Source organism: Phocaeicola faecicola (assembly GCF_013618865.1).
GTDB classification, from domain to species: domain Bacteria; phylum Bacteroidota; class Bacteroidia; order Bacteroidales; family Bacteroidaceae; genus Phocaeicola; species Phocaeicola faecicola.
The window spans coordinates 1-57,671 of sequence record NZ_JABSOE010000015.1 but is presented as its reverse complement, the minus strand read 5'-3'; the positions used below and the strand labels follow the sequence as shown (position 1 = coordinate 57,671).

Genomic DNA, 57,671 nt, shown 5'->3' with positions numbered 1-57,671 from the left:
GTATGCAAACAACGAGTGACAGCATCGTAATTATTCCAACGTATAACGAAAAGGAAAATATTGAAAACATTATACGCGCGGTATTCGGACTAGAGAAAAGTTTTCACATTCTGATCATCGAAGACAATTCTCCGGACGGAACAGCAGCCATTGTCAAAAGGCTGCAGACTGAGTTTCCCGACCAGTTGTTCATGATTGAACGCAAGGGTAAACTCGGATTGGGCACGGCTTATATTACAGGTTTCAAATGGGCCATCGAGCATCGGTACGATTATATTTTTGAGATGGATGCCGATTTCAGTCATAACCCCAACGACTTGCCAAGGCTGTATCAGGCCTGCCATGAAGGCGGCGGAGATGTGGCCATCGGCTCACGCTATGTCAGTGGTGTCAATGTCGTCAACTGGCCCATGGGACGGGTACTGATGTCTTATTTCGCTTCCAAGTATGTACGCTTTGTCACAGGTATTCCCATCCACGATACCACAGCCGGATTCAAGTGTTACCGCCGTCAGGTGCTGGAAACCATACCTCTCGACAAGATCCGCTTCAAAGGCTATGCCTTCCAGATTGAAATGAAGTTCACAGCCTATAAATGCGGATTCAAGATCATTGAAGTGCCCGTGATTTTCATTAACCGGGAACTCGGTACTTCCAAGATGAATTCCAGTATTTTCGGGGAAGCTGTCTTTGGCGTTATCCGCCTGAAATGGGACAGCTGGTTCAAGAAATATCCCCATGCTAACCCTCAATCACGCTAAAAAAGTATGAAACGTATATGGATATCAAACGCCGTCATTGTCAATGAAGGCAAGAAATTTCAAGGTTCGGTAGTCATCGAAGGAGAAACGATCAGTGAAGTGCTGACCGGTTCCCAGAGACCGTCAAAAGAGTGTGAAGAAGAAATCGATGCACAAGGGGCTTACCTGATTCCGGGAGTCATCGATGATCATGTGCATTTCAGAGATCCGGGACTGACCCACAAGGCAGACATGAGCAGTGAGACCATGGCAGCGGCTGCCGGTGGGGTAACTTCCTTCATGGACATGCCTAACTGCAATCCGCAGACTACTACCCTGGAAGCCCTGGAAAACAAGTTCGAGGATGCAGCCAAGAAATGTATGGTCAATTATTCGTTCTATTTCGGAGCCACCAACAACAACGCTTCCCTGCTTGCCCAACTGGACCGGAAAAAGGTGTGCGGAGTCAAACTGTTCATGGGTGCCAGTACGGGAAACATGCTGGTTGACCGCATGGAAACCCTTCGCAAGATTTTCTCCGAAGCCGGCATGCTGATTGCCACGCATTGTGAAGACCAGCACATCATCCGACAGAATACCGAACTTTTCAAGGAAAAATATGGAGAAGACCCGGATATCACCTGTCACCCGCTGATACGCAGCCGGGAGGCCTGCCTCTCTTCATCCCGACTGGCCGTGCAACTGGCTAAGGAAACGGGAGCACGCCTGCACATCCTGCACATCAGTACTGCAGACGAACTGGATTTGCTGGAAGACAAGCCGCTGAATGAAAAACGGATTACGGCAGAAGCCTGTGTGTCTCACCTGATGTTCTGTGACGAGGACTATCTGAAACTGGGAGCACGCATCAAGTGCAATCCTTCCATCAAAACCCGGAGCGACCGGGATGCCTTGAGAAAAGCCCTCAGCAGCAACCGGGTGGATGTCATCGGTACTGACCATGCCCCTCACCTCCTCAGTGAAAAGCAGGGAGGAGCCTTGAAGGCCGTATCCGGCATGCCTACCCTGCAGTTCTCGCTGGTAAGCATGATGGAACTTGTACGCGAAGAAGTATTCAGCATGGAACAGCTGGTACAGAAGATGTGTCATGCTCCGGCCCTCCTTTACCAGATTTCCCGCAGAGGATTCATCCGTGAAGGCTATCAGGCCGACCTTGTCCTCGTACATCCGGACAAGGCATGGACCCTTACCCCTTCGTGCATTCTGAGCAAATGCGGATGGAGCCCGATGGAGGGTCAGGTGTTCCACAGCAAGGTAGAGAAAACCTTTGTCAACGGACACTTGGTATACGACGGCAGTCAGGTAGATACCTCCTACCGCGGACAGGCTTTGTCGTTCGATAGATAAATCAAATTACCTGATTCAGATTTTATGCAGACAGAGATTACAACCATCACTTACGAGATACATGACTTGACGGATTACGTCAACTGGATTTATTTCTTTTTTGCCTGGGGATTCCAGCCGCGCTTTGCAACCATTGCTGACATCCACGGATGTGATGCCTGCCGTGCCGGATGGCTGGCCAGTTTTCCGGAAGAGGAACGCGGAAAGGCAGCCGAGGCCATGCAGTTGCACAAGGAAGCCATGCGCATGCTCAATTACCTCGACGGGAAATACAAGGTATACGGAATTTACCGGCTCATGAATGCCAATTCCGACGGCGATAATCTCATTCTGGAGGGAACCCGGTTTCCGTTGCTCAGACAGCAGACCCGGGTCAGACCGGAAGATCCGTTCCTCTGTCTGAGCGATTTTGTCCGGCCCCTTTCTTCCGGCATCACCGATACCGTAGGAGGATTCGCCACCACGGTAGATGCGGCCATGGAAGAACTCTTCACCGACGACGACTACAAGCACATGCTGGTCAAGATTCTGTCGGAACGTCTGGCCGAAGCAGCTGCAGAAAAGATGCATCAGACCCTGCGCACAAAAATCTGGGGATATGCACCGGATGAGAAACTTTCCATGAAAGAACTCCTGCGCGAAGAATATCAGGGTATACGTCCGGCAGTAGGATATCCCTCACTGCCCGACATCTCTGTCAGCCACCTGCTGAACGAACTGATTGAGATGGACCGGATTGGTATCCGTCTCACTGAGAACGGGATGATGCAACCGCTGGCTTCCGTCTGCGGACTGATGTTTGCTCATCCGGCCTCACGGTACTTTTCGGTAGGAAAGATCAGCGAAGAACAAGTGAACGACTATGCCCTTCGCCGGGGAAAGACTCCGGAAGAAGTGAAGAAATACCTGATTTCCAACTTACAGCAATGAGTCTTCTATGATATTATTACGTGTGTCCCTGTTTTTTCTGGTCCTGCTGTTGCTTCCGGACTGGTATCTGTACCGCTATTATATCCGTCCTTACGGGAAGAACCACCCGTTACGACGGGTCTTCTGGCTGCCCTCCCTGCTGTTGCTTCTGGCACTGGTTGTCTTCATCATCGGGTGGGAACAGTTGAACTCCTACATGGGAACGTACCTGATTATCGCCCTGTGCATTGCCATCCCCAAGAGCCTTTTCGCCCTCTTTCACCTGCTGGGAAGAGGACTCAGTGCCCTGATTCCCCCTCTCAGAGGAAAGAAAATCACCCGGCTTTCGGTCACCGGCAATTTGCTCATTGCACTTGCCACCGTGGCTTATATGCTGTTCGGGGCCATCAAAGGAAAAGAATTCTTCCAGGTCAGAGAGGTTACATTTGCCTCCCGCGACCTCCCCGCCGAATTCGACGGATACCGGATCCTGCAATTGTCCGACATGCATACGGGCAGTTGGGGCAACAATCCCGCTGCACTGGAAAAGGCCGTACGACTGTGCAATGCGCAACAGCCTGATCTGGCCGTCTTCACTGGGGACCTGGTAAACCATAATGCCGATGAGGTACTCCCTTTCATGCAGACGCTTTCCAAGTTGCAGGCCAGAGACGGAGTCTATTCCATCCTAGGCAACCATGATTATGCAACCTATACCCGATGGGACAATCCGGCCCAGCAACAGGCCAATGTCGATTCTCTGATTGAAAGAGAGAAAAGAATGGGATGGCAGCTACTGCTGAACGAGCACCGGATTATCCGCCACGACAACGACTCCATCGCACTGGTGGGAGTAGAGAACAGCGGCAACCTGCCTTTCCCGGACAGAGCCGACCTGAAGGCTGCATTAAAAGATACCGGACCACTGTTCAAGGTACTCCTCAGTCACGATCCTACCCACTGGCGCAGGGAAGTGCTTCCCGATACCGATATCCAGCTCATGCTGGCCGGGCACACCCACGACATGCAGATCAGCGTATTCGGTTTCTCCATTTCGCGCTTCATCTATCCGGAACACAACGGACTGTATACCGAAGGAGGACGAGGCCTTTATGTAAACATCGGACTGGGGCACATCCTCTTTCCCATGCGACTGGGAGCCTGGCCGGAAATCACGCTTATCACATTACGAAAACAGCAATAATCAAAAACCATCAAGTATATGAAATTCTTATATCTTATCTATCAAATCTGCATCGGATTACCCATTTTCCTGGTAATCACGATTCTGACAGCCCTCATCACCATCCTCGGCTGCTGGTTGGGCGATGGGCACGTATGGGGATACTACCCCGGAAAGATCTGGTCGCAGCTTACCTGCCGCCTGTTTTTACTGCCCATCAAGGTCGTCGGAAGGGAACACCTGGACAAGAAGACCTCATACGTATTCGTAGCCAATCATCAGGGCTCGTTCGACATCTTCCTGATTTACGGTTTTTTGGGCCGCAACTTCAAATGGATGATGAAAAAGAGCCTGCGCAAACTGCCGTTTGTAGGAAAAGCCTGTGAATCGGCCGGATTCATCTTCGTCGACAAATCCAGTCCACGAAAGGTATACGAAACCATCAAGCACGCAGAAAAGGTACTGCAGGACGGTACTTCACTGATGGTATTCCCGGAAGGTGCACGTACCTTTACCGGGCATATGGCCGATTTCAAGAAGGGAGCCTTCCTGCTTGCCGACCAATTGCAGCTTCCGGTCGTACCGCTGACCATCGACGGTTCTTTCGACATCCTGCCGCGCACCGGAAAAACGCTTTCCTGGCATCCCATGAAACTGACCATCCATCCGGCCATCTATCCCATAGGTAAGGGAGAAGCCAACCTGCAGAAACTCATGACCGAGTCTTATCAGGCCATTGAAAAGGACCTTCCGCCACACTATCAGGGAAAACGCAAAAATCCGGACCAGTAAGTAAAGGCAAAAGAAGACGAGACCTCAGCAAAGATGGCAATCCCCCTCGACTTTTACAGGACCGAAAGCCATTGCCTGAGTCATTACATATTCTCCGGGAGTACCTCCGCAATCAGAAACGGGAATTTCAATTGCAGAGGTACTCCCGGAGATTTTTATCTGTCCCTCTCCACGTTCCCGTTTCCTGTCACAGCCCGGCATAAAAAAGAAAGGATACCTTCCTTCCGGAACGTACCCTTTCACACCATTAATAAAACCTTATAAAATAAAGACACAAATGCGATTTATTCTCCTTTTTTACAATTTCCCGGCATACAGATCTTCCAGGAAGGCATCCAGATAAGCTCCACGCACGTTCGATTTGTAGAAACGACCTTCCTTGTCCAGAATCAGGCACATAGGCACAGACATGATGTGATACTGCTGTGCCGCCTCACCGTAGATTCCTCCTTCCATACGCCCCTGCGTCCAGTCCATTTTTTCTTCCTTCAGTGCCTTCTGCCATTCCGACTCCTTCTCATCCACCGAAATGCTGACAATCGCAAAATCCTTGTACTTCTCGTGCACCTTTCTCAAGTGAGGAATTTCCGCCCGGCAGGGTCCGCACCAGCTTGCCCAGAACTCCAGCATCACATACTCGCCTTCTGGAATCAGCGAAGACAGACGCACGGTCTGTCCGTTGCGGTCCAGCACCTCCACATCCTTGTACTTCTCACCGATGGCCATCCATCTCACCGATGCAGCCGTTCTTTCCAGCCGTTCCCATTCCGATGTACCCTTCCAGTAAGGCTCAAACCAGCCCAGCAGTTCATCCATCTGTGCGAAAGTAAACGACATGTTCGGATCGGAGAACAACACAATCGCCTGATCCAAGGCCACAACTGAGCGGGCATTGCCCTTGATAAAATCCAGCTTGGCCTGAAGCAACCGGTCGTTCCACTTTCTTTCTTCCCGTACCAATGCCTTTCCGACGGATTCATCCACCTCCTTGCCCTCCAGTTCCGGTACATAATACTCGTTCAGGTAACGCTCATTCACAGCCGACAAGGTATCCGTCAGCGGTTTCAGACCGGCATTCATCTGCAGGAACAAATCGTGCGTAGGCAATCCGGTTACAGCCGGAGCCACCGTCTTGCGGGTAGTAGAATAGTAATACCCCGGTAAAGTAGCCACATCCCCTGAAAAAGAAATATCCGAATTATCCAAATAGAACATGGCCCTGAACTTCCGGTTTCTCAAGTCAGCCTTCTCTCCCGGACGGTTCGTATCAATCACCAGGTAATGCATCGACGGAGCAGATACCGCCCCCGACAAGACAAACTTACCTTCCTTCATTTCCGTACTGTCCACCGTGACCGGATTATTCAAGGAATCCAGACACTCCAGATAAACCTTTCCGTCTACGTGCTCACCCGTAAGCGTTCCGTGAATCGTGTATCCTTCCGATACAGGGTGACAGGCACCCAACAAACCTGCGGCAGCAATGGCCACCCAACCAATTTTTTTCATATGCAGTATATTTTATATTTCAGATTAAGGATTCTGTTCCAACAAATTATTTCCAGAGAGCGCCATACGGGGCAAAGGAAGAATGCCTCCTCCAGACCAGGCCGTCACATACTTCCGGGCCTGCCAGTCCACTCCATCGAGTGCATGATAGCGCACCATATCAAACCATTCCTCAAAGTTCTCTCCAAACAGTTCCAGATACTTCTGGTCGAAAATTTCCATCAGCAGGTCCGCATCCTTCACCTGTTTCAGGTACCCGTCATCAAAACCCGCACGCTTCATCAGCGGAGCCAGCAGTCCCCGCACCTGTTCCGGTGTCAGGATCCCCTTCCGGAGTCCGGCCTCCGCCTGAATGAAATACAGTTCCGACAGACGCAGCATATAGAGCGAATTGCCCGGCCGGTTCTCTATTTGGTCATTCATCTGATACTTGTTCATCTGATACACCGGATTCACCGGTTTGGTAAATGCCCACTGATACCGCCGGTCGCCTGGATGCGCCTCTGCAATCATCGTCAGAGTCTTTCCGGCACCTCCCTTCCAGTCGTACCAGTTGCTCGTCACTTTCTGCTGGTTATTCATCGTATACGGATAAAACAGCAGTTCCGAGTTGTCGAAACTGGCAAACACATCTCCGTAATTCTTTTCCAGTACGATGCCCTGAGCCTTTCCTTCTTCCAGTACTTCCGACACCAGTCGGTATGCCTCCTTATACTCTCCCTGCGACAGCCGTACCTTTGCCAGGAATCCCTTTGCCGACAGACCGTTGGCCATATACATCACCGGACGTCCTGAAGCCGTCTTCACCGGCAAGTCGGACGCCTCTTCCAGGTCGGACACAATCAAGGCATAGCAATCCGCCACCGAAGCACGGGCCTTCGGAATGTTCCCTCTCACAGGCTCCTCGTACAAGACCACCCCATAACGGGAATCCGGCTTCCAGAACTCCCCGTAAAGCCTCAGCAACATGAAATGCACCAGTGCCCGGTTGAACTTCGCTTCCTTGATGTAATTACGCCGCATCTCCTCCGACAAGCCCCGGATGGACCGGCCATCCTGCAAGGCAGCCAGTACCGAATTCGCCTGATTCACGACATAATACAACTGCGTATAGGTTTCCGAAACCACGAAATTATCATCCAGTATACTTCCGGAAGCAAAACTTGCCGCCCCGTTTACCGAAGAACTTTTCAGTACCCCGCTCCGCATGAACATCGCATTGTAGATGCCCGAATAATTTCTCCACGAAGCATAAATACCTCCTACCGCGATTTCCGCCGAGGCCGCATCCGTAATCAGCGTCCTGTCATCCAGCACATACTCCGGTTTCAACTCGTCGATGGGTCCCATCAGGCTGCATCCGTTCATGCAGCACAACCCTATCATTCCCAATATATAATGTTTCAGATTCATGATAAATACAAATTACGATCAAAACTGCAAATTGACTCCCACCGAGAACGTCCGGCTCAACGGATAAGGATCGCTGTTGGTTCCCATGCTTGTAATGCCGGAAGCAATGGTCTCCGGGTCCAGCCCCGGCCAACCGGTCAGGGTCAGCAGGTTGGTAGCCGAGACAAACAGACTTCCCCGTGCGACACCCGCCTTTGTCATCCACCTTTCAGGCAAGGCATACGACAAGGTAACATTCTTCATGCGCAGGTACGACGTCTCAAACACATACCGGTCATTGTCCAGGTAATTCATGTTATACGGAGAAGCCACCAGACGCGCATAACGTGCATCCCGACGCTCCGGTGTCCAGGTATTTCCGAACAGTTCACGCCCCACACTCTGCCCCAGAAAACCGTAAGCCTCCTGATTCAGGTTGGAATACAAGGCCTGTCCTCCCCACTGGAACTGCATCAGCACCGAAAGCGACCAGTTCCGGTACGTGAACGTATTGGTCCATCCACCGAACAACTTCGCCTCCGGATTAGCAATCACCACCCGGTCATCGGCCGAGATCGTACCGTCTCCGTTCATGTCCCGCATCAGGAAATCCCCTTCTCCACCGTTCTGGTAATTGGCGAACCCCTTCTGCTGCGCCTGCTCGTTCAATGCCGCAAGCTCCTCCACATCCTGTATGATATGATCCACCACATATCCCTTCACCGTTCCGGCAGGCATTCCCACCAGGAAGGCATCCTGCATGGTAACAGCAATCTGCGCATTGTTCAGCGACTCAATCCGGTTGCGGTTGACAGCCAGGTTCAGGTCACTCATCCAGGAAAAATCCTTTGTCCGCACCGGATAACCTCCCATCATCCACTCCAGTCCCCGGTTCGACACATCAATGATATTGTCGTAATAATTCTTCATGCCCGACTCCAGGATATGAGGTGCCGGAGCCAGCGATCCCGCCGTATAGCGGTAATACACGTCAAAGCCCCCATACAAACGGCCTGAGAACAACGTAAAGTCAAGTCCCAGATTCACCTCATGCGTCTTTTCCCAGTGGATTCCCTCATTCGGCAACAAGTCCTGCAGGCGTACGGAAGAACTGTTTCCATACTGTCCTGCCGTATAATACTGCCGGTAAGAGAAACTGGACACATTCGTCGATCCGGTCTGTCCCCAGCTCAACCTCAGTTTCAGTTCATCTATCCAGCCGGTCCGCTTCAGGAAATCCTCCTCACTGAGCATCCATCCCGCAGACACCGCCGGGAAAACACCCCACTGGTTGCCCGGCCCGAACTTCGAAGAAGCATCGGCACGCAAGCTCGCCTCCAGCAGATACCGTCCGGCATAATCATACGACACACGACCGTACAACGAATTCAGTCCGCTTTTCGTCACAAAATCAGCAGACGACAGCACGTGCTGTGCCGAACCCACATTGTTCAGGTAATCATCGTTCGGGAATCCTTGGAACGTAAAAGCCTCTCCCCGGCTCACACTCCGGTCGGCCCCATAGCCCAGCATCACTCCCAGCAAATGCCTGTTCCAGTACCGGCTGTAATCGGCACGGAAGTTGACAGACGTATTCGTATATTTCGAACGGTTGGTACTGAGTGTGGAATAAGGAATCATCCCCTGCCACAGCTCCTGCGTCTTTCCCGGATAGAAATACCGGTTGGAATAATTATAAGAAGCCATCGTAAAATCCGCATGCAGTTTCAGGTCCTTCAGAATATCAATGTCCAGATACACATTACCCATAAACTGGTCGCTCACATTTTCCGATTTCCGTTCCAGCAGGGCCACCGGACTGGCTACCGTCACCCCCTCGGGCAAATCATAGTGCGCCGCATAATCAATCCGGACAAAATCACCGTTCTCGTCATAGACAGGACGATCCGGCCGCACCAGCCAGGCATGCGTATCACTCTGCAGAATGGACTCCTGACTCGGACTTTTCCGGCTCGAATTGGAGTAGCTCATCAATACCCCCGCACGGACACGTTCGCTGACAGCCGTATTCAGTGACATACGCGCCCCGTACGTATCCATATGATCGTACTTATACAAGCCGTCCTGATTGATTCCGTTGAAAGAAAAAGAATAATCCGTCTTCTCCGAGCCTCCCCGCACCGACACATTATACTGATGCGTCAACGCATTGCGGTTGCGTATCTCCCGGTTCCAGTTCACATTCTCCGCCCCGAAAGCCGAGGGGTTCAAGCCCTGAAACCCGGTGAAAAGCATCGTCTGCGGATCCATCTCAAAACGACCGTATTTCATCAGCAAGTCGGGCATCACATTGGTAGACACCACCCTGCCGGTCATCGATTCATTATAGGCACGCATGGAGTTGACCAGAATCTCTTCGTGCAACATCCGGAACTCCCGGTTGTCCAGCGGAGCAAACTCCTTCACCGGATTCCCGATACTCAGGGTATATCCGGCCTCCACCTTCACCTTCTCACCCTTTCTTCCCGATTTCGTGGTGACAATAATCACACCATTCGCTCCTCTCGACCCGTAGATGGCCGTAGCCGAAGCATCCTTCAGCACATCAATGCTTTCGATATCTCCCGGCGAGACATTCAGCAGCGGGTTCAGCGCATTCCCTTCCACAAACATCGGGACCCCGTCTATCACATACAGCGGCGCATTGTTGGCCGTCAGCGAAGTCGTAATGGGATAAGGAGAAGTCACCCCGCGCACATTGATCGACAACGTAGCCCCCGGTTCTCCGCTGTTCTGCGTCACCAGTACCCCCTTGATGGTACCTCCCAGCATGTTCTGTACGGTAGTCGATGTATGCGAAAGCTTTTCCATGTCCTCCTTCTTCACCGAAACGATCGAACTGGTCAGACTCTTCCGGTTCTTGTTGCCGTAGCCGATGACCACCACATCCTCCAGCAGCTGGGCATCCGTCTTCAACGTCATGTGCTGCACCTTCACCGTATTATTCACCGTCACCTCCTGCGGTTCCAGACCTATAAAGGAATAACGCACCCGGCAAGGCGTGTGCGGAAGATTCAACGTATACTTTCCGTCATAATCGGTAATGGTACCCAGCGAAGTCCCCACCACCACTACAGACACTCCCGGAAGCGGATTTCCCGATTCATCACTCACCACACCCGACAGGACATGACTGCCGTCCTCATTCTCCTGGAGATACGTTGCATACGGGTTTCCCGCAAAAACGGCATTGACCCAAAAGGGGAACATTCCGATTCCCACCCAAAATCTTAATCTCTTATAAAAGTTCATACCTGGAATATTAAACGAAACTCACTTCGATTGTTAACAAGTGGCCCTGCCGGCAGTCATCTACAGACAAGCAACGCCTTATTATTATGTAAACAAGAAAGACTTCAAAAAAGTTCTGTAATTCGTATATAAATTCACTTTACAATCCCTTTCAGTCTTCCAGGCCGATACATGCATTTCCCAAAGACTTTCCGGCAGACAGAAAAAGCAATGCCGCATACCCCTCTTTCAAGAGATATGCGGCATTGCCTTATTAAAATTACTTCTTTAATCCATACGTATGCCGGATGCGGGTCAAGACCGGCAATCCTTCCGGTACCGGATACGGCTCAACTCATCGCGAAGCCCCGATTTTTTCCATGTTGCTGCGGGCCACCGCCATGTATTCCTTAATCATCGGATTGTTCTTGAACGACTCCGGAGCCTGGTCCACGATTTCCTCCAGCAGCGGTGTCAGCATCGGATAAGGGAAAGCGTTGCAAATCATGATGAACACCCCCGGTCCGAGCACATTCTCATAGTTGGCCTGAATAAACTCCTTGGCCAACGCATTCATTTCGTCATTCACTTCCTTACGCAGACGGGTAATCTCCCGGTGGATGGTCTCAGAATCCTTTCCGTCCATAATCATCCGGCTTTCCTGGCGTTCCACCTCGTAGGCACGGTCGTCCAGTGAATTCTTCTTCATGACAAAATCATTGAAGCAGTCATTCAGCGGAGTTCCTTTGATGGTAATACCCGAGTTGCTTATATCAATGTAGATGTCTCCATCCTCCAGCACAAAAGGCATAATCGACTCATCGTCCATAAACAGTGATACCAATTGCGCAGAATCCACCTTTCCCTCCATCTTGAACAGCCCATGTATTACCTCAGTCGAATCTATCTTCACCATCTGGTTACCAGAAGGCACTTTGATAAAAAGCATCTTTCCGTCCAGACTGGATACAGAAGAGACACCCTCTATCTTATATTTCTTTCCGCAAGAAGCGCATATTATCGCACAAAACAGAAAAAAGTAAAATTTATACATGCAACAAGCTTTTTTGTTTACGGCGCAAAGGTAAGATGTTTCTACCTTGCTAAAAAATAAATTATCAAAATTTAAACTTAAATAGAGGTTTATTACTGTATCAAAAGAATTTAACTCCCTCTCCCCCGCTTTTTCCCTGCCTTTTCCCTGGCGGATGCGGGTAACACAAAGTCACCGTCTCCTCCCCTCCCTTTTGTATTGCGCAAGGAATGAAAGTCATAAAAACTGTAAAAATAAGAACAAAATGCCATTATTTTCATAGAAGATGCAAAAATCTGAACACAGATGGGTTTTCATGTGCAAAAGTTAGATTATATTTGTAAAAAATTTAATTTTATATACAGAATGAAAAAACTTAAAGCATTAGCATTTGCACTGATTTGTGCAGCTTTCTCACCGGTAAAGGCCGATGAAGGAATGTGGCTTCTACAGTTGATGCAAGAGCAGAATCTTGCTGACAGAATGAAAGCGCAGGGTTTGAAAATGGATATCGCCGACATTTACAATCCGGAACGTATCACACTGAAAGATGCGGTAGGTATTTTCGGACGCGGATGTACAGGAGAAATCATTTCTGCCGAAGGATTGATCCTGACCAACCACCATTGCGGATACGACGCGATACAGCAGCATAGCTCGGTAGAGCACGATTATCTGACTGACGGTTTCTGGGCTAAGAACCGCTCGGAAGAACTGCCGACTCCGGGACTGACCTTCAAGTTTGTGGAACGCATCGTCGATGTGACTGCAGACGTCAACGAAGACATCCGTAAAGGAAAGGTATCGGAAATCAACTCATTCGGTGCCGAATACCTCGACAAACTGGCTGCTGAGGTACTGAAGAAGAGCGACCTGAAGGGCAAGCCGGGTATCTCTACCGAAGCGCTTCCTTTCTATGAAGGCAACCGTTTCTATGTGTTCTTCATCAAGACTTACAGCGACGTGCGTATGGTAGCTGCTCCTCCTTCTTCTATCGGTAAGTTCGGAGGTGAGACCGACAACTGGATGTGGCCGCGCCACACTTGCGACTTCTCTATGTTCCGTGTATATGCCGACAAGAACGGTAATCCGGCAGAGTACAGCAAGGACAATGTGCCTTTGAAGGTGAAGAAACACCTGACCATCTCACTGAAGGGTCTGCAGGAAGGCGACTATGCCATGATTATGGGATTCCCGGGAAGCACCAGCCGTTACCTGACAGAAAGCGAAGTGAAACTGCGCATGGTGGGTACCAACGTACCGCGCATCACTGTCCGTGAGGCTCGCCAGAACGTGCTGCGCCAGGAAATGGCTGCCAGCGACAAGGTGCGTATCCAGTATGCCAGCAAGTTTGCTTCTTCAAGCAACTACTGGAAGAACTCAATCGGTATGAACAAGGCCATCATCGACAACCGTGTACTGGAAACAAAGGCTGAACAGGAAGCTAACTTTGCCAAGTTTGCCAAGGAACAGAACAGCGAGGCATATGCCAAGGTGGTAGGACAGATTGACGAGTACGTGGCTAAGGTGGCTCCGATTACCCGTGAGCTGACTTACTTCAGCGAGACTTTCCGTTCGGGTATCGAATTCGGTGCGACTTACGTAATCTTCGAGAACCTGAAGACTGCCCTGCAGAAAAACAAGAAGAAAGACATTGAAAAGAATATCGAGGCACTGAAAGAGGCATATGCCAGCGTACACAACAAGGATTACGATCACGAAGTAGACCGCAAGGTGGCTAAGGTGCTGATTCCGCTTTATGCCGACAGCGTATCGGCTGAAGCTCTTCCGGCATTCTACCAGACCATCAAGACTCAGTTCAAGGGTGATTACAATGCCTACATCGATGCCTTGTATGACAACACTATCTTTGCCAACGAAAAGAACTTCAATGCCTTCATCGCCAACCCGACTGTAGAGGCTATCGATGCCGACCTGGCTATCCAGTACTCTAGCAGCAAGAACGAAATGGCGAAGAAACTCTTCGACAAGAGAAGCGAAGTAAGCGGTGAAATCGACCTGCTGCATAAGACTTACGTACGTGGTCTGTGCGAAATGTATGCACCGACTCCGAAGGCTCCGGATGCTAACTTCACTATCCGTCTGACTTACGGTAATGTGAAGGCTTACGATCCGAAGGACGGTATCCACTACAAGTATTACACTACCCTGAAGGGTGTAATGGAAAAAGAAGATCCGAACAATCCGGAATTTGTGGTACCTGCCAAACTGAAAGAGCTGTATGCTACCAAGAATTTCGGCCGCTATGCATTGCCTAACGGTGAAATGCCGGCTTGCTTCCTGACTACCAACGACATCACCGGCGGTAACTCGGGTTCACCGGTAATCAACGGCAACGGCGAACTGATCGGTTGTGCTTTCGACGGCAACTGGGAGTCTTTGTCGGGTGACATCAACTTCGACAACAACCTGCAGCGTTGTATCGCCGTAGACATCCGCTACGTACTCTTCATCGTAGAGAAACTGGGTGGATGCAAGAACCTGATCGATGAAATGACAATCGCTGAATAATACAGCCTGTCGAACAGATAGGGATGCCCGAAAGGCATCCGGCAAGAGAGGACAAGCAGACGAAGGCTGTGGCAAAACACCTTGTCGGCTTGTCCTTTTTTCTGCCTGACTGGATTTGTAAATTAACCCCAATTTTATAAGATATATGAAAAAAACACTTCTTCTCTCACTCTTTGGATTATGTACGGCTATGGGCAGCTATGCCGACGAAGGCATGTGGATGCTGACCGACCTGAAGAAGCAGAATGCGGCTGTAATGCAGGACCTGGGACTGGACTTGAGCATCGACCAGGTGTATTCTCCCGACCACATCAGCCTGAAGGATGCGGTGGTGCACTTCGGAGGCGGATGTACCGGCGAGGTGATTTCTTCGGAAGGACTGGTGCTGACCAATCATCATTGCGGATATGGCTATATCCAGCAGCACAGTTCGGTGGAACACGACTATCTGACCGATGGTTTCTGGGCCATGGACCGCAGCCAGGAGCTTCCTTGCGAGGGACTGACTGTCACGTTTATCGACCGTATTCTGGACGTTACGGAATATGTGGAAGAGCAGTTGAAAAAGGATGAAGATCCGGAAGGACTGAACTATCTTTCTCCGAAATACCTGGAAGGGGTAGCCGAGCGCTTTGCGAAAAAGGAAAAAATCGCTACCGACGAGTTTACGGTGCTCGAACTGAAGCCTTTCTACGGAGCCAACAAGTATTATCTGTTTGTAAAGACTGTCTATAAGGACATCCGCATGGTAGGAGCTCCTCCTTCTTCCATCGGCAAATTCGGTGCAGATACCGACAACTGGATGTGGCCCCGTCACTGCGGCGACTTCTCTATCTTCCGTATCTATGCCAACGCCGAGGGCAAACCGGCACGGTACGATGCGACGAATGTGCCTCTGAAGGTCAAGAAACACCTGGCCATCAACCTGAAGGGTATCCAGGAAGGCGACTTTACTTTCGTCATGGGATTCCCGGGACGCAACTGGCGCTACATGATCAGCGACGAGGTGGAAGAACGGATGCAAACCACCAACTTCATGCGTGATACGGTCCGCGGCGTACGTCTGCGCGTACTGGGCGAGGAAATGGCAAGCAGTCCCAAGATCCGTATCCAGTATGCCGCCAAGTATGCCTCATCGGCCAATTACTGGAAAAATGCCATCGGCATGAACGAAGGACTGGTACGCCTGAAGGTACTCGACCGCAAGAAGAGAGAGCAGGAAGCCCTGCTGAATTTCGGACGTGAAATCGGCGACGACAGTTACCGTCAGGCCTTTGAGAGCATCCGTCAGATTGTGGCCAAGCGCCGTGATGCCGTATACCATCAGCAGGCTATCTATGAGGCACTGATGCTGGGTACGGAGTTCTCGAAGGTACCGGAAACCGACTCGCTGCAGCAGGCTCTCGACAGCAAGAACCGGAAGGAAATTCAGGCTGCTACTGCCAGTCTGCTGAAACGTGCCGACAAGTTCTTCAACAAAGACTACAATGCGGCAGTCGACCGCAAGGTTTCGAAGCAGCTGCTGGCACTGTATGCCCAGCTGATTCCGGTAGACCGGCGCATCAGTATCTTCGAAACCATCAAGAAGGAGTTCAACGGCAGTACCGATGCCTTCATCGATGCCTGCTTCGACCGCTCCATTTTCCGGAGCCGGGAGGCACTGGAGGCATTCCTGAAGAAACCGGATGCCATGCAGCTCAAGAACGACCTGATGGTGCGTTACGCACAGTCGGTGAAGGACGGTTACGAGGCTACGAGCGAGGCCATGAAGAGCGAGACGGATGCCTACAACCGTGCCCACAAGACCTGGGTGGCGGGAGTGCTGGCTTACAAGCAGCGGAACGGACAGCCGATTTATCCGGATGCCAACTCTACCCTGCGTCTGACATATGGCAAGATCGGTTCGTATGAACCGGCCGACGGCAAGGAGTATCTGTATTACACCACACTGAAAGGCGTGATGGAAAAAGAAGATCCGAACAATCCGGAGTTTGTGGTACCTGCCAAACTGAAAGAACTGTATGAGAAAAAGGATTTCGGTCCGTATGCCATGCCCGACGGCCGGATGCCGATCTGCTTTGCTACGGCTACCGACAATACGGGAGGTAACTCCGGCTCACCGGTCTTCAATGCACGGGGAGAACTGATCGGTACGGGCTTCGACCGCAATTACGAAGGACTGACGGGCGACATCGCCTACAACCCGCAGTTGCAGCGTGCAGCCGTCGTGGATATCCGCTATACGCTGTTCATCATCGACAAGTTTGCCGGCGCTGGTCACCTGCTGGAGGAAATGACCCTCATCAAATAAACGGCTGATTTGAAATAAAAGAACCGACAAGGGAGGATTTTTTCATTCTCCTTTGTCGGTTTTCATTTTTTTTAAAGAAAAGACTCCGACCTCCGTGCGGAGGTTGTAGAACCCTCGGACGGAAGTCGAAAAACCCTCGTATGCAGGTTGCACGACCTGCATACGAGGGTTTGATTATTAATCGACAGGCAACAGATTACCTGCAACGGGAGAAAGGAAAACCTTTCCTCGCACTGCGGCAACGGCCCGTTATTTCCGGTTCTTTTCGCGTTCCTCTTCCTGCGGGATGCGGAAGGCCGTGTACAACTGCAGGACAGCTGCCACACTCAGGCAGGCAATCCATTCGTTGCGGTGCCAAAGCAGCATCATGACACCGGCCACGATGAGCAAAGCCGCCCCGATCAGCTGCTGCCGGCGCAGGCGGCGGATGACGATGTTACGGCCTTCGTAACGGGACTTCACCTGCACATAGGCAAACAGTACCGCTCCAATCAAATAGACATAGGGCGCCCATACCAGACGGGTAATCTGGAGCACAGCCCCCAGCAACAGCAGGACACCTCCTGCCATATATACATAAGAATCGAGTTTCTTCATATAAAATCCTTAGTGTTCCAAATCTTCTTCAAAAATAAAAATATCCTCATCCGCCTTTTTCATCTTGTACTTCTCGCGGGCAATCTTTTCCAGTGCCTCGGGATTCGATGTCAGTTCCTTCAGCGCCCGGCTGTCCTCTTCATACTGACTGCGGTAACGCTCAATTTCCGTATTCAGTTCCCGTATCTCACGCCAGTGGGAAACCCGCCGGATCAGGCTGTTATCGTCGAGCACACCAATGATCAGCACGAACACCAGGATGGTGATCATGTATTTGTGGCGGCACACATAATTCCATATATACTTCAATCTGCTCATAAAACAAGGTATAACAGTTCACGCGACAAAGATATAAATTTTGAACGGGAGGCAGGTGTTGAAACCGATATTTTATGTACTTTTGTAGGTACGAACATTAAAATTATCATAAATACAACCATATGGAGAACTATATTGTATCGGCACGCAAATACCGTCCCGCCACTTTCGATACGGTGGTCGGACAACGCGCACTGACTACTACCCTTAAAAATGCCATTGCCAGCCAGAAACTGGCACACGCTTACCTGTTTTGCGGTCCGCGCGGAGTAGGTAAAACCACCTGTGCCCGTATCTTCGCCAAGACCATCAACTGTCTGAATCCCACGGCAGAAGGTGAGGCATGCAATGCGTGTGAGTCCTGTCAGGCGTTCAACGAGCAGCGGTCGTACAATATTCATGAGCTCGATGCGGCTTCCAACAACTCGGTGGAGGATATCCGTTCCCTCATCGAGCAGGTGCGCATCCCTCCCCAGATCGGAAAGTACAAGGTGTACATCATCGACGAGGTGCACATGCTGTCGCAGGCTGCCTTCAATGCCTTCCTGAAAACACTGGAGGAGCCGCCTCATCATGCCATCTTCATCCTGGCCACTACCGAGAAGCACAAGATTCTGCCTACCATCCTGAGCCGCTGCCAGATTTATGACTTCAGCCGTATCAACATTGCCGATATGGTGGAACACCTGGCCAATGTTGCCCGGAAGGAAGGCATCGAAGCCGAACCGGAGGCACTGAACGTCATCGCACAGAAGGCCGACGGAGGTATGCGAGATGCACTGTCCATCTTCGACCAGGTAGTAAGCTTCACCAACGGACACATTACCTACCAGAGCGTCATCGAAAACCTGAACGTGCTGGATTACGAATATTATTTCAAGCTCACCGACTACCTGCTGGAAAACCGGGTGACCGACTGTCTGCTGGTGTTCAATGACGTGCTGAAGAAGGGATTCGACGGCAGCCATTTCATCACCGGACTGACCTCTCACTTCCGTGACCTGCTGGTCAGCCGTGACCCGGAGACCCTGCAGTTGCTGGAAGTGGGAGCCTCCATCCGCGAGCGCTACCAGCAGCAGGCACAGAAATGCAGTCCGCAGTTCCTGTTCAAGGCCATGAAACTCTGCAACGACTGCGACCTGAACTACCGGCTGAGCAAGAACAAGCGATTATTGATTGAACTGACACTGATACAGGTTTCCCAACTGACACTGGAGGAGGACGGCCACAGTGAGGGGCGTGGCCCTAAGCAGCAGATTAAACCCGTCTTCAACCAGCAGGCAGCCACTGCCGGCGGAACCCAATACGTAATAGTGCCTACGGGACAAACGGGAGGTACTTCCCCGCAGGCTACGGCTACGGCCACTGCCGTACCGGCCGGAAATCCGGCCCCACAAGCCGCTCCGGCAGGAGCACAGGCTCCTGTCACCCAACGGCCGGCACAGACGGCTCCAACAGCTACGGCCACGGCAGGCAGCACCACTGCGACAGCTACGGCACGTACAGCCCCGCAGGCTGCTCCGGCAGGCGACAAGAAGATTCCGGTCATGAAAGCCGGCAGCATGGGATTCTCCATCCACAAGCCGCATACTCCTGAAAAGCAGGTAAAGGCTGCCGCTGCCGTCACTCCGAATCCGGCTGCCAGTCAGGCCGACTACGAAGACTATATCTTCAACGAGAAAGACCTGGACTACTACTGGAGGGAATTTGCGGCTCAGTTGCCGAAGGAAGAGGCTGCCAATGCGGCCCGCATGATGAACCTGCATCCGCATCTGCTGAACAACCAGACTACCTTTGAGGTAGCGGTAGACAATGAAATGGTGCAGCGCTACATGCAGCAGCTTGCTCCACAGATTACGGCACACCTGCGCAAGCAGCTCCACAACCGGAAGATTGAGATGACGGTACGGGTAAGCGAACAGAACGAGAACGTCAGGGCCTACAGTCACCTGGAGCGCTTCCAGATGATGAGCCAGAAGAATCCGTACCTGAAAAAACTGAAGGAGGAGTTCGACCTGGAGTTGTCCTGATTCCCCTTCGGGCTACTTTTGCCCATATACATTCATCACACTTTAATAAAATATCCGCCTGCGATTCCCTACGGGAAAAGCAAGCGGATACATTTTTTAAGTCTGTCTTTATTCTCTCTTATAACTTATCGTGCTTACACATCTCGTGTGTGACGGCTGCCCCTACGCTTCTGCCACATGGACAGGCGATACACATCCGTTAGAGGTCATGATTCCGCATCCGGTACTCGGCCAGTTCCTCGTATTTCGTACCGGGACGACCGTAGTTGCAGTACGGATAAATGGATATTCCTCCACGCGGAGTAAAGATTCCCGTCACTTCGATGTATTTCGGATCCATCAACCGGATCAGGTCCTTCATGATGATGTTCACACAGTCCTCGTGAAAGTCACCGTGGTTGCGGAAACTGAACAGATACAGTTTCAGACTCTTGCTTTCCACCATCTTCACATCCGGCAAATAGCTGATACGGATTTCCGCAAAATCCGGCTGTCCGGTAATCGGACACAGACTGGTAAACTCCGGGCAGTTGAAACGTACCCAATAATCATTCTCCGGATGCTTGTTGACAAAAGCCTCGAGCACCTCGGGTGCATAATCCTGCTTGTAGGCGGTGGTCTTACCCAGCACCGTCAATTCATCTTCTCTTTTCATACTTCCTACACTTCACATTAATCAAAAGTCAGTCCGGCACGGTTAGCGGCGTTCGGACTGTGATTTTTCGTTCAAATACTTCTCCAGTCCCTCACGGCGCAACTTACAGGCCGGACAGTGTCCGCAGCCGTCTCCTACAATTCCGTTGTAGCAGGTAAGGGTCTCGTAACGGACGATATCGAGCACACCCAGTTCATCGGCCAGGGCCCAGGTCTGTGCCTTGTCAATCCACATCAGCGGAGTATGGATCACAAACTGCTCGTCCATGGCCAGGTTCAGTGTCACGTTCAGCGACTTGATGAAGGCGTCACGGCAGTCGGGATATCCGCTGAAGTCGGTCTGCGAGACTCCCGTCACCATGTGGCTGATGCCTCTTTCACGGGCATACACGGCAGCAATGCTCAAAAAGAACAGATTGCGTCCGGGCACAAAGGTGTTAGGGAAACTTCCTTCGGGCTTCTCTTCGTCCATCCGGATAGAGGTATCCGTCAGGGAGTTCTTTCCCAGATGACCGATAAAGGATACATCCATTACGTCGAACGACACTCCGGCCTTGCGGGCCAGTTCACGGGCCAGTTCCACTTCCTTCACGTGCTTCTGTCCGTAAATAAAACTCAATGCATATACTTCCTTGAAATGCTTCTTTGCCCAATAAAGGCAGGTGGTAGAATCCTGACCACCACTGAAGACAACCAGTACTTTTCCGTTATCCATGATCAGATATCTTTAATTTTCAATACATTGTAAGAGATGTGCTCGTCGTAGACGTCGCTGTCGTCCACTTTCTTGATGTAGTTCACCACCCGGATGGTTACCGGCAGGATAATCACTTCATAGGCGGTTTTCAATACCACCTGTACCAGCATCAGCTTGGCCAGTTCCGTCAGCGGCATCAGTCCCCCGAAAGCCAGCGGGAAGAAAATCAGTGAATCGGCGCTCTCGCCTGCCACAGTAGAAAGAATGGCACGCGCCGAGAAGTTACGCCCCTGAGAAGCCACTTTCATACGGCTCATGACATAGGCGTTGATGAAAGAGCCCACCAGGAAGGCGGTCAGACTGGCCACTGCAATACGGGGAGCCATACCGAAGACGAAATTAAATCCTTCTTCTCCCTCCCAGAACGAAGCAGCCGGCAAGGCTACGGCAATCTGTCCCAGGGCTACCACCATGAAATTCATGAGGAATCCCATCCAGATAATCAGACGTGCCTTACGGAAGCCCCAGACTTCGGCAATACAGTCATTGATAATGTAAGAAATCGGAAAAACAATAAGTCCGGCAGTTACGGTAATCAGACCCATCTGGACAACTTTGGTTTCTAAAAGATTGGCTGCAACCAGGCAGACACAAAACACAATACCCAAAACCATAAAGGGTACTGATACGAGATTTTCTTTTTTCATCGCTCCTGTTTTTTACGTGGTGTTCTAGAATACACGGCCGTTATTCACGGCATCGCATGTGAACGTTCTCTTTTTTGTTAATCGGCTGCAAAGGTAAGAAGGATTTGCGGAATCTGCAAGATTTTTATAATTTTGTAGAAACAGGAAGATACAACGACCGCTATGACAAAGAACAATCTGCTGAGTGAGAAGCTCACTTATACGGGACATAATTCCACCCCTACCCACCTGCATCTGTACAGTTACGAAAGTACGGGGGTGGTTACGGCTCACGGTGAAGACATGGAGAGTCTGATTCCGTCATTGAGGCAGGATGCCATCAACTGGATTCAGATACACGGACTGCAGAATGCAGAGGTGATCCAGAAAGTCTGTGAATATTTTCAGATTGACTTTCTGACGACACAGGACATCCTGAACTCCAATCACCTGACCAAGATTGAGGAGCATGAAGCGTATAACGTAGTGATTCTGAAGCGGCTTCTTCCGAAAAAAGAGGGAGAATATGTGCCTCAGCAGCTGTGTGTCATCCAGGGAGAGAATTTTGTGCTGACTTTCGTAGAGAAGGAGACTGATTTTTTCGATGATATCCATGCCGCACTGCAGAAAAACATTCTCAAAATCCGTAACAGGCAGTCCGACTATCTGCTCAGTGTGATTCTGAACAGTGCCATGGCCAGTTTCATGTCCATCATCTCGCAGATGGAGGATGAACTGGAGGACCTGGAAGAGCATTTTTTGTCACCCAACCCGGACAAGCAGCCCGGCATTGAGGACATCCAGCTCTTCCGCCGGAATTACCGGCTGATCAAGAAGAGTATTTTTCCGCTGAAAGAGCAGATCAACAAGCTGTTTCATGCCGAGAACAAACTGCTTCATAAGGCCAACCGTCCTTTCTTCAACGACGTGAACGACCACCTGCAGTTTGTGTTGCAGACACTGGAGGGGTGCCGGGACATGCTTTCGGCCCTGGTCGACCTCTACCTGTCGAACAACGACCAACGGATGAACGGCATCATGAAACAACTCACCATTGTTTCTACCATCTTCATCCCCTTGACCTTCCTGGCCGGTATCTGGGGAATGAACTTCCAGTGGATGCCGGAACTGAGCTGGAGATACGGTTATTTCTTTGCCTGGGGACTGATGATTGTCGCTGCCGTATCGGTATTTATTTATCTGAAATACAAGAAATGGAATTGATCCCGGAAATCTGAGACAATGGGAGTCCAGCAGACGGGTCTGAATAAAAGGCTGGAAAAGCAAAGTTGAACAGCCAATGATTGCATGATTTAACACAACAGATTATGAGAAAGAAAGAACTATACGAACAGGTCATCGCTTACTTTAAGGAAGCCATGCCTGTAGCTGAGACCGAACTGTATTACAGCAATCCTTTTGAACTGCTGGTAGCGGTCATATTAAGTGCCCAGTGCACGGACAAACGGGTCAACATGATTACCCCTCCGCTGTTCCGCGACTTCCCGACACCGGAAGCCATGGCAGCCAGTACTCCGGAAATTATCTTCGAATACATCAAGAGTGTAAGTTACCCGAACAACAAGTCCAAACACCTGGTGGGAATGGCACAGATGCTGGTCCGTGATTTCCACAGTGAAGTACCGTCAACTCTGGAAGAACTGGTTAAACTGCCGGGAGTGGGACGCAAAACGGCCAATGTGATTCAGAGTGTCGTCTTCAACAAGGCCACTATGGCTGTAGATACGCATGTGTTCCGTGTGAGCCACCGCATCGGACTGGTTCCCCAAAGCTGTACTACCCCGCTGGCTACGGAAAAGCATCTGATGAAGTATCTTCCCGAAGCCATTGTTCCGCAAGCGCACCACTGGCTCATCCTACACGGACGCTATGTCTGTACGGCCCGGAACCCCAAGTGTGAGACGTGCGGACTGAACGGCCTTTGCAAGGCATCCCTGAAAGCACGCCCTTAAGTATTAAATATCATATGAATAATACATTGAAAGTCGGTTAATACATTGAAAGTCGGTTGAATCATATAACGATATATAAACCTGCGAATTATATAACAATATATAAGCCTGGGAATCCTATAATCATAATAATATATAAGCCTGCATTTCATGGACTGCTTGCCACGAAATGCAGGCTTTTTGTTACAGTTTCAGGTAAGTCTTCAACGTTTCGATATATTCCTCAAAAGCCTGTTTCCCCTCTTCTGTCATCCTGCAGGAGGTACGGGTCTTCTTCCCTATAAACTCCTTGTTTACCTGAATGTATCCGGCACTGCTCAATTTCTCCAACTGTACACTTATATTACCCGAAGTAGCCTGAGTCTGTTCCTTCAGATAATTGAAGTCAACCTCATCAACCGACAAAAGAATGGTCATAATCGCCAGTCTGAGCTGTGAATGGATAATCGGATTAAGTTCTTTAAGCATTATCGTACAGATTTGTGTTGATTATTAAGTATATGTCCCGGAATTACCATCATAATCAGGAATGAGAATCCGAACCATAAATGCCATGTAACGGCAATTTTGCCCTCAGTCACCAGTGCGGCAAGCATGTAAATCGCCAGCACGAAAGCCGGTATCGGAGAATAAATCAGCCATTGAGATTTTGTGATTACTCCCGTAATAGAAATGCCAATCCCTGCATATAGCAAGCTCAGGGGAAGCATCAGACCGAAATTGATTACTCCGATCCAGACTCCGGTCAGTAAAATAGCCACTACAGAAAGTGCAAACAAGGAACCTACCACCGTCCATGTATTGTCGACAGCCTTATCCATGTAAGTGATTACCGAGGGCTTGTGCCGGCTGTTTTTCAATTTAAGCAATATGCCGGGCACAAACATCAGGAACCAGCCGGTTGCCCATAATGAATTCCCCGTTTTCAAAACCAGTAAATAGACTACCAGAGCAATCAGTATGGCAGGATAGCCATAATACAACAAGACATTCCCGTTACCCACCTTCATGTTGTCCTTGGTCTGCTGAATCATCTGGGCAATCAGTTCCAGACTTTCCTTTTCTGAAAAATTTGTCTCTTTCATAATTTAATCCTTTAAATTGGTTTATTTTATAAACTAAAAACAGATAAATAAAAGCAGGAAAGCGCGCTTCTTCCTGCTTTCTTCCACAAAGATAAATAAGTTTATTTTATAAACCAAATATATTGAAGTCTTTTTGAGGAAAAGAGAAAAATAAAAGGCAATAAATCCTAATGTAGAAAATAGTCTGAATACAATTTTGACCCGCAAAAATATATCTAAAATTCTTTTTATTATTTTTCACACTAGGGTAGTACCGATTTTAGGGAATATACATTATATACAACCTTGAAACATCAAATTTCCTCATAACAACAATCAGGAAAAATAATTTTAAGGTTCATTAGTTCTTTGGAAAGCCTGTCAGCAATTACATGCATAATCTACTCGCACAAAAGGTATCAAGTATGGCATTTTCATTATTACAGATGAATTAGCAGAATTGACTGTTATAAAAAATGATACATTAAACTCAATTTCCAAAATCTAACGATCTGAAAGCTGGTAACCGACACATCGCCGAATTACAATTTATTGTCCTTAAAGCGAGATTCCTGTTGGGAATTATCAACCGAATATCAGATATATACAGATTACAAATCTGTCATTTTTCAGCAGAATATTGCTTTATTTCAATATCATACATACTTTTTATGTACACGATTCTTCATGTCAACAATTTGTTATAGGCATTATCCTAAAGGTGTATTAAGTAAGTATTTTGAGCCGGCAATTCAATTGCCGATTCCATTGTTTCACTAAAAAACTTTTAATCTCTCCAACATCCAGTATTTAGAATGATCCCCAATCCGACCAGTGCCTCCCTGAAAAACAGGGAGCAATCAGCACAGGACTTACATCCTTACAAAAGAGGATAAGTGTAATTGCCACAATTGAAACTAGCCTTAACCAATCAGTTTTACAACTCATTTTGCGCAAGAGCAAAATATCAGAAAACTGACAAGCTTTATTTCAACTAATTGAATAAGTCATCTATTATTTACTTTGTATAAGACAGAAGTGAATAATGATATGACTTAACTACCCTATTTATTTGGTTTTAAGTTATGAGACCTTATGTAATCTAATATCAATGAATTTGCAAACTTATTTCATATGAAGAAAAACATGTGTACTGTAAGCATGCTTTATAAAGGAAGTATGTTCTTATCGGTCCTACTTTGTCTTGAACCTGTAAAAGCAGAAAACAACTTCAACATAAAAGACAAAGTTCCTTCAGAAATCATCAGTGAGTTTTTACAATCTGAACATATCATTACAGGTATTGTAAAAGATGAAAACGGACTAGGTATACCTGGTGTAAATATTATGGCCAAAGGTACAACTACAGGTACAATCACGGATATAAACGGCCATTACTCCTTGCAAATACCTAAAAATTCAATACTTATATTTACCTATATAGGCTATCGATCACAAGAAGTGAAAGTCACCACTCAAAAGGTTGTGGATATTACTCTGAAAGAAGATACAGAAGCTATCGATGAAGTTGTAGTAATAGGATATGGAAGTACTAGAAAACAGGACTTGTCTACAGCAGTTGCCACAGTGAAAGTTGACCAGGCATTGAAAAGCCGTCCTTCAAATATGGCATCTTTATTACAGGGACAAATGCCGGGAGTAACAGTAACCTCGAACGGAGGAGACCCATTGTCGGAAACTACCCTGTCTATCCGAGGAAGAGGATCCCGAGGCACAGACAGTGACCCGTCTAGCGGTGATGCTGTATTATATGTGGTAGACGGAGTGCCGGGAGCTCCTTTCAATATGGAAGACGTAGAATCTATCACAGTATTGAAAGATGCTGCCTCTGCAGCAATTTATGGAGCAAGTGTGGGTTCTGGAGGTGTAGTCGTGGTTACAACCAAACAAGCTGCGACAGGAAAAATAAAGATAAACTTTAATATCTCCAAGAGTTACAAAAAAGCATGGAAACTCCCCTCAACACTTACATCCGAACAATACAATCAAATATGGAAAGATGCAACCTCACTGTATGGAGGACAATTACCTGTTGTTGCAAATCCTGAAAAGTTTCCTTATGGAAATATCACACGCACCAATTGGATGGATGAAATTTTCAGAACAGGAAGTCTGGAACATTATGCACTTTCCTTGTCGGGAGGCAGTGAAACAATCAAAGGTATTGCATCATTCTCTTATGACAAAGATGATGGAATACTGAGAAATACTTATAGCCGCAAATTTGGCGCAAAAATAGGTATTGATTTCCAAGTTACCCAATGGCTAAAAATTGGAGAACATGTAACTTATCAATATACCAATGGACAAGGTGATGTGTTATCAGGACATCAAGGAGTACTGAGCTGTGCAGTGTTCTTTCCTCGATCCGCCTCAGTATATGATTATGACAAAAACGGACAACTAGTTCACGACAGTTTTGGTACTCCCGCATATCACGGAACAGTTCCCACCTGGGCTGCCGAAGAGGGTATCAGCGGATACGGAGAAGTCCGTAATCCTGTAGCAACTTTAATGCGATTGGACCAAAACCGTCCTTCATCGAAAATTTACTCAACTACTTCCGTTGAAATCAATCCCATTACCCAACTGACACTCAGATCAGACTTTACAGCAGGACTATTGGCAGACCGCTTTGAAGAATTCATTCACAAAGTTCCAGAAGTAGGACGTCCATCCGATAAAAATGAAAGAAATATAGCCCGTATATGGGATACAAACTGGATATGGGAAACCACCGCAACCTATGCACAATTATTCGGGCAACACCATCTCAGTCTGATGGGAGGATATACGATGAAATATGAAAAATATCGGTATGACAAAGTCTTTACATCTGGATATGCCTTGGAAAACGAGCACTCACACATTTTTGGGCAAGCCGGAAACTGGAGTGATACAAAACCAGAAGAAGATATATGGGAAGAATCTATGATTTCCATGTTTGCTCGTGCCGGATATTCATTCGCCGACCGCTATTTCTTTACGGGAAGCATACGAAGAGATGCAACTTCCAAACTCTGGAAAGATAATAACTCAGGAATTTTTCCCGCAATATCTGCTTCCTGGAAAATATCTTCCGAACCTTTCTTTGAACAACTTCATCCATATATCAATTTATTTAAGCTCCGTGCCAGTTGGGGACAGGTAGGTAATGTAGCAATGGTACCACGCTATTCATGGAATGTCCCCATGGGAGAGTTGAAATATCCAGTCATCTATGGCAAAGAGTTGTCTCAGATTGTACAAGATGGTGTATACGCAAAAACCATTGGCACAAAAGACTTAAGATGGGAGACCACTGAGCAATATGGAATAGGATTGGACTTAGGACTATTTGATAACTCCCTCAATATTACAGTAGATTATTTTCATAAAACGACAAAAGATCTGATTGAACGTGTCCCTATTCCATCAGTCGCAGGTATTGATACAAACTCAGAGCCTTATGGAAACATCGGAAAAGTATTAAACAGAGGATGGGAATTGGGAGCTAATTATACCCGGAGCATTGGAAAGGTTACATTCGGAATACACGGTAACATCTCAACCGTTCATAATGAGGTGCTGGATTTGGGAAGCAGAGAGTTCATGATGCATACGACAAATGTCAATAGCCTGTATCCATTACGCTCTGCTGTAGGACAACCCTGGTATTCTTATCATGTATTAAAAACTGAAGGTATTTTTCAAAATGAAGAAGAAATAAAAAAGTTTAAATGGACCGACCCTAAGACAGGAATAACCAAACTTGTACAACCCAACGCCAAGCCTGGTGACTTTAAATATGTTGATTTTAACAATGACGGACAGATTAACGATGATGATAAGCAGTACATGGGAAGCTATCTGCCCAAAATCACTTTTGGTTTTGGAGGAAACCTGAACTGGAACGGTCTTGACTTTAGCTTTCTGTTCCAGGGAGTAGGTAAAGTTACATTATTCAATGGATTTAAACAAATGGGTCTGACAGGAAGAATGCAGCAGCATAATATGTTATCAGAAATCTTACACGCATGGGATTACGATAAGTCATCCGGGATTCCCCGTTTGGCACTTACAGACGATTCGAATGGAAACTTTACCAATGTATCGGATTTCTATCTTGAAAACGGAAGCTATCTACGCCTGAAAAATATCACAGTAGGTTATACGTTACCTCCCAATATCATGCGTACACTGGGGTTGCCACGAAGCACATTACGCTTTTATGTTAGTGGAGAAAATCTATGCACGATGACCGACTATACAGGTTTTGATCCGGAAGTCGGAAACTATGGTCTGGACGGCGGTGTATACCCTGTAGCCCGCTCGTTTAGTTTAGGAGTGAATTTCAATTTTTAATTAATTGCCTTACACATAAAAAATTATGAAATTACATATTTACAAAGGGATATGCTCCTTTTTTCTGCTTGCTGTATCTTTAAGCAGTTGTCAGGACTTTTTAGAATTTGAGCCTTATGGTCTAGAAGGTTCAGTAAACTTCTGGAAAACAGAGAATGATGTCCAGAAAGCATTGAATGCTTTTCATGAATTCACTTACAAGGAAGGAGTTACCGGACGAGGACTGATGTGGTTTGAAAACTGCAGTGATAATATTGTAACCGGAAGACCTCAGGCAGAAGCCGACCAAATTAAAAATTTTCAAATGTCGGCAGGCAACGGACGAGATGCCAAGGAAACCTGGCCTGCCATGTTCCAATTGAATGCAAAAGCTAATGATGTTTTACGCAACGTCCCGGGAATGGCTATTTCGGAAGAAATGAAAAACAAAGCAATAGGACAGGCCCATTTCTACCGTGCATTTGCCTATTTGTGGTTAGCTCCATTTTATGGCGACAACGGTCCTAATGGAGGTATCCCCATTATCACAGAAAATACCCCGACTGCCGAATTAGATCAGCCTCGCCCTTCTTCTGTCTTGGCTAACTATGACATGATAATACAAGACATGGAAGAAGCAGGTAATTTGTTACCCTATTTTTCTCAGTTGCCTTCTGAAGATTACGGACGTCCGCACAAAGCTGCAGCCTGGGCTTTTGCCGCCAGAGCAGCCTTGTATGCAGCACAATATGACGCTAAATATTACAATACAGTCATAGACTATTGTGACAGAATCATTAATCTGACAGGAGAAGATAAAAGAGGTCTTTATCCGGACTTCTCACGCCTCTTCCGTCAAGAAAACAACTTCTGTGAAGAATATGTGTTCTCTCTGCTGGGAAATGCTATTGAAGGTCCCAAATTTCATGGGATGTCGTTCCAAAACGGTGGTTGGGGACTATATAATACATGGGGGTATTTCCAGCCGACACTAGAACTGTATAAGGCATATGAAAAAGGAGACGTAAGACGTGATGCTACCATTTTATATCCAGGAAATCATATTACTTTTGTCGGAGAAGACATCCATTTCGGCGTAAACCCCTCAGGAATCTCCAGTACTTCAGGTATGACATTCCGAAAATTCATATCCTCCTGGGAATCAAGAAACAGTATCGGAAATACAGTAAACCCCAACAGCAACAACTCCAGCAACGTACTGGGTATGGTATTAATCCGTTATGCCGATGTACTACTAATGAAAGCAGAAGCTTTAATTTGGAGCCAGGGAGAAGGCAACACTGAAGCCAAAGCGTTATTAAACAGGATACGTAAGCGTGCAGGACTTCCGGAAAACAGTCAGGCAACCAAAGCACAGCTCAAAAATGAGCGACGTTGCGAACTGGCATTTGAATTTCAGCCCAGCCGTCACATTGATCTGGTAAGGTGGGGAGATGCCCAGCAGGCATATTCAAAACCTTTACATGGGATAAAGGTTACATTAAGAACTGATGGAACAGGAATCGACCATATTGATGAAATTGAAATTTGGGCATCCCGTACATTCAATCCAAAGGTCCATCATGTATTTCCCATCCCTTCTACAGAAATCAGCCGTAGTAAGAATCTCACACAAAATAAAGGTTATTAATATTTAATAAAGATATCTTATGAAAATAAAAAACTGGATAAATTATTTGATTTTATGCAGCCTGTGTTTCATACCTAAACTACAAGTTTTTTCACAGACTGAACTGACCGTAATAACTTTCAACATAAAATCATTTGAAGGAGACACCGAACAAGGAACATTTGATGTAACTCCTTATGCAGAGCATTTACGTCCTCATAATGCTGATTTCATCATGCTCAACGAAGTGGAAAACCGCAGTTCACGCATGATGATAAACGGCAAATACAGAGATGTGGTTCAAGAATTGGCAAATCAACTGAATATGTTTGCCATTTTCGGCTATTCTTATAATTTAAGCAACAAGGATGGTAAACAGCCTGAAGAAAACTATACATATTGTGAAAATGAGCTATACGGAAATGCAATATTAAGCAAGTATCCGATTCTTTCTTCCAATGTCATACGGCTCCCTCGCCCATCCGGTTCTGCAGACCAGCGCGGAGTATTGACCGCAGACATATTATTGCCCTCACAAACAGTAATAAGGGTTGCAGTTACTCACCTGGATCATATTGCAGGACAAAAAATTCAATCTGATGTATTGATTTCAGATAAGGTACTAGACGAATCTATGCCGGTTCTGTTAGCAGGAGACATGAATCAGGATGTATATGATGATGCAATCCAAAATCTGACAACCAGATACGAACGTCTAGACAATGACAACGGAACCTATGGCGTTTCTAAACTGGACTATATTTTGGGAACAAAAGAAAAATGGGAAAGAATCTCCTGTGAGGTCTTGAGCAATTATTATAAGGGAATGTATCTTTCCGATCATAACCCAGTTAAATCGATTATAAGACTAAAATAAAACAAAGAAGTATGGAAAAAATATATATAAAATTATTGCTGACAGGGCTAGGCTTGATATTTATCTTGGGTTCTTGCATTCAGGAAGAATGGGGAGTAGGAAACATTACTCGTCCAGAAGGAGCCGGAAGAGGTGAATGGAATAAGAACAAGACCATAGAAGTATTTTTCATTACGGAGCTGAGCAATAGCTCAGTTTCTGAATACGATGCAATCATTTCTTTCTTTCAAAAAAAGGATAAAGCATGTTCGCTAGGTGTCGTAGACCGGTTGGACGGGAATTACGCTCTTGCATCTTCCAGCAGCCCAGAACAATTCGGACCTACCAAAGTTGCCTTTGAAACAACGCGTTTTTCTAGTTTTGCTTTTAATAGATTTAATGGAAGTTCGATGGAAGGAAGTTCCATTCTCTTTAATCACAAATTAAATTCAGAACGGAGTTTTAAAGTAACAGATGATTGTTTTATTAAATTTATCAATATTCAGGCAAAGTCAATGACAGACACCCCCATAAATATATTGGTACCCTTCAGCACCGTTCGTTTTGAGTCAAAATCCCAAATAGCATCGGCTGCAGCTGGTGCTTTGAAAACTTTGACAGGAATTTCCTATGAAGCTCTCATTATCGGCACTGTGAAAACAGATTTATTTACAGAACTGCAAGCTGTAACTAACCAGATAAAAGGGTATTCTTTAGTTGAAGCAACGAAAGGTCAGGAATCAGCATACACCTTATTTGTTCTTGGACCAACATCCTGGGTACTGAGAGAAATGACCCAAGAATCCGTCAGCAATAATCTGAATGCCTATTGTCTGAAAATAGAGTCAAGCGTAAACCTTTAAGCAAATAAAATATTAAAACTGCTCAAAAGTAAATTCTACTGCACTTTGTCTGTTTTTTTTACAAACTCTCAAAGTGCAGATTTTCTATTTAAAATACCCCATCTGCATCATAACACCAACAATACAAGAATCATCAATATATATTATTTTACCATAATAGCAGGCACAGTAATAAGTACAGTAAATAAAACAAGACAAAACTTCAAATTAAAATATTATTATCTCAGCAGAATCTGACGCACATTACCAATAATCCATAAACAGCTCAATACACATGAATAAATACCGATAATCTATATTCTGACTTAAAATTAATTCTTTTTTTTATTTTTTTTCTATTCTCAACTAGGGGTTTTACTCATTTAAGGAACATAATATATATAACCTTAAAAAACATCAATAAAACTTATGAAGAAATTAGTCCATTGTTTGGCACTTTTCATATTTTCATTGTTGTCCGGATGCAGCTCTTACGAAAAGTGGGATTCAACAAGCTGGATGCAACATATAAAAGATACAATGCCTATTTATAAATTGTCCATACCTGCAACTCATGATAGCGGGGCCGTATTGGGAGGAGAATTCTTGCAAACACAAGATTCATCAATCAAAGAACAATTAGAAAAAGGTATACGAGGATTTGACATTCGCTTACAAGCCATCAATGAAGATTTAGGAATTTATCACGCCACTCAGTTCCAGCACATCACTTGGAAAAAAGATGTACTCCCTATGTTCATATCTTTTCTAAACAATCATCCTTCTGAAATGCTGATTGTTTCATTAAAATGCGAAGGAGGTAATAGAGCTGAATACAGTTCACTTCTATCTGAAAGTCTAACAAACCCAATATTAAAAGATAAATTTATTTGGGAATTTTCTCCTAGCCTGACACTAAAAGACTGCAGAGGAAAAATTCTGTTCTTGCATCGGGACAGAATAATGGAAAACTATCCCGGCGTCATGTGTCTTAACTGGGGAGACAATACTACCTGTGACATAATATTGCGGGGCAGCAATCAGAAAGAAGTCGTGGCATCAGTGGAAGACGAATATCAATATGCCTCCATATCTGAAGCGAATTATAAGAGCATGACCACTATTCGGAATATTCAAAAGTCATCAGAAGAACCTGTTGATTCTCACAAATGGTTCATCAGTTTTGCCAGTGCTACAGCCCTGCCTAAAGATGGTCCAAAAGCTTTTGCTGATAAAATCAACCCAACTATATATGAATTCCTAGCCAAAAGCCCGAAAAATCGGGGAATCATCATGATCGATTTCTCAGCCTCTCCATCCGGAGAGAAGATTATCCAACAAGTAATCAGTTCTAATTTTCTTCATTAGCAACGAAATGTGACAACCATCTAAACTAGCTATAAAATGAAGAAAGACCATTTTTTCATGTGCATAATCGAATAAAAATAAGGAAAATAAAGACATGCATCTGGATGAGTTCAATAAGAATTACACCTTATATTATAAGCGAGGGATTTTGTTTGCCCAGTCTTTTTTACATGATTCAGACTTGGCTGCCGATATTGCATCCGAATCCATGATTATATTATGGGAATATCTGTCTGAACACAAAGAAATAGAGGCTCCTATTCCTTTCTTATTTTCTACTATCCGCCATAAAATTCTTCACTACTTCCGTCATGAATATATTAAGCAGGAAGTACATCAAAGCCTTGAAACAGAAGGCAGTAATGAAATACAATTTCAGATAAACAGTTTGGAGTCTTATGATCCACATAATTTATATTCAAAAGACCTCCAAAAACTGATTAAAGCTTCTCTCTTACGTCTGAATGGGCAGACTTACAAAGTTTTTATGCTCAGTCGATTCCAGGCTAAAAGTAATAAAGAAATTGCAGAAATGATGAATTTATCCATTAAAGGGGTAGAATATCATATAAGTAAAGCCTTAAAACAATTAAGAGCAGATTTACACGATTACCTAAAATAAGACATCTTCATACTAGGGTAAAGTCTTCATAAAGGAATTCTTATTATGTAACCTTATATGAGAGAGTTCATAAATCATATACAGTATTCTCATAACCACGTTACACCTCTCCAAAATATAAATTATTAAAGACTCAACACATTTATTATGAAAGCACTTTGGTTATCCTTATTCGGAATGCTGACATTATCAGCTTGTACCAACTCAACAAACAATAAAAGAGATGTTACTGTAGCAGTGTTAGGTGATCTTCATTTTGACTTGCCCCCCGAAACCGACCAATATTATCATGTCCGTGCACTTAATAATCTGGAAGAAAAATTCTGCATTCCCCAAGATTCCATCAATGGTATTGTCACAGGAACTGTCAACCACCTTCATGGTGTAATTATTGCAGGAGACATGTTTGACAAGCCTTTTTCAGAAATACACGATTTATATCATCAAAGATATACCCTCGGCAAAGGGGATAAACAGATTCATTATCCAGTATTTCCCGGATACGGAAATCATGATATTAATCCAATATCTCAAGACTCAATTGAGAATCTACGTGGAAGAGAATCCAACCTGCACTTGCTCGACTCGATATTACTACAAAAATTTCAACAAGGGGAAGTTTTAAACTTACATAAAGAAAGCAGGAGTTATTCCTGGAACGTAGAAGACGTGCATTTCATCCAAGCACATCGCTATTCAGGAGATGATGAATATGGAGAAGCGAACTGGGAATGGTTAGAAGAAGATTTAAAAAAGTATGCATCAAAAGGCAATCCAGTGGTATATATACAACATTATGGATTTGATAATTGGGCTTTACAATGGTGGCCAGAATCTGCCAGAAAAAAGTTATTTGATATTCTGGAGCAATACAATCTGGCAGCATTTTTAGTAGGACATACTCATGAAGCCAGCCTTCAAACGTATCGTGGACATACCATTTATCAAGTGAACAATGCCTGGCTTGATGAGGATGGAAACGGTTCGTTTGCTGTTGTCAGAATTAAGAATGACACAATAGCTATTGCTACTTGCCGCTGGACTGATGGCAATGGCAATTATGAAATAGTTGGACCTTTTTATACCAAAATACTAAACAAATAATTATGAAAAAACTGGTTCTTTTGTTTACCATCTTATTTTGTTGGGGATGTTCACCTTCCACTGATAATATAGGAGACTTATCAATAATCCCATATCCTAATGAGATTGAGGTAAAATCAAATCAATTCCTAACCCTCGGGAATGAGGTATCAATCAGTATGGACACCCCCTTCCCTGCATCAAAAAAGATATTACAATACTTTTCAGATAGACTAAAAGAACATCACTTTAAACTTGCACAGAGCAATTCAGGGAAAATAGATTTTCGGTTTATCGTCGATTCCAGTTTTCCTGATGAAGCATACGGACTAACAATTGGCACTGAAGGGATAATCCTTAGTGCCAATGAAGAAGGGGCAGGTTTTTTTTATGGCATACAATCTCTACTACAAATGTTCCCAACAAAAAACAGTGGGAATGTACTGCTTCCATGTCTTCAAATAAAAGATGTGCCAAGATTTCCTTACCGAGGGGCTATGATAGACGTTGCACGCAACTTCCAGTCAAAAGAAACGGTATTAAAATTCATCGACTTAATGTCCGTATATAAAATGAACCACCTACATTTGCATCTAACCGATGACCAAGGCTGGCGTATTGAAATCAAAAAATACCCCAAATTAACGGATATAGGCTCTACACGAACGAGAACCATGGTAGGACATTCCGACTATTACTTTCCACGCCGCTTTGACAGTATCCCCCAAAAAGGATTTTACACCCAAGAGGATATCAAAGAAATTGTGCGCTATGCTCAGGAACGCTTCATCACTATCATTCCTGAAATAGAAATGCCGGGACATTCGTCTGCAGCATTAGCTGCATACCCACAATATTCATGTGGCCTTGGTAAAAATTACGTTGTACGTGATTACATGGACATCTTCGACGAAGTTTACTGTCCTCATGAAGGTACTATTCAGTTTCTCCAGGATATATTATCTGAAATTATGGAATTATTTCCTTCCCAATATATTCACATAGGAGGAGATGAGTGCCCTAAAAAAGCATGGAAAGCATGCTCCAAATGTCAGGCACTCATAAAGAAAGAAAGGCTAAAAGATGAACACGAACTACAAAGCTGGTTTATTCATAGAATAGAAAAATTTGTAAACAGTAAAGGTAGAAACATCATAGGATGGGATGAAATTCTGGAAGGAGGACTGGCACCTAATGCCACTGTCATGTCGTGGCGTGGAGAAAAAGGAGGCATTACTGCTGCTCAAATGAAACATAATGTTATAATGACCCCAGGGGACTATTGTTACATTGATCATTATCAAGAAGATCCGGAGTTTGCTCCACTTGCAATAGGAAGTTTCCTCCCGTTGGATAGTGTATATGCATACAATCCCCTGCCCGATATATTAAATGAGGAGCAACAAAAATATATCATAGGAACTCAAGCCAACCTGTGGGGAGAATATGTACAAACTTCAAATTACCTGGAATATATGGCATTTCCACGTTTGCTGGCCATGGCAGAAGTACAGTGGACAGAAACTAAAAACAAGAATATCGGAGATTTTCTAATACGTCTCAAAAAGAACTTTGCATGGCTTGATAATAAAGGTATAAATGCCTGCCGCAACTTTTATGAAGTTTCCTTCCATGGCATATGGAATAAAGCAAAATCAAGTCAAGAAATCACATTAAAGACATTATGTCCTGGTGGAGAAATACGGTATGCAATCAATGATTCTACAGAAAGTCAGTTTCAGACATATACATCTCCATTACTTTTAAACAAAGAAACAGAAATTTTCGCAGCCGTCTATTTAAACAATAAACGAATGGGAAACATTACCCACAAACGTTTCACCGTAAATAAAGCTACGGGATGTGACTATACTTGTACGCCGAAAGCCGGATGGGGACACATTCATAATGGATATGGACTTACAGATGGCTTGAGAGGATACACAAAGGACATGAGGCAGTGGATCTGTTTTCACGAAGACACTCTACAAATAGATATAACACTACACCCAAAAGATACTATCAGACAAGTAAAATTAGCATCTTTATGGCGACCCTGGAATAAAATATGGCCAGCACGTCAAGTGCAAGTGTGTGTATCCCAAGATGGACTTACCTATTATACCGTGGCTCAAAGTCAGCCAACCTATGATTTCACTCGAACAGAAGCAACACGCTTTCCGGTATCCCTCAATTTCAAAGAGACAACAGCTAAATTTTTACGTCTCATGATTTTAGGGGGAGGGAACTGCCCAAAAGGGTATTATAAAGAAGGTACTCCCAGCGAATTAGCATTAGACGAAATAGAAATTTATTAAACAAATAAACACTTTTAAAAGAACATGAAAAGAAACCTATTACTTATAGTAGTTTTCCTGCTACAAACTGTAGCTATAACTGCACAACATCAATTTTATTTTAAAAATGGTTCCTTTAAAGTAATACAATTCACGGATATCCATTGGGACCCCAAATCACCAGGATGTAAAGAAAGTGAACAAACACTTAAAACCGTATTACAAATCGAAAAACCAGAACTGGCCGTACTGACTGGAGATATTGTAACGGCTGATCCCGCCATTGAAGGCTGGAAATCTATCATTCAGATTTTTGAAGAACTTCAGATGCCTTTTACAGTAACAATGGGCAATCATGATGCTGAATACCTGAGTAAAAAAGACATTTATGGATTACTTGTCCAGTCGCCTTATTTTGTCGGATCGCAAGGCCCCAACAACATCAAGGGATTAGGAAATCATACAATTCCTATTTATGGCTCACAAGCTAAAGAAAAAATTGCATCAGTCTTATATTGTATTGACTCAAACGATTATCCTGAAGCAGATGAACTAGGACACTATGATTGGATTCATTTCAGTCAAATAGAGTGGTATCGCTCTCAAAGCAAAACTTTTACAGAGGAAAACGGTGGAAAAGCGGTACCTGCACTGGCTTTTTTCCATATAGCCTTACCTGAATTCCGGAATTTAGTAGGAAAAGAATCTACTTGGGGAAAATGTGAAGAAGGTGATGTCTGCTCATCGGATATAAATAGCGGCATGTTCGCTTCTTTCATTGAATGTCAAGATGTCATGGGTGTCTTCGTCGGCCATGACCATGACAATGATTTCTTAGGACAGGAAAAAGGCATAGTACTTGGATATGGTCGTGTAACAGGAAAAGACGCTTACGGACGTTTTATTCGGGGAGGACGAGTCATAAAACTTTATGAAAACACACGCCGGTTTGATACCTGGATTACGACCCCTAAAGGTAAGGAGTTTACCTATTATTACCCTTCCGGTATCACATCTATTGATGAAGCAGGAGAATTTCTTCCTGCACAAAAGGTAAAGCCTACACAGCATGGAGTTGCATATGCCTACTATGAAGGAAAATTTAAAAAAACGTCAGATATGTATACCGGTACAAAGATTAAAGAAGGAATATTACCTAATCTTACAATATCTGAAGCTCCTGCAAAAGACCATTTTGGTTATGATTTTCATACATATCTCAAAATTCCAGAAAAAGGGGTTTACTATTTTTACGTATATTCCGATGACGGGTCCAGATTATTCATTGACGGCAAAGAAGTGGTTGACAATGATGGGTCGCATAACCTAAAATGCGTTGGAGGAAAAGTTGGACTTGAAGCCGGTTTTCACGAACTCAAACTATTATATTTTGAAAACTATATGGGAGAATCTCTGAAGGTCAGAATGGTTAGTAGATCGGATGACAAATTAATCCCAGACGATATGCTATACCTTCCACCCTTTAAATAATATTTAGCAAAAAAGACATATTCCTTTTAGGGTAAACTACTCTAAAAGGAATATTCTTTATGTAAAGCTAAAAACACAATATAACATGAAAGAAGAAATATTGATCCGATTCATCCAAGGAACTTCCAATATGAAAGAAACTCAAATGGTGATGCAATGGATTAATGCAAGTAAAGAAAATGAAAAACGTCTTTTGGAAATGCAGCATATATTAAATGCATCTTTAGAGTGGGACTCTATTTTTCAGGATTTGGAAATGCCTGAAAAGAGTTCTCAAAAACTCTATCACTTCCAATGGAAAAAAATTGCTACAATTGCAGCCTCTGTATTAATACTCCTATCAGGAGGATGGATGTTGGCATGGAAAACTTTGCAATATCAGATATCACAACATATGCCTCTTGCAGAATGCATACAAGTTCCGGCACAACAACGTCTTGATTTAACGCTCTCTGATGGAACCAAAGTATGTCTAAATGCAAACTCAACCTTACGATTTGACAATGACTGGACTCGCAAGGAAAGGAGAGTATTTCTTGATGGAGAAGCTTATTTTGAAGTCGCTCACGACAAAAGCAGGCCCTTTATCGTAGAGACTAATACATACGATATACAAGTATTGGGAACTACTTTTAACGTAAATGCTTATCAAAAAGAGGGAAACTTTGAAGTTGCACTTATTGAAGGATCCGTACAAATTAATGATAAAGAAGAACATAAACTCCTACAACTGAATCCCAATGAAGAGGCTGTGTTAAGTAACGGATATTTGGCTAAACATCAAACACAGGATAAAGATCAATTTAAATGGACTGATGGAATACTGGCATTCAATAATGAATCATATGAAACTATATTCAAAAAGTTAGAAAATTACTATAATGTTGAAATAACAATAAAAGATGCAACGATTAGCCAATATTATATTACAGCAAAATTCTATGTAGACTCCGGGTTAGAACATATCCTGAAAATTTTGCAACAATCCAACAAATTCCAATATACATGGAATAAAAAAGACAATCATATATCTGTAAGTCTTTAATTTACGCATAAAAAAAATCACACATCCATACCTTTATAATTATAATACTGTAAACTATAAATAATCTATTTGCAATATTTATGCAAAATAAAGATAAGACCTTTGTACCACAAAAAACGAAAAACAAGTATATATATTTCTATAAAAACGAATTCAATAATTAACCTTAGAGTGACGTAATGATGAAAAAAAGATTTTTTAGTTTATTAGGTGCAGCTTCTATTGGATTGAGCCTTTCAGCTTCAATGCAGGGAATGCCAATCACACTTCAAGGGGACAAAGTCTCATTAAGTTCGGTTTTGTCACAGATAGAAAACCAGACCGACTTGTTCTTTGCATATGACGAAAATGCAATTAACTTAAACCACCCCGTCTCTGTAAATATTAAGGAACAGTCGCTTGGTGCAGCATTAAGTTCTTTATTTGAAAACACTACCATCGGCTATGAAATCGAGGGGAAAAACATTGTGCTTTTTTCAAAACCAGCCTCTGGCATCACAGCCAATGCGCCAGTTAAAAAAGCAAGTGGAACTGTAATAGATAATTCTGGAGTTCCTGTAATTGGAGCCAGCATCCAAATAAAAGGTTCAACAACCGGAACAATTACAGACATTGACGGTAAATTTACATTGGACGTTTCCCCCAATGATATCTTAGTTGTCTCTTATATTGGATATGCCACTCAAAACATTAAAGTAGGTAATAAGACCTCTTTTAATATCGTTTTAAAAGAAGATAACAAAACATTAGATGAGGTAGTAGTTGTTGGTTATACCACACAGAAAAAAGCAGACCTTTCTGGAGCAGTCGCTTCAGTAAAAATGGATGAAGTAGGTGACATGGCAGTAACCGGTATCAACCATGCCTTACAAGGAAAAATGTCAGGCGTAACCGTTTATCAGACAAGTGGTGCCCCAGGAGCCTCTGCATCAATTCGTGTTCGTGGCTTAGGAACCATTGGAAACAATGACCCTCTTTACGTAATTGACGGCATGCCAGCCGATAATATGAATGATGTAAATCCCAGTGACATCGAACGTATTGATGTATTAAAAGATGCAGCATCTGCTGCCATCTATGGCTCTCGTGCTGCCAATGGAGTTGTCATTATCCAAACTAAAAAAGGTAAAAAATCAGAAAAAATAAATGTAACCTTCAATACTCACCACGGCTTCAATACAGCTACTAAAAAAATCAATCTGCTAGATGCAGCCGGACGTAATTTAATTCATACCGAAGCCTATCAAAACGACGGTCTGGAAGTTCCTGAATATTATACTTCCCCCATAGGATCTGTAACTCGTACCGATTGGCAAGATGAAATTTACTCAACAGGATATACAGGAAATTATGATTTAGGTCTTTCTGGTGGATCAGAAAGAGCACGCTATAATGTGGCCTTGGGATATCTGGACCAGAACGGTATATTGAAAAACTCAGGATTCGATCGTGTCAACTTCCGTGTCAATACAGAAATGGACATCACCAAAAACTTTAAGTTTGGAGAAAATTTAATGATTACTCATTCAGTACAGAGTATTGTACCCACATATGGTGCAGGAGGTGCTATTTCCGGAGCTTTAGTATTTGACCCTTCAGTCCCTGTATATACGGAAGATGGTGGATACAGTGGTAGTGGAGAATTAGGTACTGACATGCGCAATCCGGTATCTGTACTCGATAGAGCAGACAAAAAGATAACCCGAGACCGTATTTTTGGAAATGTATACGCACAGTGGGAAATCGTAAAAGGTTTGACGCTGAAAACAGATTTCGGGTATGACTGGTCACAATGGCAAGAAAAAGAATATAACGGCATCGTTCCTGAGCAAGGTCGACCTAATACAGTAGCAGAATTAACTCAGCAAGACTGGCAGAGTACGCGCTGGATGAATACTACAACTTTAAAGTACGACGGTACATGGGGAAAACATAAATTAATGCTTATGGGAGGATGGTCATATGAAGATTACCGTATGAACTTCCTGAATGCCCGAGGTACTGGATTCACCTCAGACGATGAGTCTCAACGCTTTTTGGAATGTGCATCTACTGTTGCCTGGTTGTTAAGTGGCCGTAAAGAGTGGGCACTAATGTCTGGTTTCATGCGTCTGGATTATTCTTTCTCTGATCGTTATTTATTATCAGCAAGTTTCCGTGCCGACGGTTCCTCTAAATTCGCAAAGCAGAATCGTTGGGGATACTTCCCTTCAGTATCAGGTGCTTGGAGAATATCTGAAGAAGCATTCTTTGAAGATGCGAAAGAAACTATACAAAACCTGAAATTACGTGCCAGTTGGGGACAGTTGGGTAATCAAAACATCTTTGACTATTATCCCACTTATTCAAAAGTAGTAAATACTCAAGATGACGACGGTTACTACGTAGTCTTTGGAAAAGATGAAAAATATACCGGAGGACGCTACGAAGCATCTATCGCCAACAAGGATATTAAATGGGAAGTAACCACACAGGCCAATGTGGGAATTGACCTGACTCTATTCAACCATTTGGATATTACTGCAGATTATTTCCAAAAGAATACCTCTGACGTATTGCTGCAAGTGCCAATAACAGCTATTTCTGGTGTGGATAGCGAACCTTGGGTAAATGCAGGAAAAGTACGTAACAGTGGTTTCGAGTTCAGTGCTTCATGGAATGGTGAAAAGAATGGATTTACTTATAATGTATACGGTAACTTCAGTACTATAAAGAATGAAGTAACTTCACTAGGCAACGGAAGCGAAGCCATCTTTGGAGGAAGCTATGGAGGCAGCAATATTACGCGTACGGTAGTTGGAGAGCCTATGGCACACTTTTACGGATATAAAACTGATGGCATCTTTAAAGACAAGGCTTCTGTAGATGCTTATAATACAAAATATAATAAAAACGCTCAAATTGGTGACGTAAAGTTTGTGGATCTTAATGGAGATAATGTAATTGATGACAATGATAAGACAAATATCGGAGATGGTTTTCCTGATTTCACATACGGATTTGGCTTTGATGGTTCATATAAAGGGTTCGATTTATCCTTGTTCTTCCAAGGCGTAGCCGGATATGATATTTTCAAGGCAATCAACCGTGAAGGTATGTTCGCACGCAGATCATATAACCAATTTGGGGAAATCTTAGACCGTTACCATCCGATCAATAATCCTAATGGTAATCTTCCACGAGTTACTTTCGAAGATCCAAATGGTAATGCACAAATGTCTGATTTATATGTAGAGAACGGAAATTACCTAAAACTTAAGAATATAACTTTAGGATATACTTTACCCAAATCTATAACAACAAAACTGGGTATGCAAAAACTCAGATTCTATGTAACGGCACAAAATGTCTTTACAATTACCAAATATTCGGGATACGACCCGGAATTGGGTGAAACTTATGCGGATACCCCAGATGCCTACGGAGTTACCGAACTGGCTGTCGACCGCGGACAGTTTCCTCAAACAAGATCATTTATTATGGGTGTAAACATTAATTTCTAAATATAAAATTATGAAACTACGAAATATTTTTTATTTATCATGTTTTCTGCCATTAATTGCTTCTTGTTCGCAGGACAGAGAGCCATATGGATTGGCAGGTTTATGGGAATCTGAAGGAAATGCTCAAAAAGGTCTGGATGCTGCATACCAGCCTTTCTATGAAGAAGAAGGATATGGACGAGGACAATGGTGGGCTGGTCCGTTGAGCGATGATATGCGTGTAAACCGAGATAAACCAGAAATTGAACGTATGGCGAGATTCAACGAGGTTTCCAATACATCTGGTGGAATGCGCGATAACTGGGTTATCATGTATAAAGTAATTCGCAGAGCCAATGATGTGCTTGCCAATGTGCCCAATATCGATATGCCAGAAGCCAAAAAACGTATTATGTTAGGTGAAGCTAATTTTTTATGCGCCTATGCCTATTTCCACCTTGCTAAACGATTTGGCGGACTACCCTTTTATGACTTGAACGACCCACAAAACTTCAACAAACCGCGTGAGACCAAAGAACAGACTTATAAGAATATTGAAAAATATCTGCTGGCAACCATCGACTATTATAAAGATATTGATGGAGCACCTTTGTGGGAACGCTCCAACGAAGATTGGGGACGCCCCAATTTAGGTGCAGCTTATGGTTTATTGGCAAAAGTATATGCTCACTGGAACAAAATGCCTGAAGCTAAAGCTGCAGCCTGGGAAGTAATTAATTCTGGCAAATATGAATTGGATCAAACGGGAGGAAACGGATTTGATCATCTGTTTTCTTTAGATGGAGAAAAATCCAATGAAGTTTTATTTAACCTGACTAATCTTCCAACCCGAAATTACGGAACCATTACTTCTACCGTAACAATGTCAGGTTTCTTAACAGGAGGAAAAGGATGGTATTATTTTGCCCCAACGCAAAGTTTGAGAGATGCATTCGAAGAAGGCGACTTGCGCCGTAAAACCACATTGGTTGGTGATGGCGACAAAGTTACCTACATCGGCAAAGAGTTTACCTTAAGTACAAATCCGGAAAATGGAAATATTCGTGATATGACTACCGGATGGATGTGTGTGAAATATTCAAATGCTTATAAAAAGCTAGGACAATGGGAGTGGGAAAGCGGTGCTGATGTACCACTGTTACGCTATGCCGATGTATTATTGATCTATACTGAAGCATTGATGGCTGAGAAAGGATTAAATGGTAAAAACCCCAATCAGCAAACATCTGATGAAAATATATTGAAATACTTTAATGAAGTGCATGTAAGAGCATTTGGCAACGATGAAAGCAAAAAGATGACATCCATCAATTTCTGGAATCTGGTTAATGAACGTCGTTGTGAATTGGCATATGAGGACGAACGTCATTATGATTTAGTGCGTTGGGGACTGGCAAAGCAGGTTTATGCGGACAAAGAAAAAGATCCATATGGAGGACGTACTTTTGATCCTGCTAAAGATGCTCACTTACCACTGCCTCAAATCGAAATCGAAAACAGCAACGGAGTATTAATTAACAATCCAGCTCCGGGGTATTCTGATTTCGGAACTCCCGCACAATAATTGATAAATTTAAATAAACAGATTAGATTTGTTATAAACAGATTGCAAGAGGGGATAACATCATACTATTTATAGAATAGAAATGTTATTCCCTCTCCTATCGAAAATACACCTATGAAAAAAACTTTGTTATTCCTTGCTTGTCTTTCTTCACTGAACCTATGGGCTGACAATGATACCCAGAAGATAACCGACTACGTAAATCCTTTTATTGGCACAGGCTTTCATGGACACACTTATCCAGGAGCAACCGTTCCTTTCGGAGCTGTACAGTTAAGCCCTGATACACGCACAGGAGACTGGGATGCCTGCTCAGGCTATCATTATTCAGACTCCACATTATTAGGATTTTCACACACACATCTTAGTGGTACAGGATGTATTGATTTAGGAGACATATTATTCAGACCTACAATCTCATCATTTGAAGAAGGGAAACCACTATATACTCCTGCAAGATTTTTACATTCTTCAGAAAAAGCAACTCCTGGATATTATTCCGTAAAACTGGAAGAGGAAAACATTTTCGCTGAATTAACAGCAACTACTTACGCAGGAATGCATCGCTATACTTATCCCAATGGAAAGAATGCATATGTAGTTATTGATTTAGCACATCTTTTGACAGATGAATTTATTTATGAAGCAGAACTGGTACAGACCCAAAAGAATGAAATTACAGGAATGCGTCGTACACGAGGATGGGTAGATAACCAGTATGTATATTTTGTCGTGCAATTTGATGCTCCCATTGCAACGCTTCAACTGTTCAATAATGGGAAACCATCAAAAAACAAAAAAGCTTTGTCAGGTCAACAAATACAGGCACTACTTGGATTTCAGAAAAGCAGACAAATAATAGCTAAAGTCGGTCTATCAAATGTCAGTATTGAAAATGCACGTATGAATTTAAAACACGATATTGAAGGCTTTAACTTTGAGACAGTACGTCGGCAGTCTTCGGAAATTTGGGAGAATAAATTGAGCCAAATTAAAATTGAAGGTGGAACAGATGCAGAACGTACCAATTTCTATACAGCTTGGTATCATGCGCTGGTTGTACCTAATATAACAAGTGATATTAATGGACAATATAGACGGCACGACATGAAAATTGCCTCGCTACCTTCTGAAAAAAAAATGTATTCCACTCTTTCTTTATGGGATACATTTAGAGCTTGGAATCCATTGATGACATTGATAGATACTTCTTTGGTCAACAATATGATCCATTCAATGCTTGAAATGTATGATGCATCCGGAGAATTACCCATGTGGCCACTTGCATCCGGTGAAACTGGTACCATGATCGGTTATCATGCTGTATCAGTCATTGCAGATGCATATATGAAAGGTATTCGCGGATTTGACGCAGAAAAAGCATTGAAAGCAATGATTGTATCGTCAGAAAAAAATAAAAAGGGATCAGACTATTATATCAAATACGGATTTATACCTTCAAATATCAAAAAGGAATCTATCTCCTGCCTGCTAGAATTTGCCTATGATGATTGGGCCATTGCACAAATGGCTAAAGCCATGGGTAAACAAGATATTTATGAAACTTATATCCGTCGTTCACAGAATTACGTAAATGTATTCGATGGGAATACAAAATTCTTCCGTGGTAAAAGAATGGATGGCAACTGGGAGTCTGTATTTAATCCATTTGAAGTGGGACGAGACTATACAGAGGCCACTGCATGGCAATACCGTTTTTTTGTCCCACATGATGTAAATGGTTTAATCCAACTGTTTGGTGGAAAAAAGGAATTTACGGCTTGTTTAGATTCTCTATATACCGTAACTTCTAACATTGATGGACATCTATCGGATATTACTGGGCTAATTGGACAATATGTGCATGGCAATGAACCAAGTCATCACATGGCTTATCTATATAATTTTGTCGGACAACCCTGGAAAACTCAAGAGATGACACGCAAATTGTTAGATGAAATGTACAGTCCTACGCCAGAAGGTATAATCGGAAATGAAGACTGTGGTCAAATGTCTGCATGGTATATATTGTCATCACTGGGATTTTATCCAGTATGTCCGGGCAGTAATGAATTTTGTTTGACAACGCCTCTTTTTGACACTGTACAGCTAAAATTGAGCAATGGAAACACATTAACAATCAAAGCTAACAATCCTTCACGCAATAAATACATTGAGAAAGTTACATTTAATGGTCAGGTAATTGATAAAAATTATATCTCTTACGAAGTACTAATGCAAGGAGGAGAATTATTGTATACACTGACTGACCAGCCCGATTATAATCGTGGAACTCAGCCAGAAAGTTTTCCTTACTCATTTACTCAAAGTAAAGTTGTATCTGTTCCTTACGTGGATAAGGATTTAAATTTATTCCTCAATTCAATTAACGTACAACTGGCTACAACAACTGAAGAAAGCACTATACATTATACATTGGACGGAAGCGAACCAACAATATCATCTCCAGTGTATAATCGCCCGATTCAACTTGATAAGACAACCCTTCTGAAAGCTAGAGGTTTCAAAGAAGGTTATACCCCAAGTCAAACCTTGACAATCCATGCCACAAAAGCAGAATTACTTCCCTCCGTAAATGCGGAAGGCAAGCTACAAGGTACCACATATACATACTTCGAAGGATACTTCCAAAAAGTAGAAGATTTGCCGAAAGGCAAGCTAATAGAAAAAGGAATCATGACTGAACCTTCCATCAGACAAGCTCGCCAAGAAGACCATTTTGGATATATCTTTGAAGGAGTCATCAAGATACCGGAAGATGGAGTATACACTTTTGGAACAAAATCGGATGATGGTAGTGTACTTTACATTGACGGACAAAAAGTAGTAGACAATGATGGTTCTCATGCCGCCATAACTGCCACGGGACGGATTGCATTGAAAAAAGGATTTCACACTTATCGATTGCTTTATTTTGAAGATTACGAAGGAGAACATTTAAGTTGGGAATGGACTCTTCCTGGAAAAACAAAAGCGGAAAGTATCCCGATAGAAGTTCTCTTTATCGAATGAATCAAAACCAAGGAATCTTTATCTTAATTATTCATAAAACATAGTCTGTAGAACACACTACAAACTATTCATTAAAAACTTAGACCCATGAAAACATTATTTTCCAAACTTTGCTTATCTTGTGTAATAGTAGGTTCTGTCATTTCTAATTCTACAATTATTGCACAAAACTCTCGTACAGATAAACTTCAGACCTATGTATTAGAGAATCCTTATCACGTTGAAAAAATTATTTCCCCAACTGGGAAAAAAGTCAAAAATGTAATTCTGATGATTGGCGACGGCATGAGTTTGATGCATATTTATTCTGCATGGACTGCTAACAGAGGAAAACTATACATTGAAAATGCTCCGGTAACCGGATTATTCAAAACATACTGTGCCAATAAATTAATCACAGATTCAGGCGCAGGAGGCACAGCTTTAGCAACAGGAGTTAAGACAAAATATCACTCCGTTGGTGTAGATGTTAACGGACAACCTGTGCCTTCATTAATTTCATTGGCAAAAGACAAAGGACTATCAGCAGGAATAGCTGTTACCTGCCGTTTGTGGGATGCTACCCCAGCCGATTTTTGTTGCCACAATGTTGACCGTGACAACGAATATGAAATTATAGCTGATTACGTAAACTGTAGAGCAGACTACGTTGTCGGAGGTGGAGCCCAAAAATTTGAAAATCGTCCTGACGGCAGGAATATTTTCAAAGAACTGGAGAAAAAAGGATACACTATTGCTAAAAGTTGGGAGGAATGTCAGAAGCTGAACAGTGGAAAAATCTTTGCGGTAACCGACTCCGTAGATACTCCACTACCAGCTGAAAGAGGTGATCGGCTTGCACAATCAGCCCTCAAAGGCATGAATTTATTAAGCAAAAATAACAAAGGATTCTTTATGATGATTGAAGGATCACAATTAGATGACTACGGTCATTTTAACGATTTGGATTTATTAATGCAAGAAACACTGGATTTTGACCGTACTATCGGAGAAGTCTTCAAATGGGCTGCACAAGATGGAGAGACATTGGTTGTCATTACTGCAGATCATGAAACCGGAGGTCTGACCTTACTGGGAGGAGACAAAGACAAAGGTGAAATTCAATGTAAATTTTCAACTACCGATCATTCTGGAGTAATGGTTCCAGTGTATGCATTTGGACCTGGATCAGAAATGTTTACCGGTATTTATGAAAATACTGCTATCTTTGATAAAATAAAGAAATTATTAAACTTATAATCCGATTTATGAAAAAATATATCCATCTGGCTTTATGTCTTACAATAGGATTTTTTTCTATAAATGGGACTGCTCAATCTTGTGGGAACGACAGTCTATACAAGATTCCCTATAAAGATACCTATGCAAAGTCTCCATTGGTAGCAGAAAATACCTATCGTATAGCCCGGCCAAACTATACTGTTTTACCCAAAGACATAAAAGAAGCCCGGCAAATCCTCCCTGCCCCTATATGGGAAGGACATGAAGAAGAGCTTCTCATGTATTGGAGAGCCTGGGAAATCGCAATCGGGAACATCCGGAATCCTCAACCCAATTCTGGTTTTGTGACTCCCTATATCGACACAGCCTATAACGGAAATATTTTTATGTGGGATTCTTCCTTCATCTTAATGTTTGCACGCTATGGAACCCGCTTTTTCCCTTTTCAACAGACCTTAGACAATTTTTATGCCAAACAGCATCCCGACGGATTTATCTGTCGAGAAATCAAGGCTGACGGAGCAGACTGTTTTGAGCGTTATGACCCTGTCAGTACAGGGCCCAATCTCATGCCTTGGTGCGAAATGGTATATTTCCATCAGTTCGGAAATACAGAACGGCTTCATAAGATTTTTCCTGCACTTTGCGCCTATTACAAATGGCTAAAACTGAATCGTACATGGAGAAACGGCACCTACTGGTCAAGCGGATGGGGAACTGGAATGGACAATATGCCTCGTGTTAAAAATGAATACAACATGATATACAGCCACGGACATATGATTTGGCTGGATACCAATCTGCAACAGCTTTTCACAGCCAACCTGCTGCTTGAAATGGGATTCTATCTCGAACGTTGGCAAGAAATCGAAGAACTGGAAGATGAAGCCAATGCTCTGAAACAATATATTCGCGAAAATTTATGGGATAAGGAAACAAACTTTCTGTATGATCAATATGCAGACGGCTCTCTTTCTAAAACAAAAGGAATCGGAGCATACTGGGCCTTATATTCTGATGTTTTGAATAAAGAGCAAATAAGATATCTGGTAAACGAATTACAAAATCCAGCTACTTTCAATCGCCCCCATCGTGTTCCGTCGCTTTCGGCAGATAATCCTCGGTATAAAGCTAATGGACGGTACTGGCAAGGAGGAGTATGGCCAGGAACCAACTATATGGTAATTAATGGATTATTGCTAAGAGGTTTCAGAAAAGAAGCCCATGAAATAGCCCAGAATCACTATAATCAGATATTTAAGGTTTTCCAAAAAACTGGTACTTTTTGGGAATATTATGCACCTGAATCAAATGATCCAGGCTTTATGGCAAGAAAAGAGTTCGTAGGATGGACAGGACTAGCCCCTATCGCCGGACTTATTGAACATATCATTGGCATCCGGGGAGATTTCGTGCAAAAGCAAATTACCTGGGATATAAATTTGACGGAAACCAATGGTATTGAACGCTATCCATTTGGTCCTGACGGACTGATATCTTTCAAAGCACATGCCAGAAACTCTGTCAATGAAAAGCCTGTAATAGAAGTAGAATCAAACATCGAATTTGAATTACTTGTCCGTTATGGAAATCAGGAAAAGACATTTCAAGTAAAAACTGGAAAAAATAAATTCTAACCCTGAACAAAGTAAAGTAGATTCCGGAAATCAATCGGAATCTACTCTTGCTGTCCTTAAAATAAATTACATAATATGAAAAAACACAATTGGATTTTAGGAATTGTACTGGCCTGTAGTCTGTCTCATGCAACAAGTGGATTTTCACAAACCTCGACAGATGAAAAATACGAATCAAAACGCCCAACTGTCGCAGACCGACATTTTACCTCGGAAGTAGTAGAAAAGCTAATCGAGCAAATTAAACAAGATATTACAGACCCCAAACTACGCTGGATGTTTGAGAACTGTTATCCAAATACATTGGATACAACAGTAAAATTTCAAATTAAAAACGGGCGTCCTGATACATTTGTCATCACTGGAGATATCCACGCAATGTGGCTTCGTGATTCCTCTGCCCAACTTTGGCCTTATTTACAATTGATGAAAGATGATAAACAGTTGCAAGCACTTATAGCCGGACTCATAAATCGGCAAGCTGAATGTATCCTGCTGGACCCTTACGCCAATGCCTTTAATGACGGTCCTATTGGAAGCTACTGGGAAACAGACTATACCCAACCGATGAAAAAGGAACTGCACGAACGCAAATGGGAACTGGATTCATTATGTTATCCTATTCGAATAGCTTATTTCTATTACCTTCTCACTGGAGATACTTCCGTGTTTGACAGCACATGGCACAATGCCATGCAACTGGCTGTAAAGACCATGAAAGAGCAACAGCGTAAAAACGGAAATGGCCCCTATAGTTTTGCACGTAACTGTGAAAGGCCTACCGATTCACAGATAAATGGAGGATTCGGAGCCCCGATAAAACCTAATGGCATGATTGTATCTTCTTTCCGTCCTTCCGACGATGCTACCCAATATGGTTTTCTGGTTCCTTCAAACATGTTTGCAGTGGTATCACTACGGCAGCTGGCAGAAATAGAGAATAAGGTATATCAGCACACTGAATTTGCAAAAGAATGTACAGATCTGTCAGATGAAATCGATAGAGCCATTCAAAAATATGCAATAGTCAATCATCCGGTATGTGGTAAAATTTATGCTTTTGAAGTGGATGGTTTTGGCAACAGTTTATGTATGGATGACGCCAATGTACCTAGCCTTCTTGCTGCTCCTTATCTTGGATATTGCTCTCAAGATGATCCATTATATCAAAACACGCGCAAGTTCATCTGGAGTGACAACAATCCGTATTTCTTTTCAGGGAAATCGGGAGAAGGTGTGGGAGGACCTCATGTTGGACTAAACTATGCATGGCCTATGAGTATCATAATCAAAGGTCTGACCACCGACGACACAAATGAATTAAAAGACTGTCTGACTTTATTAAGAAACACGGATGGCAATACTGGGTTCATGCATGAATCATTCAATGTGAATGATGACAATGACTTTACCCGTTCTTGGTTTGCATGGACCAATACTTTATTTGGAGAATTGATTGTAAAAATTCATAATAACCATCCTGAATTATTAAAAACTACGTTTTAAAAACAAGGCGAATGAAAAAATATGTAATCGGATTTGATTTAGGAGGTACGAACTCCGTATTGGCACTTGTAGATAAAGAAGGAAATGTATCAGAACAAGTTTCTTTCAAGACCAACGAGTTTCCTGATATCGAACAATATGTAAAACAATGCACAAAAACAATCACTGAACTCATCCAGAAAGCAGGAGGTAAGGAATATATAGCTGCGTTGGGTATTGGAGCTCCAGATGTAAATTACTGGAGCCGTAGCATAGAAAATGCAACGAATCTTCCTTGGAAAGGAATCGTACCATTGGCTGATAAAATTGAAGCAAAGACAGGCATAGTCACCTTTATCACCAATGACGCAAAAGCTGCAGCACTGGGAGAAATGCTTTATGGGGCAGCACAAGGAATGAAAGATTTCATTATGATTACACTTGGCACAGGTGTAGGCAGTGGAATTGTAGTAAACGGAGAACTTGTTTATGGCAAACGAAGTTTTGCTGGTGAATTAGGACACATGTCCATAAGACCAGAAAACGGACGTATTTGCCCATGTGGTAGAATTGGATGCCTAGAAGCTTATTGTTCTGCAACTGGAATGGTACGAACAGCAATAGATTTTTTGAAAAAAAGCGGTAAAGAAAGCTCACTCCATACCCTCCCTATTACTTCTATTACCTCTAAAGATATATATGATGCTGCAATGAAAGGAGACCAAGTTGCCAAAGAAATTTTCGAATATACAGGAAAACTTTTGGGTGAAGCTTTGGCTAATTGTGCGACATTCTCAGACCCCGAAGCTTTCATTTTATTCGGAGGATTAACTAAAGCCGGAAGTTTATTGCTGGAGCCAACTATATGCACCTACAAGAAAATGGTTTTTGAAAATTATCGCAATACAGCGCAGATTATTTTATCAGGACTGAAAGAAGCAGATGCTGCGATTCTCGGAGCAGCAGCTTTAGCTTGGACTAAAATTGAAAAAACAAAATAAACAAGTAATTCAATCATTTATAAATAATCAATCTTTATATAAAGCATCAACTTCAAAACTTGCAGCAAGCAGTTTCAAATAAACCTTGCAATTAACTAACTCAGTTTTATCAGGATTCATAAAGTTCATTTATGGATCCTGATATTTTTTTATGACCTTTAGTAGCCTTCAATTTACAATACCCTCGCCCAATCCCTCTCACCTTAAAACCATCCCTGCCAGTCAGCCACACTGCCAAAAAAGAAACGGTTTTGCCATAAAATGCACGCTTTGTCATAAAAAGTCCGCCAAATTGGCAGTTGATGTCATTTATATTCCCCCGAAAAATCATGGCACGGCATTTGTTTTATATAAGGCGTGACGCTTCGAGTTACAGAAGCGGCAAAATAAACTAAATGTTGAATAAAAATAAAAATAGATATAATTATGGGAAAGATTATTGGTATAGACTTAGGAACTACAAACTCATGTGTAGCAGTATTTGAAGGTAACGAACCTGTAGTAATCGCTAACAGCGAAGGTAAGCGTACAACTCCTTCTATCGTAGGTTTTGTAGATAACGGTGAACGTAAAATCGGTGACCCTGCAAAACGTCAGGCAATCACTAACCCGACACGTACCGTTTACTCTATCAAACGTTTCATGGGTGAAACTTATGATCAGGTAGCTAAAGAAATTTCTCGAGTTCCTTACCCAGTGGTAAAGGGCGACAACAATACTCCGCGTGTTGACATCGACGGACGTTTGTATACTCCGCAGGAAATTTCAGCTATGATTCTTCAGAAAATGAAAAAAACAGCTGAAGACTATCTGGGACAGGAAGTAACAGAAGCCGTAATTACAGTGCCTGCATACTTCTCTGACTCACAGCGTCAGGCTACTAAGGAAGCTGGTCAGATTGCTGGTCTGGATGTAAAACGTATCGTTAACGAACCGACAGCAGCTGCTTTGGCTTACGGTGTAGACAAGGCTAACAAAGATATGAAGATTGCCGTATTCGACCTGGGTGGTGGTACATTCGATATCTCTATCCTGGAGTTCGGTGGCGGTGTATTCGAAGTATTGTCAACTAACGGTGATACTCACCTGGGTGGTGATGACTTCGACCAGGTAATCATCGACTGGTTGGTTCAGGAATTCAAGAACGATGAAGGCGCTGACCTGACTCAGGATCCGATGGCTATGCAGCGTTTGAAAGAAGCAGCTGAAAAGGCTAAGATTGAATTGTCTTCTTCAACTTCAACTGAAATCAACTTGCCGTACATCATGCCGGTAGCCGGTGTTCCAAAGCACTTGGTTAAGACTTTGACACGTGCTAAGTTCGAACAGTTGGCACACAACCTGATCCAGGCTTGTCTGGAACCGTGTAAGCGTGCAATGAGCGATGCCGGTCTGAACAACTCAGATATCGACGAAGTCATCCTGGTAGGTGGTTCATCTCGTATCCCTGCTATCCAGAAACTGGTAGAAGATTTCTTCGGAAAAGCTCCTTCAAAAGGTGTAAACCCGGACGAAGTAGTAGCAGTAGGTGCTTGTATCCAGGGTGCCGTACTGAACAAGGAAGCCGGTGTAGGCGACATCGTATTGTTGGATGTAACTCCGTTGTCAATGGGTATTGAAACAATGGGTGGAGTCATGACAAAACTGATTGATGCCAATACAACTATTCCTTGCAAGAAGAGCGAAGTATTCTCTACAGCTGCAGATAACCAGACAGAAGTTACCATCCATGTATTGCAGGGTGAACGTCCGATGGCTGCACAGAACAAGTCAATCGGTCAGTTTAACCTGACAGGTATCGCTCCGGCTCGTCGTGGTGTTCCTCAGATTGAGGTAACCTTCGATATCGATGCCAACGGTATCTTGAAAGTTTCTGCAAAAGATAAGGCAACAGGTAAGGAACAGGCTATCCGTATCGAAGCTTCATCTGGTTTGAGCAAGGAAGAAATCGACCGTATGAAGGCAGAAGCTGAAGCAAATGCAGAAGCAGATAAGAAAGAAAAGGAACGTATCGACAAATTGAACCAGGCAGACAGCTTGATCTTCACTACTGAAAATCAGTTGAAAGACCTTGGCGATAAGTTGCCGGCTGACAAGAAAGCTCCTATCGAAGCGGCTCTGCAGAAACTGAAAGACGCTCACAAGGCACAGGATTTGGCAGGTATCGATGCTGCAAGCACTGAACTGCAGAATGCATTCCAGGCTGCAAGCGCTGAAATGTATGCTCAGACAGGCGCTCAGGGCGGTGCTCAGGCAGGTCAGTCAAGCCAGTCTGGCTCAAACGACAAGAGCGACGTACAGGACGCTGATTTTGAGGAAGTAAAATAATCTGTAACAAATAGATAGAAGAGATTCCGTATAATCCGAAAGGGTTATACGGAATTTTTTTATGCTTTGATACTTAGTATATATTGGCTAAAATGACAAATAAAAAAGTGTAGTCTTCATACTTTGTGGGGATTTTTGTATATTTGTGTAGATTAGTTTGAAGGAACTACGAACAAGAATGTTTCCAATTGTACAACCTGGCGATGCAGTCTAATTATATTATACCATGAAAAGAAGGTTTATATTTATATCTGTTTTGTTGTTTTGTTTTAGTGCTATCTGCTCCGGTGCATGCATAGATGAAATTAAAATATTCTATACGAGCTATATGGCGAATATTTTAAATGTGGATTCAACCAATGAAACACTGTGCAGGAAGTATTTAACTGAAGAAATGGCTGCCAAACTCCAAAGAATGCGTAATGCTACGGGAGGAGATCCGATTATACGGGCGCAGGATATGAATTCAGATGCAATTAAGACATTGAATGTAAGAGAAATTGCAGACGATTGGTATATGGTAAGCTATCTTTGGAATGAAAAAGATAGTGCTAGTCTGGTGGAGATTCCATTAAAAGTGGGGTATGTGAATGAAAAATGTAAGATAAAATATATTACTCCCATTGAAAATGGTACTCAATATGGAGATGAGTGGTTGACCGGTTTTGAAAATACAGCTTCATATAAAATAGATAGTTCGTCGGGAGAATCATTGGTCGAAAGTTTTTATAAACTTTACTTGGCTACCTATTGCAGCATGTGCAGCGATTTGAATTCCAAGTTGCAGTCTTTGCGTTTGTCTAATCTGTCTCACACAGCTTTAGAACAATTCAAGGGGGTAGAATTAGAAAATTTGCAGGATGGCTTCGGGGGCTATGACCTTTTGATTACGAACTTTGATTTCGACTGTATGTGGTTTCACAGTCTGAAGGTTGTTCCGTTGGAGCCTGATAATTATCAGGTTACTTATCAGGCTGGGAAGTATATGCATCAAATAAATATCCAGACGGTATACCGGGACGGTAGATATTGGATTAATGCCATCACCGGAGTTCGATAAGCATTCATACCGTTATTTCTTCTTGCTCAGTTCCGCCCGTATACGACTGAGCGACTGAGGTGTAATAAACAAATAAGAAGCGATGTGCTTCAGCGTAAGTTTCCAATTTTAGGGTGTCCCCTTTTAGACGGGCGCCAGCAGGCACCCGTCTAAAAAAGAGTCCACAAATTTAACGATTATTATTTGCATATTGTCATGGGAAGAAGGTTTTCGTAATCCGT

Annotated in this window: 40 protein-coding genes and 1 pseudogene; 29 read left to right on the top strand and 12 right to left on the bottom strand. The window is 43.7% G+C overall.

The window, feature by feature from the left end:
• Window positions 1–2 precede the first annotated feature (2 nt).
• Genes H3001_RS06125 through H3001_RS06105 form a run of 5 tightly spaced genes read left to right on the top strand, consistent with a single transcriptional unit; the run spans window position 3 to window position 4,992 of the window.
• Window positions 3–761 carry a polyprenol monophosphomannose synthase gene (locus H3001_RS06125; protein WP_181214403.1) on the top strand — a complete coding sequence of 253 codons (759 nt, stop codon included), beginning with the start codon at window positions 3–5 and terminating at the stop codon, window positions 759–761.
• A gap of 6 nt (window positions 762–767) precedes the next feature.
• Window positions 768–2,108 (top strand): dihydroorotase, encoded by a 1,341-nt coding sequence (locus H3001_RS06120; RefSeq protein ID WP_181214402.1) that lies wholly within the window; start codon window positions 768–770, stop codon window positions 2,106–2,108.
• A gap of 24 nt (window positions 2,109–2,132) precedes the next feature.
• Window positions 2,133–3,038, top strand: coding sequence for a vitamin B12 dependent-methionine synthase activation domain-containing protein (locus H3001_RS06115; protein ID WP_181214401.1), 906 nt, complete (start codon window positions 2,133–2,135; stop codon window positions 3,036–3,038).
• 7 nt (window positions 3,039–3,045) lie between these two features.
• On the top strand, window positions 3,046–4,221 hold the full coding sequence (locus H3001_RS06110) for a metallophosphoesterase (protein ID WP_181214400.1): 1,176 nt from the start codon (window positions 3,046–3,048) through the stop codon (window positions 4,219–4,221).
• Window positions 4,222–4,239: 18 nt separating this feature from the next.
• On the top strand, window positions 4,240–4,992 hold the full coding sequence (locus H3001_RS06105; RefSeq protein WP_181214399.1) for a lysophospholipid acyltransferase family protein: 753 nt from the start codon (window positions 4,240–4,242) through the stop codon (window positions 4,990–4,992).
• A gap of 297 nt (window positions 4,993–5,289) precedes the next feature.
• Here the strand turns inward: H3001_RS06105 and H3001_RS06100 are convergent, their stop codons facing one another.
• From H3001_RS06100 to H3001_RS06085, 4 genes are all read right to left on the bottom strand, one after another.
• A complete protein-coding gene (locus H3001_RS06100; RefSeq protein ID WP_181214398.1) occupies window positions 5,290–6,501 on the bottom strand; it encodes a TlpA disulfide reductase family protein in 1,212 nt (403 codons plus the stop codon).
• Between the two features lie 24 nt (window positions 6,502–6,525).
• Window positions 6,526–7,914, bottom strand: a complete 1,389-nt coding sequence (locus tag H3001_RS06095) for a RagB/SusD family nutrient uptake outer membrane protein (RefSeq protein WP_181214397.1) — start codon at window positions 7,912–7,914, stop codon at window positions 6,526–6,528.
• 18 nt (window positions 7,915–7,932) lie between these two features.
• Window positions 7,933–11,166, bottom strand: coding sequence for a SusC/RagA family TonB-linked outer membrane protein (locus H3001_RS06090; RefSeq protein ID WP_181214396.1), 3,234 nt, complete (start codon window positions 11,164–11,166; stop codon window positions 7,933–7,935).
• A gap of 334 nt (window positions 11,167–11,500) precedes the next feature.
• On the bottom strand, window positions 11,501–12,199 hold the full coding sequence (locus H3001_RS06085; protein WP_178244566.1) for a DUF4369 domain-containing protein: 699 nt from the start codon (window positions 12,197–12,199) through the stop codon (window positions 11,501–11,503).
• Between the two features lie 345 nt (window positions 12,200–12,544).
• On the opposite strand from H3001_RS06085, the gene H3001_RS06080 reads away from it, so the two are divergent.
• Window positions 12,545–14,710, top strand: a complete 2,166-nt coding sequence (locus H3001_RS06080; RefSeq protein WP_181214395.1) for a S46 family peptidase — start codon at window positions 12,545–12,547, stop codon at window positions 14,708–14,710.
• A gap of 145 nt (window positions 14,711–14,855) precedes the next feature.
• Entirely contained in the window at window positions 14,856–17,021 is a 2,166-nt protein-coding gene (locus H3001_RS06075; RefSeq protein ID WP_178244568.1) for a S46 family peptidase, read from the top strand.
• A gap of 249 nt (window positions 17,022–17,270) precedes the next feature.
• Here H3001_RS06075 and H3001_RS06070 read toward each other — a convergent pair whose 3' ends face one another.
• Window positions 17,271–17,618, bottom strand: a complete 348-nt coding sequence (locus tag H3001_RS06070) for a hypothetical protein (RefSeq protein ID WP_246368512.1) — start codon at window positions 17,616–17,618, stop codon at window positions 17,271–17,273.
• A gap of 9 nt (window positions 17,619–17,627) precedes the next feature.
• Window positions 17,628–17,936, bottom strand: a complete 309-nt coding sequence (locus H3001_RS06065) for an FtsB family cell division protein (RefSeq protein WP_178244569.1) — start codon at window positions 17,934–17,936, stop codon at window positions 17,628–17,630.
• 122 nt (window positions 17,937–18,058) lie between these two features.
• Here H3001_RS06065 and H3001_RS06060 point away from each other — a divergent pair, with 122 nt between their 5' ends.
• Complete coding sequence (locus H3001_RS06060; RefSeq protein ID WP_181214394.1) at window positions 18,059–19,966, top strand: DNA polymerase III subunit gamma/tau; 1,908 nt, start codon at window positions 18,059–18,061, stop codon at window positions 19,964–19,966.
• Window positions 19,967–20,165: 199 nt separating this feature from the next.
• Here the strand turns inward: H3001_RS06060 and queF are convergent, their stop codons facing one another.
• The 3 genes from queF to H3001_RS06045 are packed head-to-tail and all read right to left on the bottom strand — an operon-like array spanning window position 20,166 to window position 22,024.
• Window positions 20,166–20,621 (bottom strand): preQ(1) synthase, encoded by a 456-nt coding sequence (queF, locus tag H3001_RS06055; RefSeq protein ID WP_178244678.1) that lies wholly within the window; start codon window positions 20,619–20,621, stop codon window positions 20,166–20,168.
• A gap of 42 nt (window positions 20,622–20,663) precedes the next feature.
• Window positions 20,664–21,335, bottom strand: a complete 672-nt coding sequence (queC, locus tag H3001_RS06050; protein WP_178244679.1) for a 7-cyano-7-deazaguanine synthase QueC — start codon at window positions 21,333–21,335, stop codon at window positions 20,664–20,666.
• Window positions 21,336–21,337: 2 nt separating this feature from the next.
• Window positions 21,338–22,024 carry a queuosine precursor transporter gene (locus H3001_RS06045; RefSeq protein ID WP_178244680.1) on the bottom strand — a complete coding sequence of 229 codons (687 nt, stop codon included), beginning with the start codon at window positions 22,022–22,024 and terminating at the stop codon, window positions 21,338–21,340.
• A 162-nt stretch (window positions 22,025–22,186) separates the two neighbouring features.
• Between H3001_RS06045 and corA the strand changes: the two genes are divergently transcribed.
• On the top strand, window positions 22,187–23,227 hold the full coding sequence (corA, locus tag H3001_RS06040; protein WP_178244681.1) for a magnesium/cobalt transporter CorA: 1,041 nt from the start codon (window positions 22,187–22,189) through the stop codon (window positions 23,225–23,227).
• Between the two features lie 104 nt (window positions 23,228–23,331).
• Window positions 23,332–23,976, top strand: coding sequence for an endonuclease III (nth, locus tag H3001_RS06035; RefSeq protein ID WP_178244682.1), 645 nt, complete (start codon window positions 23,332–23,334; stop codon window positions 23,974–23,976).
• A 183-nt stretch (window positions 23,977–24,159) separates the two neighbouring features.
• Here nth and H3001_RS06030 read toward each other — a convergent pair whose 3' ends face one another.
• The gene (locus H3001_RS06030) at window positions 24,160–24,444 is read right to left on the bottom strand and encodes a winged helix-turn-helix domain-containing protein (RefSeq protein ID WP_178244683.1); all 285 of its coding nucleotides are present in this window, start codon (window positions 24,442–24,444) and stop codon (window positions 24,160–24,162) included.
• Entirely contained in the window at window positions 24,444–25,061 is a 618-nt protein-coding gene (locus H3001_RS06025) for a hypothetical protein (protein ID WP_178244684.1), read from the bottom strand. Before H3001_RS06025 ends, H3001_RS06030 begins: the two co-directional genes overlap by 1 nt.
• Before the next feature lie 1,113 nt (window positions 25,062–26,174).
• On the opposite strand from H3001_RS06025, the gene H3001_RS06020 reads away from it, so the two are divergent.
• The 19 genes from H3001_RS06020 (at window position 26,175) to H3001_RS05930 (ending at window position 57,450) form a co-directional block, all read left to right on the top strand.
• Window positions 26,175–29,405 (top strand): SusC/RagA family TonB-linked outer membrane protein, encoded by a 3,231-nt coding sequence (locus H3001_RS06020; protein ID WP_181214393.1) that lies wholly within the window; start codon window positions 26,175–26,177, stop codon window positions 29,403–29,405.
• Between the two features lie 25 nt (window positions 29,406–29,430).
• Complete coding sequence (locus tag H3001_RS06015) at window positions 29,431–31,035, top strand: RagB/SusD family nutrient uptake outer membrane protein (protein ID WP_181214392.1); 1,605 nt, start codon at window positions 29,431–29,433, stop codon at window positions 31,033–31,035.
• Between the two features lie 19 nt (window positions 31,036–31,054).
• Window positions 31,055–31,891, top strand: coding sequence for an endonuclease/exonuclease/phosphatase family protein (locus H3001_RS06010; RefSeq protein ID WP_181214391.1), 837 nt, complete (start codon window positions 31,055–31,057; stop codon window positions 31,889–31,891).
• 11 nt (window positions 31,892–31,902) lie between these two features.
• Window positions 31,903–32,733 carry a hypothetical protein gene (locus H3001_RS06005; protein WP_181214390.1) on the top strand — a complete coding sequence of 277 codons (831 nt, stop codon included), beginning with the start codon at window positions 31,903–31,905 and terminating at the stop codon, window positions 32,731–32,733.
• Between the two features lie 408 nt (window positions 32,734–33,141).
• Window positions 33,142–34,080 (top strand): phosphatidylinositol-specific phospholipase C domain-containing protein, encoded by a 939-nt coding sequence (locus H3001_RS06000; RefSeq protein WP_181214389.1) that lies wholly within the window; start codon window positions 33,142–33,144, stop codon window positions 34,078–34,080.
• Between the two features lie 94 nt (window positions 34,081–34,174).
• Window positions 34,175–34,702, top strand: a complete 528-nt coding sequence (locus H3001_RS05995) for an RNA polymerase sigma-70 factor (protein WP_181214388.1) — start codon at window positions 34,175–34,177, stop codon at window positions 34,700–34,702.
• A gap of 147 nt (window positions 34,703–34,849) precedes the next feature.
• Complete coding sequence (locus H3001_RS05990) at window positions 34,850–35,806, top strand: metallophosphoesterase (RefSeq protein ID WP_181214387.1); 957 nt, start codon at window positions 34,850–34,852, stop codon at window positions 35,804–35,806.
• Between the two features lie 2 nt (window positions 35,807–35,808).
• Window positions 35,809–38,103, top strand: coding sequence for a beta-N-acetylhexosaminidase (locus tag H3001_RS05985; protein WP_181214386.1), 2,295 nt, complete (start codon window positions 35,809–35,811; stop codon window positions 38,101–38,103).
• Window positions 38,104–38,127: 24 nt separating this feature from the next.
• Window positions 38,128–39,573 (top strand): PA14 domain-containing protein, encoded by a 1,446-nt coding sequence (locus H3001_RS05980; RefSeq protein ID WP_181214385.1) that lies wholly within the window; start codon window positions 38,128–38,130, stop codon window positions 39,571–39,573.
• Window positions 39,574–39,658: 85 nt separating this feature from the next.
• Window positions 39,659–40,618, top strand: coding sequence for a FecR family protein (locus tag H3001_RS05975; protein WP_181214384.1), 960 nt, complete (start codon window positions 39,659–39,661; stop codon window positions 40,616–40,618).
• Window positions 40,619–40,800: 182 nt separating this feature from the next.
• Window positions 40,801–44,121 (top strand): TonB-dependent receptor, encoded by a 3,321-nt coding sequence (locus tag H3001_RS05970; RefSeq protein WP_181214383.1) that lies wholly within the window; start codon window positions 40,801–40,803, stop codon window positions 44,119–44,121.
• A gap of 10 nt (window positions 44,122–44,131) precedes the next feature.
• A complete protein-coding gene (locus H3001_RS05965; RefSeq protein ID WP_181214382.1) occupies window positions 44,132–45,685 on the top strand; it encodes a RagB/SusD family nutrient uptake outer membrane protein in 1,554 nt (517 codons plus the stop codon).
• 114 nt (window positions 45,686–45,799) lie between these two features.
• A complete protein-coding gene (locus H3001_RS05960; RefSeq protein WP_181214381.1) occupies window positions 45,800–48,718 on the top strand; it encodes a GH92 family glycosyl hydrolase in 2,919 nt (972 codons plus the stop codon).
• Window positions 48,719–48,805: 87 nt separating this feature from the next.
• A complete protein-coding gene (locus H3001_RS05955; RefSeq protein WP_181214380.1) occupies window positions 48,806–49,957 on the top strand; it encodes an alkaline phosphatase in 1,152 nt (383 codons plus the stop codon).
• 8 nt (window positions 49,958–49,965) lie between these two features.
• Window positions 49,966–51,576, top strand: coding sequence for an MGH1-like glycoside hydrolase domain-containing protein (locus tag H3001_RS05950; RefSeq protein WP_181214379.1), 1,611 nt, complete (start codon window positions 49,966–49,968; stop codon window positions 51,574–51,576).
• A 75-nt stretch (window positions 51,577–51,651) separates the two neighbouring features.
• Window positions 51,652–53,082, top strand: coding sequence for a glycoside hydrolase family 125 protein (locus H3001_RS05945; RefSeq protein WP_181214378.1), 1,431 nt, complete (start codon window positions 51,652–51,654; stop codon window positions 53,080–53,082).
• Window positions 53,083–53,093: 11 nt separating this feature from the next.
• Window positions 53,094–54,062 (top strand): ROK family protein, encoded by a 969-nt coding sequence (locus H3001_RS05940; protein ID WP_181214377.1) that lies wholly within the window; start codon window positions 53,094–53,096, stop codon window positions 54,060–54,062.
• Window positions 54,063–54,488: 426 nt separating this feature from the next.
• Window positions 54,489–56,390 (top strand): molecular chaperone DnaK, encoded by a 1,902-nt coding sequence (dnaK, locus tag H3001_RS05935; protein WP_181214376.1) that lies wholly within the window; start codon window positions 54,489–54,491, stop codon window positions 56,388–56,390.
• A 226-nt stretch (window positions 56,391–56,616) separates the two neighbouring features.
• Entirely contained in the window at window positions 56,617–57,450 is an 834-nt protein-coding gene (locus tag H3001_RS05930) for a DUF3828 domain-containing protein (RefSeq protein ID WP_181214375.1), read from the top strand.
• 12 nt (window positions 57,451–57,462) lie between these two features.
• On the opposite strand, the pseudogene H3001_RS19400 reads toward H3001_RS05930, so the two are convergent.
• A pseudogene (locus H3001_RS19400) lies at window positions 57,463–57,543 on the bottom strand (Crp/Fnr family transcriptional regulator); the annotation flags it as partial.
• Window positions 57,544–57,671 lie beyond the last annotated feature (128 nt).

Excerpts from the sequence above, each read along its gene's own strand:
- nth (WP_178244682.1), top strand. The coding sequence starts at position 23,332 with ATGAGAAAGAAAGAACTATACGAACAGGTCATCGCTTACTTTAAGGAA.
- queC (WP_178244679.1), bottom strand. The coding sequence starts at position 21,335 with ATGGATAACGGAAAAGTACTGGTTGTCTTCAGTGGTGGTCAGGATTCT.
- H3001_RS05950 (WP_181214379.1), top strand. The coding sequence starts at position 49,966 with ATGAAAAAATATATCCATCTGGCTTTATGTCTTACAATAGGATTTTTT.
- H3001_RS06005 (WP_181214390.1), top strand. The coding sequence starts at position 31,903 with ATGGAAAAAATATATATAAAATTATTGCTGACAGGGCTAGGCTTGATA.
- H3001_RS06010 (WP_181214391.1), top strand. The coding sequence starts at position 31,055 with ATGAAAATAAAAAACTGGATAAATTATTTGATTTTATGCAGCCTGTGT.
- H3001_RS05995 (WP_181214388.1), top strand. The coding sequence starts at position 34,175 with ATGCATCTGGATGAGTTCAATAAGAATTACACCTTATATTATAAGCGA.
- H3001_RS05980 (WP_181214385.1), top strand. The coding sequence starts at position 38,128 with ATGAAAAGAAACCTATTACTTATAGTAGTTTTCCTGCTACAAACTGTA.
- H3001_RS05945 (WP_181214378.1), top strand. The coding sequence starts at position 51,652 with ATGAAAAAACACAATTGGATTTTAGGAATTGTACTGGCCTGTAGTCTG.
- H3001_RS06080 (WP_181214395.1), top strand. The coding sequence starts at position 12,545 with ATGAAAAAACTTAAAGCATTAGCATTTGCACTGATTTGTGCAGCTTTC.
- H3001_RS05960 (WP_181214381.1), top strand. The coding sequence starts at position 45,800 with ATGAAAAAAACTTTGTTATTCCTTGCTTGTCTTTCTTCACTGAACCTA.
- dnaK (WP_181214376.1), top strand. The coding sequence starts at position 54,489 with ATGGGAAAGATTATTGGTATAGACTTAGGAACTACAAACTCATGTGTA.
- H3001_RS05930 (WP_181214375.1), top strand. The coding sequence starts at position 56,617 with ATGAAAAGAAGGTTTATATTTATATCTGTTTTGTTGTTTTGTTTTAGT.
- H3001_RS06015 (WP_181214392.1), top strand. The coding sequence starts at position 29,431 with ATGAAATTACATATTTACAAAGGGATATGCTCCTTTTTTCTGCTTGCT.
- H3001_RS05975 (WP_181214384.1), top strand. The coding sequence starts at position 39,659 with ATGAAAGAAGAAATATTGATCCGATTCATCCAAGGAACTTCCAATATG.
- H3001_RS06125 (WP_181214403.1), top strand. The coding sequence starts at position 3 with ATGCAAACAACGAGTGACAGCATCGTAATTATTCCAACGTATAACGAA.
- H3001_RS06085 (WP_178244566.1), bottom strand. The coding sequence starts at position 12,199 with ATGTATAAATTTTACTTTTTTCTGTTTTGTGCGATAATATGCGCTTCT.
- H3001_RS06070 (WP_246368512.1), bottom strand. The coding sequence starts at position 17,618 with ATGAAGAAACTCGATTCTTATGTATATATGGCAGGAGGTGTCCTGCTG.
- H3001_RS06075 (WP_178244568.1), top strand. The coding sequence starts at position 14,856 with ATGAAAAAAACACTTCTTCTCTCACTCTTTGGATTATGTACGGCTATG.
- queF (WP_178244678.1), bottom strand. The coding sequence starts at position 20,621 with ATGAAAAGAGAAGATGAATTGACGGTGCTGGGTAAGACCACCGCCTAC.
- H3001_RS06120 (WP_181214402.1), top strand. The coding sequence starts at position 768 with ATGAAACGTATATGGATATCAAACGCCGTCATTGTCAATGAAGGCAAG.
- H3001_RS06060 (WP_181214394.1), top strand. The coding sequence starts at position 18,059 with ATGGAGAACTATATTGTATCGGCACGCAAATACCGTCCCGCCACTTTC.
- H3001_RS06045 (WP_178244680.1), bottom strand. The coding sequence starts at position 22,024 with ATGAAAAAAGAAAATCTCGTATCAGTACCCTTTATGGTTTTGGGTATT.
- H3001_RS06090 (WP_181214396.1), bottom strand. The coding sequence starts at position 11,166 with ATGAACTTTTATAAGAGATTAAGATTTTGGGTGGGAATCGGAATGTTC.
- H3001_RS06030 (WP_178244683.1), bottom strand. The coding sequence starts at position 24,444 with ATGCTTAAAGAACTTAATCCGATTATCCATTCACAGCTCAGACTGGCG.
- H3001_RS06020 (WP_181214393.1), top strand. The coding sequence starts at position 26,175 with ATGAAGAAAAACATGTGTACTGTAAGCATGCTTTATAAAGGAAGTATG.
- H3001_RS06065 (WP_178244569.1), bottom strand. The coding sequence starts at position 17,936 with ATGAGCAGATTGAAGTATATATGGAATTATGTGTGCCGCCACAAATAC.
- H3001_RS06100 (WP_181214398.1), bottom strand. The coding sequence starts at position 6,501 with ATGAAAAAAATTGGTTGGGTGGCCATTGCTGCCGCAGGTTTGTTGGGT.
- corA (WP_178244681.1), top strand. The coding sequence starts at position 22,187 with ATGACAAAGAACAATCTGCTGAGTGAGAAGCTCACTTATACGGGACAT.
- H3001_RS05970 (WP_181214383.1), top strand. The coding sequence starts at position 40,801 with ATGAAAAAAAGATTTTTTAGTTTATTAGGTGCAGCTTCTATTGGATTG.
- H3001_RS05985 (WP_181214386.1), top strand. The coding sequence starts at position 35,809 with ATGAAAAAACTGGTTCTTTTGTTTACCATCTTATTTTGTTGGGGATGT.
- H3001_RS06095 (WP_181214397.1), bottom strand. The coding sequence starts at position 7,914 with ATGAATCTGAAACATTATATATTGGGAATGATAGGGTTGTGCTGCATG.
- H3001_RS06105 (WP_181214399.1), top strand. The coding sequence starts at position 4,240 with ATGAAATTCTTATATCTTATCTATCAAATCTGCATCGGATTACCCATT.
- H3001_RS06025 (WP_178244684.1), bottom strand. The coding sequence starts at position 25,061 with ATGAAAGAGACAAATTTTTCAGAAAAGGAAAGTCTGGAACTGATTGCC.
- H3001_RS05940 (WP_181214377.1), top strand. The coding sequence starts at position 53,094 with ATGAAAAAATATGTAATCGGATTTGATTTAGGAGGTACGAACTCCGTA.
- H3001_RS05965 (WP_181214382.1), top strand. The coding sequence starts at position 44,132 with ATGAAACTACGAAATATTTTTTATTTATCATGTTTTCTGCCATTAATT.
- H3001_RS05990 (WP_181214387.1), top strand. The coding sequence starts at position 34,850 with ATGAAAGCACTTTGGTTATCCTTATTCGGAATGCTGACATTATCAGCT.
- H3001_RS06000 (WP_181214389.1), top strand. The coding sequence starts at position 33,142 with ATGAAGAAATTAGTCCATTGTTTGGCACTTTTCATATTTTCATTGTTG.
- H3001_RS06110 (WP_181214400.1), top strand. The coding sequence starts at position 3,046 with ATGATATTATTACGTGTGTCCCTGTTTTTTCTGGTCCTGCTGTTGCTT.
- H3001_RS05955 (WP_181214380.1), top strand. The coding sequence starts at position 48,806 with ATGAAAACATTATTTTCCAAACTTTGCTTATCTTGTGTAATAGTAGGT.
- H3001_RS06115 (WP_181214401.1), top strand. The coding sequence starts at position 2,133 with ATGCAGACAGAGATTACAACCATCACTTACGAGATACATGACTTGACG.